This is a genomic window from Butyrivibrio sp. ob235 (genome assembly GCF_900109475.1).
Lineage (GTDB): Bacteria > Bacillota > Clostridia > Lachnospirales > Lachnospiraceae > Butyrivibrio.
On the sequence record NZ_FOBE01000011.1, the window covers coordinates 57,672 to 114,062 of the forward strand.

The following is a 56,391-nucleotide window of genomic DNA, read 5'->3' on the forward strand; positions in this document are numbered from 1 at the left end:
GCGGATTTTACCGATATTCTTTACACTTTTTTTATATTTAAAATTATTGGCGTTTACTTTCTTACTTTAACGTGTTATAGTGGAACACGTTAGAGAATTTTATCGGAGGTATTTTCAAATGTCATTTCAATATATACAGCAGCTTCCGTCTCCTGAGGAAATCAGGGATGAGTTCCCGCTTTCAAAGGACTTAATTGAATTAAAAAAGAAAAGAGATAAGGAAATTGCTGATGTTCTCACAGGAAACAGTGATAAATTTCTTGTCATCGTAGGCCCCTGCTCTGCAGATAATGAGGATGCGGTTTGCGATTACGTATCAAGACTTGCAAAAGTAAATGATAAGGTTAAGGATAAGCTGATAATCGTTCCCAGAGTATATACAAATAAACCTCGTACAACAGGTGAAGGATATAAGGGAATTACTTCTCAGCCGGATCCCGAAGGTAAGACAGATTTCAGAGCCGGTCTTGTAGCAATGCGTCACATGCAGATTCGTGCCATAGAGGAGTCAGGACTCACCGCTGCCGATGAGATGCTTTATCCCGAGAACTGGGGATATGTTGAGGATATTCTTTCATATGTTGCCATCGGAGCACGCTCTGTAGAGGATCAGGAGCACAGAATGGTTGCCAGCGGCTTTGGAGTTCCTGCAGGAATGAAGAATCCTACCAGCGGTACCTTAAGCGTAATGCTCAATTCAGTTTACGCCGCTCAGCTTCCCCATTCCTTTGTATACAGAGGCTATGAGGTAAAAACCAGCGGAAATCCGCTCTCCCACTGCGTTCTTCGCGGTTCTCAGAATAAGCACGGACAGTCCCAGCCCAACTACCACTATGAGGACCTCAGTCTTCTTGCTTATCTATATTCCGAGAGAGACATAAAAAATCCTGCTGCCATCATCGATGCCAACCATAACAATTCAGGCAAGAAATATCAGGAACAGGTACGTATTGTAAAAGAAGTTTTACATTCCAGAAATCAGAACAAAAACATCAGTGAGCTTGTAAAGGGCGTAATGATTGAAAGTTATATTGAGGAAGGCTGCCAGAAGATAGGTGAAGGTATCTACGGAAAATCCATTACGGATCCCTGTCTTGGATGGGATGATACAGAAAGACTTCTTCTTGATATTGCGGAGCTTGCATAAAGCGTGTAACACATAATGAGCATATAAAAACGGATCGTCAATTAGTCATTGGCGATCCGCTTTTTTATCAGAAATTATAAATCAGATGTACAGCAAGGGCACTTTGTAGCCTCGATATTGATCTCGCTCTTGCAGTGAGGACAAATCTTTGTTGTAGGAGCTTCCTCCTCTTGTTCCTTCTTCACTTTTTCACTGACCTTGTTAAGAGATTTTACTATGCAGAAAATAACAAGTGCCATAAGCAGGAAGTTGATAACCGCTGTAATGAATACACCATAGTTAAGTGTAGCTGCTCCTGCTTCCTGTGCTGCAGCAAGATTGCTGTACTTGGAGCCATCAAGTGAAACGAACCAGTTTGAAAAATCGATACCACCTGTGAGAACACTGATAACAGGCATTATGATGTCATTTACAAGTGAATTGATAATGCTCTGGAAAGCTCCACCGATGATAACACCGACAGCCAGATCCATGACATTGCCGCGCATGATGAACTCACGAAACTCGTTAGCAAACCCCTTGCTCTTCTCGAGAGCCTTACTCTTATCTACTACCATATTCTCCTCCAATCTGAAACGAAACTATTTTCAACCACTTGAAATTATAGCACAAATTGTTTATTATTAAATAGTTGTTTGCAGGACTAGTACATCGGTAGTATGTCAGCTTCCCAAGCTGAAGAGGCGGGTTCGACTCCCGTGTTCTGCTTTTCAGTATGCCATCACCTCGCTTACGCAGGTATCATCATATTTTGCTCCGGAAGTTGCCCCGGTTATCGTAATAACGATTGTATCCGTCATCACGGGCTCTTCCAATTCAAGCTTTGTCCGGTTTAAATCTACCAGATTTTCCGCTGTGTATCCCTCATAATTACAGCTTATAACTTCGCCTTTTACGGTATTTCCCTCTCCAAAATCAGCACTTGCCTCTGATAGCACTCCATTATTTTCAAACTGTTCATAGCTTGCAGTATAGCCGTTACAGATCACTACTCCATATACAAGCTGTTTTTTGTCCAAATGAAGTGTGATAGTCTCGCCTACACCTGTTCCCGAAACACCTTCAGCCCATACAGTGGTATAATCCCCATCAATCAAATTATCTCCTGAATAAGTCTTCCCACCGGACGCAGAAAGCTCAGACGAAGTTTCTACGGAAGATATGTTTATTTTCTCATCACGGTATCTTCCATAAAGAAGCGTTGCTCCATATTTGCTGTCAGGATTCTTAGAAAAGAGAATATCTGCGTATCCCAAGAACTCCTCATCTCCGCCGTTACTTTCATAGAATCCCGGCCCCGTAAAGAGAATGTAGTCATCATCCTCAAAAAATTGCATATGCTCAACCCGTTGCCAGGCTTCACCGTCAGCCATCAAAGGATAAACATATCCGTCTTCTACCCTTTCGTATTCGTACGGAGTAAAATTCTCTTCTCCGTAAAAGTCCTTGAAAATCCTCTCTGCATCCTCTAATGGAATCGCTGTCTCATCATTTACTGTAGTTGCTATATCCTCATGAACAGATTTCTGTAGCCAAAGAATGCTATCTAGAATCTGGAATCGAAGTGATGCCTTATTCCTGTTATCCATCTCTGAAAAGATAACTCCATCATCATCAATAACTCGGCCAAAGGTCACGCATTCTGCCATTTCTTTAAGTACACCTATGTTGTCAGGAGTCACAGGATTAGTTGCCAGAAGCTGATCAATTTTCTCTGAGCATTCACTTTCTGATAAATGGTTCACTTGTCCCGATTCTGTTTCCTTATCCTCTTCTGATGCTTCTTTTGAGGCATCTTCCACCGCGGTAATTACTTCCTCTGCATTTTCCTCAGAATTTGAGTCAACCTGATCATCTACTTGTGAATCGTCCAGATCAGTTTTTTGATCAGTTGCCGTATTATCTATAGCAGCAGTCTCTTCAGCTGCTGTGCTTTCTGCTTCAACATTCACCTCAGCAGCCGCACTTTCCGATGTAGCTGTCTCTTCACTACTTCCGTTTTCATTACTTTCTCCGCAGGCTGCAATGTTCAGCGCCATAACAGTCATTATAGATACCGATAAAAGTGTTCTTAAAGTGTTCTTTTTCATAATTATCTCCCTGTAATAAAGCTGCAATGCTGGTAGGTTTCACCACTGAATTCCGTTACCGGCCACTCTGTAGTGGTCTCTTTTCCATCTTCGTCTGTTGTTACCTTAATGGTATATAAAGGCATAGTCTCAGAAACCGTCATCTTGTACATGCTGCTCTTTCCTTTATCAAGATACTCGGTAGCAGTACATGTTTCGCCGTCCTTATATACATCAACGACCGAGTTGTCGTGCAGAGAGACAACCATTACATAGTTTACAGCTGTCTCTTCAAGCATGTCTGATAGGAAAAAGAGGTCTCTTGCCCAAGCCTGCGGATCTGTAACAGCAAGGAATACGGCATCTTCAGGTGCATATTCCATAAACTTTCTGTAGTCACCTGCTCTTCCGGAATCCACATAATTACAATATGCATTCATTGCAGCGTCTCGGCGCTCGGGCATTTCAAATGTCTCTTCCTCGACATCGCTATAGCCATTTACATAGTAAGAGCATTTTACCCTCTTTCCGCCATCGGTAAATTCAAGATCTGAAATTTCTTCACCATCTACAGCAAACATAAAATCACCGCACAGGTCTCTCACTTCATTCTTCTGCGCATAAATTGCAGTTGTGAAGTCATCATCCAGCCAGATAAGATTCGTCCCGTCTATGGGTTCCTCGCAGAATTCTCCGCGGAACTTATCAAAAATGTAATATAAACTTGTATGTGGATTTACATGACACTCCACGATCTCTTTTCCATATGCATGATAAACATCAAGAATTGCATTTCCCGCGCCCTTTCCTTCCAAATCAAAGGTAGCGCCATTATAATTGAACTTCAGACCATCATAAGAAATCTCCGGATCCAAATCCCCAAGGTCATACATTCCGTAAAATGCACTGTCAACCTCTTCAATATCTTTTATGCTTCCATCCGATCCGATACTCAGTTTGCACATGTATCTTGGATATTCCATTTCCAGTCGCTGTCCGTTTAAGAGCAGCTTCTTATCTATTCCATCTGAATATTTATAGTATTCGGCGCTCATCTGTTTCGGTTCAAAAGCTGCTGCCGTAAAGCGATTTAATGTGTACTCATTCTCTCCGTCCCAGGTAAGGGGTTTCATTTCCTGTGCCCAGAGCCCTTTATCGTCAGCTTTCCATACCCATGCATAAAAGCTTCCTGTGTTTGCGGATGCCTCTATCGTTTCGCTGTTCTTTCTATGCATCAGATAAGAATTTGATGAAAGTGAAAATGACCCGTCCACACTACTTTGATCCTGGAAAAGAACGCTTCCCATGAAGGAATCGCCGTTACCTGTCTCCTCCATGTAAATGAAGTCTTCTTTGTCGCAGCTGCCATAATACAGTTTCACATTTGATGTATCCTTGCCGTCATCAGGCACATAATATCCATTGTCTGCAAAGGTCATCTTATCTATCCCTGACACATTTACAGAAAATGATAAGGGTACATTTTTCTCTCCGGGATACTGGTGATCTGGTGTAAACTCACCTGTACAGGTCTCGTCAGAGCCTGTATATCCATATGTAAAAGAGCCATCGTTTTTGATTTCCATATGACCATAATCTTTAAGTGTCACCGGATTTACAAGACTCCACTCCCCCTCCATGAAGGTGAAAAGGTCTTCTTCTGATTTGGGGCCATCAAACGCATTTTCATCACCTTTTTTATAAAGTTCTCCATCCATGGAGACGCTTATTGTATCAGCCTTTACATCATGCTCCTCACCGCCTTCATCAATAAGCACCCTGATATCTTCCGTTCCTACCGGCATATAAAAAGGAGCAGCGTCTTCATCTTCGTCTGCCTCATCCCAGGCATATTCGAGTCCAGCAAGCATTGTGTCGCCCTGTTTTATTTTGCCATTAACAAGCGGATAAGCACTGATAAGTGCATAATCATACTCATAGTGTGATTCAAGAATAAGATTTTTATGATCTTTATGCATAAGGAAAATGAAGTAGGAGCTAGCCTCTTCCCCCTTGTACTTTTTGTAGTCATTTTCATAGCTGATCATAAAACCTGAAACATAGTAGTCATCAAAATCCGGATCATACTCAGTTATTTCCGAAGAAAGTACAGTATTCTCTTCTCCGTCATCATCCTCATCAAAGTACGTATTGTCTCCTCCCGGCATCATCATTATCCATTCATCCGGGATATCTTTTGCAAACTCCTCCTTAAAAATCTTCCCATCTTTATCTTCTGAGAAGAATACAGTGTTTGACGTTGAAAATGGCGAAAATACATTTGAATCAAACCAAAAGGTTACCCCCTGAGGATCCAGAGTCCATGCGCACCCTGTGCCTTGCATACAGGTCTTTATACTTTTTTTAATGCCTTCCTTGTCAAGGTTCGACGGCTCTCCCATATAGTCCGTCAGTGTTTCGTCAACATTTTTCTTTACTTTCTCTGCCAGAAGGTCATAAAAAGCATCCTCATCAGCAACGATGTCTGTCAGCTTAATCTCTTTTCCGCTATCCACATAATATGAATGCGCTATATATGACAGGACATTAAAGTCGAAGGTTCCCGCATTTTCACATTCATTGACAAAGCTGATGTACTTGCTGTCAGCCCTCCTAAGATACGTATACCAGCTGCACTCGAAGGTAAGATCATCATATTCCTTCGCCTCTTCCATGGATAACGTATAATAGTCATACTCGTGTGCTTCAATATCATCTCTGGCATCATTTATATTCTTCGCAAGCTCGCTGTGTGAAGCAGCATATTCTTTGCCAAGAGAAAGATAACTGTAGTAATGTTTGAGATAAGGCTTATTATCCTCATTCCATTCATATTTACTTGTCTTGTGCAGAACAAGCGGTGGTACTCCATCATAAGGAGAAGCAGATTCAGAGTTTTCTGCTGCGTCTTCGGAAGCTTCTTCCTCACCAGTTTTATCTTCTGTCTCATCATCAGATTTGGTGTTTTCATCAGATTTTTCTGCAGATTTATCCCCGGCAGAATCGGACGTGCTGTTCTGGGCTGCTTCAGTCGTACCATTATTTTCAGGAGCTGTTGCAGCATCATTTCCCTTTTTGCCACATCCGGAAAATAGGCAGCATACTATCGTAGACATAAGTAATAGAGATAATGGTTTACTTCTCATTTGGTTTCCCCCTATTGACCTAAATGAATAAAATCATTATTTACTGAATTAGTTGAGTTTCCTCGTTTAAGTTTAAATCAAAGCTATATTATTTACAATAATTCAAAAGGCGGTATGCAATCGCACACCGCCTTTTAACATCATATTTACATTATCTCCATCAGACTTTTTCTAAGATCTATCTTATCCCAATAGGAAAGTGTATCCATACTCTTGAAGGTGTTTACCATTTCCTGAGTGTCTATCTGCGTAAAATTATCACTCTTAAGCTTCTCCAGTTTTTTATCTAGTTCTGAATAATAGAGGTCTGATGAGTCAGGGTCTATATTCCTTGGAACATTTTTGTCATCCTCAATATAAGCAAACAAGCCATAAAGTTCTGCTTGTCCGGCAGTTTCAGGATTTACCTTATTCACCTCAACTTTGTATAAGCCTTCCTGATCACCTTGTTTCACATAGACTTCAACCGACGGATTTGTTTTATCATAGTCGGCGGGATACTTAGCACTAAGTTCAAAGCTATTTCCTTCCGCATCATACGCTGCCGCCCTATGGAAGAAATAACCCTGGCCGTAATTATCCGGAAGTTCCAGTTTTTCTACTGCTTTTGATTCTTCTCCCGGATATACATCAATATTATTCTTATTCATTTTCTCAAAAGTACTGACATCTGACGGCGTATAGCTTCCATCCTTGAGGCCGTTCAGTTTCCCCAAGAGATTGTCGTAGAATTCCAGTTCCTTACTATTTCCGTTTGCACTGTTGTTTATGGTGTCATATCTGGCCGCTGACACAGCATCTATTGCTGAATCCACAGTCCCGCCAAAAAGATCCTGGACTCCTGCAATACTATTGTCTGTCATTCTTGCACTGGCCGATACTTCCGCAAAGAGCTTTGTTGCACCGCTTTCCCCGTATCCCATGCCATTAAAACCTGTCTCCCTGGAAGCATCAATCCACGCACTTTTGACTTCCTGCGGTGCATTAGGCGCAACTCTCTCAAGCGCAGCAACATCCGCATCCAGCTTTTGAAGTTTTCCTATTGCAGTATTCTTTGTTCTCTGCGCATCCCACTCTGCCTTTGAGTAATCTGACTTTGAGGTTTTCTGAATTGTATCGGCCGCATTGTTGTAGCAGTCTTCAAAGCTTTGGGTGTTGGCTGTATTTATCTGTGATGTTTGCTTTGATTGCTGTATTTTATTGGTTTCTATCTGTGCAGAATTAGCGTTTGATGATACTTTATCCGGTGTAACGTTATAACTATATGTATAGATACCGTTTTGCTCTTTAATTCCGGTGAGTTCCATCATAGACAATCCCTCCTTTTATTAATCGCAGTTGTACGATTACAGTTGTCCCAGATATCCCCCATTTTGCCTTGAATTTCTGTTTTTGAACTCATTCAAGATAAGCATTTTGCTCTTTTTCAAGGCAAACTATGTTCTTTTTAACTGACTATTTCCCGTTCTTGCTTCCTCTCTTACCCAGATAACGTTCTTTTCCTGAAAATCCGGGTAGGAAATTCGTTTCTCTTTACCAAGATTATTCTACTATTAGCAATTTCTTGGTAAATAGTCCTAGCTTTTTTACCAAGATATTTTTAATTTATCAAATATCTTGGCAAATAATTCCTTCCGCTATACCAATATTTTTCCTATATTGAAATAATCTTGGTAACCTCTCTAACCAGGCACACCCATAAATCCCCATTCTTCATCATTTATGGGTAAAGCATCACTCCTTGAACACAAAAACGGCCGAATACCAAAGATTATCAATCCTTTGATATTCGGCATATCCCTTGCTATCTTATATATCGGCTAAAAACATTATAACTTTAGAGGAAATTTAAAAATTTTAGACCAAAAATAAAAAGGCCCGAACAATATGTACGGACCTAAGCTTATCAACAATATGAGCATCATCATGCCTTAAGATGTTTCCCTGTAAGCAGTGCTGTCAGGAATACGGAAAAGCTGGCAAGCATTGCAATGAAGGTAATCATTATGCGGTTATCATCACCTGTTTTGGGAAGATCTGTTGTTGTGGTGGTTGCTGCTGTAGAAGCAGTGTTAGCAGCGACATCTGTTGCTGCCGGCGTAGTAGTTGTCGGCGTGGTTGCTGCCGGAGCAGTTGATGAAGCCGTATTACTTGCTGCTGAGGAAGCCTTGGATGCACTGTTTGTTGCAGTACTTGAGCTCGCGGTGCTTGCAGCATCCTCATCTTCATCTTTACCGTTACCATCCCTCTCTTCGCCTAAAAGTCCGGCATCGTAATTGTCCTTAATATCAACCGTTACAGCACCTGCGCGGATTCCAGATACAGGCGTAAGCATAAGCATAAGACAAATTGGAATTATTGTAAGTACTCGTATTTTTTTCATGTCAAATTCCCCTTCCGGTGTTTAGACTCAAAATTCATCTCTGTCATTTAGCAATTTATCATCCTACTCGTTTCGCAACAACAAGTAATCTTCCGTTCTTCATTGTATAGTCACAGGTTGAAAGTGTAAGCAGCTGGTCACCGTAGGAAGCTGTCGCTGCTATCTTGTGAAGTGACTTTGCTTTAAGATATGCAATGTAGGTATCAAAAGTCTGCTTATCATTTATATTGATATAATCTGCGTAGTTAAAGCCATCCTTCTCACCGTTTGCTGTGGTATCAACCACTGCTATTATCTCATAAAATCGCTGTTCTGTCGGTGTGTCAAGCTCAACTGCCTGGTGCTTTCTAAGATACTCATCTTCTTTATAATACTTCAGAGTTCCGAACAATGCTCCGGACTTCATGTTATGTCCGTGTATCAGAAGGTGATTATCAGACAAATCAAAACTGCATCTTTTATCTAAAACCAATAGGCCGTTTCTGTCATCATTTCCGAAAAAATCGTGCTGAAGATAATAGTCATTATCCCCTTCCCTGTACATTATCGGATAATCAATATCCGAATTGTTGATTCGAAGCCAGCCGGTCAGATCCTTGTTCTTCTTATACAGGTACTCTATTTTCAGAGCTGCGAGATTGTTCTTTGGATCATTAGGATCATCACTTATAGCCTTCTTTACGGTGCCGGATTCGCCAACCGTAACAGCTGCCATTGCCTGAACTTTTCTCATGTTGGCGCTGCTCTTTTGCTCCTGATAAATCTCTACAGCAAAAATACCTGTCACCACCAGAAAGGTGATGCAGGATAACGTAAGGATAGTATTTCTTATTGTTTTCCTGATTTTCCCCCTACGTTTTTGCATGCGCATAAATCCCCTGCTTTTTTTTTCATACTTTATTTCGGCATAAACATTGAAAAAATTTAGTATATTGTTTTCCCCTCATCCAGCACTTCGTGCCACCTTGTCTACGCTCCGCTCCGGTCAGCGCAAAGCCGACGTCCCCCGGACGTCGTGCGCCCCAAAGGGGGAAGGCTATATAGTTATGACATCATTTCAGTAGCTCCATCCCGACATCATAAACATTCCCGTTTACGGCATCGTGAAGCCATCGCGCCATTGTCACATCGTTTTGCGAAAAAAGGGTAAAATACGGTTCCCGCACTGCTGTATGAACAGTTCCGCCTTTTGTGACAATAGGCAACGTCCAGTCATTTATAAACATACCGAACTTCGGAGTAAGATCCTTTAACTCCTTTACCATTTCCTTAAGCTGATTATAGTACGCATCCTGAACATCCGCATCCGTCTTGTAGGTTTTGTTGGTAACATCATTATAGTAGGCACTAAGCACATAATCCCTGGTGGAACTGGAGTAAAGATATCTAAGTCTGTTACCATATTTTTTAAATAATCGTCTATACCAGCTAAGCGTGATGTTGTCTGACTTAATGGCATCACATATCGGCTCCGGAGCTTTCCAAACTTCCCGTGCGGTATACTCCCACTTATTGTAAAGAAGAAGCGCACTGTCCGATAAAAGCGTCACATCTTTCACCTCAGGATACCACACTCTGAGTATCTCATCAGTAAGTGCCGGAACCGCAAAAGCGCCTGCGCTGTTACCAGCTATCAGAAGTCTTTTCGGGTTTCCGAACAAATTTCTGGATACCCCCATCGCTTCAAGGAAATTGATATATCCGTGAAAATGCAGAACATGCTTCTCTCCATCCTCACCTTCATAGGGAAAATCGTTGTTTCCTACGTGAAAATCGCCGGTGGCATAAGGAATATCAATTATAGACCAGTCCTTGAAAGGGTTTGCCTTATCCTTGAGGTTCATGATCCCCATATCGATGTTCATTATCTGAGTAAAAGGGCGCAGATTATTCCAATAGTAATTGGGAAGATCCGCAGCAACCTTTCCACCGGTAATAGGCCTTGCAGCAGTGTACTCGTTGTACGCCACACCTCCGCCTGAAAAAAAGATGCAGAGCTTTTTGGGATCTGCAATCTTTACATAAACATGATATTCAGAGCCATCACCACTTAGCCCCATGGGAATTATAACGCGGTACCACTTCTTCTTTTCAGGCTTATCGGGGAGTTCAGGGGCAATAAGGTCTTTATCAACTATTCTTTTCCCGATGGAATTCTCCACGAAGTCGCCAAACTGCTGCTCTAGTTTTTGCTTTCTGATTTTGCGTTTTTCTTTGTAGTCCATGATCCATCATCTCTTGTAAGTAATTCTTCAGAGCCAGACTCGAAAACGTAAGCATTTTCTCGTTGTGGCTTCTCGCCACATAGAAGGTTTACACGTTAAACATCCTCTGCGTTGCACTGCTAAGCTCTCTAAAGCGGAACAGTAACAATGCGGCGACAGCAATCGCGAAAGCTGCCATGACAAACACCGCTGCGTAAGGATATGTGTTTTCACCGCTCCAGATGAAATAGGCCTGGGAAAAGGCGAGCACAGCATCAAATACAATATATATGATGTACTCCTCTATACGAAGCTTCATAAATTTAGCGATAATCCAGCTCGCGATCGAATGCCCCACCAGGCAAAAAGGAATCATCCAAATAACACTCCATCCGTGAAAGCCTGTAACCTTGTCAATGTAATAGTCGACAATTATCGCGACAAGTACCTCAACTGCAAGAACTTTTAATATGTTATAGCGATAGCGCATGATGGCCAGTATATCCAGCCATAACACAACACTTCCGAGAATAACCATTCCAACCCAGGTCACCATATCTCCGAAGAGATACTTAAGTGTAATTCCGAGCACTATAATGATTGCCAGTAAAAAGGTGCATATTTTCACAAAAGTCACGCCGTTGATTTTTCTCTCGGGAAGCGTCGGGTAGGGCTCATCCGGCTCCTCCGAAAAATCATCAATATCATACATCCTCTCATCTATACCGGTTCTAAGAACGTCGCTCCTGCCGAGAATTTTTCCTTCACACAAAGGACAGCAGGTCTTGTTCCCTCTTATTACAATTTTACATTTCGGGCAATAATGCATTTACTTACTCTCCCTTGTCTTCTTTTCCTTAATAATTGGAACATCATAATCATTGGTGCTTATCTCAACACCGATTCCCTCAGCAGTCAGCCTTCTGCAAAGGTTCAGCATCGTGGGATGATTGGTGAAGGCCGAACACTCTCCGAACACCATCTTATCCCTGAAGCTGCATATGGTTATCTGCTCCTTGGAAGCAGTCATAAACGCTGCAAATCTCTCTATGAAAGGAGTCACCTCAGCGGGCATTTTTATAACACCCATATTTGAAATCGAAGTCGTCACACCTTTCTTGGCAGCAGCATCAAACTGTCCTACGACATAATCCTTTATGAAAAGCGGCACAACCTTTATCGCTATATTATGCTCAAGCGCCGCATAAGAATTCATGGTCTCATTAATTCTTGAAGGCTCAAGCTGCTTCTTAAAAGCTGCATTCACCACATCTATAATGCTCTGCAGCGTATTGTCAAAATCCATGGGATCATATTTTATGCTTATTACCCCAAAGAAATTTCTCGCTGTGTAAGATTGAAAATACTGCCTCAGATTAACGGGCACACTTACAACAATCGGCTTTTTCTTCTGTGCAGTCGACATCGTATCTATTATGGCTGCGATATAAACCGCAGTCGAAAGAACTCCAACTGTTGAGCCATACTTCTCTGCAAGCTTTTTGAAAGCCTTAGCCGAAACACAGGCTTCAACAATATGTGACTCATTGTTACTGTCAACTTCTCCGTGAAGCTGATAAGCATTGTTTGAAGAAAGGCTCTTTAGTTGCTTTAAGCCTTTCTGGTTCTGATAAAAATGCCTGAAGGCATCGTTATTTTTCTCCTGAAGAGATGAAATTTCCGCTGCGAAGAAATCGTCATCCACATGAAAATCATGAGCAATCTCGAGATATCTCGTCACCATACGCCTAAAGAACATGAACGCACCCGTTCCGTCAGCCAGCACATGGAACATCTCTATGCTTATACGTCTTTTATAATAAAACACTCTGTATAAAAGACTCTTTTTACCGGGAAGATACAGCGCACTGCAGGGCGGCAGATGCTCTTCCTCCACCTCGCAGGAAAGGTTTGAATCCTCAAGATAATACCAGAAAAGGCCTCTCCTTAAAATGCAATTGAAAAAAGGGTATTCGACGATGGACTCATCAAGCGCCCTTTGTAATATGACCGGATCAATCTCCTCAAACAGTTCGCAGGAAATACGAAAAACTCTCGTATTTGCCCCGCTAACTGTTGAAGGAATGATCTTTGCAGCATTATCAAGTTTGTACCAATTTGTATGTCTTTCCATTGTTAATAGTTATCTGTATCACAGATTCTCAACAGTCTCTGTGACAGGCTCAATAGGTGATGTCTTTACTCTGTAAATAACATCCTCTAATGAGATAAATTTTTTCTCCTGTATAAATTTTAAATATTTAGGTGTGAGTCTCATAGTTATGCGTGGCTCGAGAGCCTTATTTACTCTCTCACTTATAGTCTTGCAGGCATCTGCGGGATCATGAGCCATACTCTTACTGAGTACGCACAAAAGTGTTCCCACTGTCTGAACAAGACCGCTCATATTGGCATCAGAACCGGCATCTACAGACTGCAATGAGCTGACACTCCATTTTTTCTTCTCCGAATAGATTCCGTATTCGCAGTCAACCTCAACAAGCCTCTGCGTTTTAAGATCGCGAAGCCACGCCGTGTTGCCTCTTACAAAAATATCCTGAACCTGGAACAACGTTCCATTGTAGGGGAAGGTAACATTTTCACAGCCGGTCATCGTAATATCAGCCTGAATTCTTGCCACTTCATCCTCTTTTTCCATGGCTTCCCAGCTTGCTTCACCCTCGGGGCCGTTCTCAAACTCCCCAAAAGGTCTCTGCTCCGGCTCCATATCCTCCAAGTCCTTCTGAGAAATACGCTTACGCGCTCTTCCTTCAAGGCGGTGTTTATCGTGATAATATATTGCACGTCCGCCCATGGTGGGATATGCAACGGTAAACCTGTCCGCAGCACCTTCTTCAAAAGGTCCGCAGAGCGGATGGATTGATCTTTTTCTTCCAAAATAGTCCGTATCAAAGATAATCTCTGTCCCGTCCGGATTTTCAAAAAACTGCTCCGGCTCAAAAGCCTGTCCCATAACCTTTGTTGAAACCATTCGAGTCATGCTCCTTGGCAGATACTCGTAGAGGTTCGTGTGAAGTCTGAAATGTCCGTCCTCTTCGGAGACAATTATCTTAACGGTATGATTTTTCTCAATATAGGGCGAATGCTCGCTGTCACAGGGCTGCGCTCCGTTAAAGAACGCATTTCCACCGGTGTAAACCGGAAGATGATCATAGTATTTATCATTGCTGCCGGGCTTAGCGAAGTCTCCGGACATCGGTTTTAACGAGGCAAAATACTGTTCCTTCGTGGGATAACCGTCATAGGGCTTGGTTCCGCAAATGAAATTGTATAGCGTCAGTGACTCAAAGCCTGCCTGATGCACATAATCTCTGAGGTCCTGCCTTATCTCCTTCTGAACGAAGATATTGTTATAGAATCTTGCATCGCCGTGCAGAATAGTCATAAAGCCCGCAATTTTCGTGGAGTGCGGAACATGGTATGGCGTGTATCTGCAGCTCTGGAACTTAAGTCCGCCGTTGTCACATCCCTCACCTACAAAGGTAAATGAACCATTTATAAGATTGTGCACCAGTGCGATACCCTGAGTGCTTAATCTGCAGGAAATATCCGACAGCATAAGATTGTGGTCAATAAGAGTCGGTCCGTGCGATACCTCGACAAACAAATCCTCTCCCAGAGACAATCCGCTCTTTATTTCGCACCCTTCGGGCGGAGTATTATCATGGAAAAAGTTCTGCGTAACCCTTGTTCCCTGTGCCTGCCAGTCAAGCCAGATTCCTCTGGTGCAGTGATGGATGTGATTTCTTCTGAAAATCGTATCGATCGCGGCGTGCATCTTGATGCCGCCAATCTCGGCACCTTCTATATTATGCTTGGTATTTATCCTGTAAATATGGTTATCTTCAATTGTGCTGAAGGCGCCTCCGAGATGTCCCACAATTCCGGTCTGCCCGCAATCATGGATTTCACACCTTCTTACTATGTGAGAGCCAATGTGCTCTTTGTCCCAGCCCTCATTTACTGCCTGACATACAGCATCGCGCTCTGTCTGAGTTCCATCCTTAATATAGGTCTTTGTCCACTTATTATCATTGCCGCTCTGAAGATATTTACCCAAAGAAATGCCCGAGCACTTGGATTCATAGATCTCACAGTCCTCAATGATCCAACCCTTAGCCCAGTGCGGTCCTATAAGTCCGTCCTGATAAGCTGTAGGCGGTGCCCACTGCGTTGCTGCCTGCCTCATCGCAAAGCCTGACACAGTGATGTAATTTATACCATCGGTAAGCGGCATGAAGCAGTTCCTTCTTACGCTTATCTCGACAGTTTCTTCGTTCGGATCTTTTCCATGAAAATTGGCAAAGATAACGGTGTCATTCATCTCCTGCGCTGAGAACCAGGTATAAACGCTAAATTCCGGATCCCAGGAGCTTCTTCTGACTTCGGGATTTTCAACCGCCTCAAGGGAATTCTCTTCATACATGGATTTGCCGTTTAAATAAACTTCTCCTGTGTGATTCTCCCTGTCGGCAAAGTACCAGTCACCCTCTATCTTCGTAGTGAATGGATTGTAATTTCCGAAAATATTATTGGGAACACTGACCTTCCAGACATCCCCCCTGAAGGGCTCCCATTCCTTTATCTCCTCGGCGCCTGTGATCACAGCCCCCTGAGGCTCGGTAGTACAATAAACTATAGGCTGATCCTTGGTTCCGCTGTTTTTCGGATGCACAAATTCTCTGTAAATACCCGGAGCAACAATTACTACGTCTCCGGGACGAGCTATGTCGGCAGCCTCCTGAATGAAACGGAATGGATGGTTTCTCGTTCCGTCGCCACTTCGAACTACGCTCTGTGAAACATAAATCTGCATGGCTTTACCCCCATAAAAAATATTTAATATAGCATCGGTATTAGTATAGCACAATTAGCTAAAGATTCCCTTAATTTAGCGTAATTTCACACGGTGTATAATTTATTAAAAAATTATAAAATTTATAAAATGCCGAAAAATAGAGGCTCTAAAAGTGATAAAATAGGTGGAAATATCGCAGATGCGAAATTCATTACAACTCAGGGGGACTCATCGTGTCTGAAGCTCTGTATTATACCGAAGCCAATATAGCATGCACTATCATTTTGGGGCTAATTCTTATAAAGATAAATCAAGGCATTGATCGCCAGACTTCAACAATTGTTCTGCGTCGTATGATTCTGGTATTGATGGGATATTTTCTCTCAGATGCTGTCTGGGCGCTTTTCTTTGAAGGAATCATTCCAAGTACTCAGAGCGCAATGTTTATCGTTTCCATTATTCCTTATGCATTTATTGTTGCCTGCAGCTACTGCTGGTTTATATTCTGCGAACTGAATCAGCAAAACAAGGACATCCTTTCAAGAAAAGGAGTCATAAAAAGTGCTGTTCCCATGATAGTGGCTATTCTCCTGATTCTCTTCGGAGCATTTGGCGGTATAGTCTTTTCCTTTGATGAGTCAGGTACACTTCTGTATGGTCCTCTTTATGCCGTACTTGTACTTGTCCCCATCGGATACATGGTTCATGCGTCTATCAAGGCTTTTATCAGAGTCTACACACAGGAGCGTTATATTGACCACGGACTTTATTTTGTAATCGGTATTTTCCCGCTCCTTCCCATAGTATGCGGGGTTCTTCAGTTGATATTCCTTGAGATTCCAATCATGTGTTTTGGTGCAACACTTTCCATCCTACAGGTTTATCTGACCTCGTTGGAGGATCTGATTTCCATGGATTCCCTTACTCAGGTCAACAACAGACACCAGATGCAGCGTTATCTTCTGAAAAAAATGAAGACGCCTACACCGGGACTTTCACTTTATCTTATGATAATTGACGTGGATCACTTCAGGGAAATAAATGATAACTACGGACATATAGAGGGCGATAAGGCTCTTGTCAGAGTCTCCACTGCAATGAAGGAAGCCTGCCAGGCTCACAGAAACAGATTCTTTGTTTCAAGATATGGCGGGGACGAATTTATAATCATTGCCGAAACCGAATACAAAGGTGAAGTAAACTGGCTCTCCGACAAGATCAGATCAAGCGTGAAGATTCTCAACGAAAAGGCCGCTGCTCCCTATGATTTATCAGTATGTGTAGGCATAGCGGAGTACGACTACTCCTCTCCCGTCCCGATTCCATCCTTGATTGCCCGCGCCGGCACCGACCTCTACCACATGAAACACGCCAAAGCATAAATTATACAAAGACATAACGCATGCAAAGACATGAAACACATAAAGGCATGAGCAGGCAAGAACATAATGAATACTAAAGCATAGAAAAGCCGCCGCATATATATGTTATACTTCAGACGATTATGCGTTTTTTGCAACGAGTCTGAAGTATAACATATATATGCGGCGGCTGTTTTAATGGTTTTGTTTTATGCTCCTCCGGCTACAGCCTTAAGAGCTTCAAATTCGGATTCGAATACTCCGCCCATCTTCTCTAGTTCATCCCAGTTGTACCAGGAGCCCGAAAGCTGGATTCCGTTTATCGATACATCTGTTACCACCACCATGAAGGGCTTGTGATTGATAACGATATAAGCGGTTCTGTTCATGCCAAGAGGCGCCACAAAAACATGACCTGTGTCTATCAGGTGATTTATCTGATCCAGTGTGAGGTTTTTGGTTAAAGGCATTGTTCTTAACATCAGACCACTCCGGGAATAGAATTGAGCAATTTTTCACGCCCTATTATTATTCTAAAGTTCCGTAGGCAGATTATCAATAAAATGATTATGAAAAATTGGTAAACTGTGATGGTTACACCTTACCGTAGTCGCGCTCGCCAAATATTCCGGTGCCGACTCTTACGAAAGTTGCTCCCTCTTCTATAGCGATCTCATAATCTCCGGTCATCCCCATAGAAAGCGTATCAAGCTGTGTCCCTTCGATATTTTCAGCCTTGAGCTTTTCCAGCATCTCCCTGAGTGCCCTGAAATATTGTCTGTTAGACTCCGGATCATCTGTGTAAGGCGCTATAGTCATGAGTCCGCGAACTCTGACATGAGGAAGCTTTGCTATAGTTCTTACAAACTCCGGTGCCTCCTCCGGTGTAAGGCCGAACTTTGTATCTTCTCCTGCCATATTTACTTCGCAGAGAACATCCATGACAAGGTCGTGTTTTGCAGCCTGCTTCTCAATTTCTTCAGCAAGCGAGAGCTTATCAACAGAGTGGATCATATCCACTTTTCCCGGAAGATACTTCACCTTGTTGGTCTGAAGATGACCGATCATATGCCAGTGAAGAGGCTCTTTGATCTCCTCCGTCTTATCTCTGATCTCCTGAACCTTATTCTCACCAAATACGGTAATGCCGCAGTCCATCGCCTGTCTGATATCAGATACGGGCTTGGTCTTACTTACCGCAATAAGGGTAACTTCGCTTCTATCGCGTCCCGCTCTGTCGCAGGCTGCCTGAATTTTCTTCTCTACTTCTTCTAAATTGTCTTTAATCATTGTCTTAACCTTTCCCTCATCCGTCAGCTTCGCTGACACCTTCTCCCAGGGGGGGAGAAGGCTAATATATTACTGTTTTTCTTCCAAAAAAGCGAATGGTTCCTCATCATGTAAAAAGTGCTGGAGCTGGTAGGCTGCAAGAATTGCAACATGCTCCTCCTTAAGGATGCGTCTGACTTCATCCCTGTCAGCAATTACAACCTGAATCTCCTCGCTCAGTTCCTGATATTTATCGGTTATCTTACCATCTGCATATCCAAATACCATAGCCACTGATTCGTCTGTCATTCCAACTGATGAGAATCTCGGAAGCTCATACATCGGATCCACCTCAATCGGATGAAATGTAAGTCCCGTCTCCTCGCGAAGCTCGCGAACCGCAGCTTCGTGATAATCCTCTCCTGGCTCACAGAGTCCTGCGGGGAACTCATAGATATAGGTATTTATCGGATAGCGGTATTGTTTTACCATAACCACCTTGTCATGCTTCTCTCCGCAAAGCGCATAGATAGAAACACCATCCGCCACATTTTTCCCTGTGTTTATCATAAGTTCGTCTTTTGTCTTACATCTGGATGCCACAAAATAATTGGACTTATGCCCCTTATCATTCTCACCCTTTACATGGAACAGATTAACGAATCTGTTCTCGGTGAGCTGTTCAACTGAATTGATTGTTGCCATAGTTGTTCCTTTCTAAATGTATTTACTCAGATTCCGAAAAATCCTCTTACAAAAATCTCTATTCCTATTCCGATAAGAATTATACCGCCTACAATTGTGGCTCTTCCTGCAAGTTTAAGTCCGACTTTTCTTCCAAGGTGAAGACCAATCCTGCATATCACAAAAGTAACCGCGCCGATAATGAGTGCAGACACAAGCGCTTCCGGTGCGTTGTAATCAGAAATTGTAAAGCCTACGGAAAGTGCATCTATTGCCGTTGCAATTCCCTGAACCATCAAAAGCTTTACAGTAAGCGGTTCCTTTTCAATAGGCTCATCACTCTTTTGTTCCTTGATTCCCTCAATCAGCATCTTACCGCCAATATATGAAAGAAGAATCAGCGCAATCCAGGGAATCAGTACCTGAAACTGTGTAAATATAGTAGCTATTGTATGTACACAGATCCATCCGATCATCGGCATCAAAAACTGAAAACCGGCAAAGGTACCTGCTATTACATTTTTTCTCTTAGGGTTCATCTCAGGATCTGCTATGGCATTTGCAATCGACACGGAAAAAGCATCCATCGCAAGACCAATGCCAAGCAGTATGGAATTACTGATAAGTAAAATTATATTTGACATGACTTCTCCTAACCAAAACTAATACAGCACCGGATGATAATCCATCCATACAAAACTTTATTATACACACAATGCCTTCCATAGAAAAGGGATGCCGCTCATATTGCAGCATCCCAGTCAAAATACACAGCACTGTCAATGGCTTAAGATTTTATTTTTTTCATATACCGTAACACGGTTCTTTCCGTTTTCCTTTGAAAAATACAGGCTATCGTCCGCATTTTTTAGGACATCATCCTTACCGCTTCCGGTGGCAACCCCAATACTTAAGGTTATCTTCTGATCCTCCGTGAACATCCAGGTCTGCTGTTCCATATAAAGCCTGAGTCTGTTCGCAACTGCCTCAGCATAAGGCACAGCCTTTTTATCAAGAAGCAGGACAAATTCCTCACCGCCGTACCGATAGCAGTGAACATCTGCGGTGATTTCCCTTTGCATAAGCTGTCCCATTCTTCCCAGCACTATATCGCCATTGATATGACCATAGCTATCGTTGATCTGCTTAAAGTCATCTATATCAATCATTATTATGCTGAATATCTGGTTTCTTCGTTTTGCCCTGTTGTAGTCGTGATTAAAGGTCTTTCTGTTAAAGAGCCTGGTAAGAGCATCTATCCTGCTGTTTAGAAGCAGTATTATAAATATCAGTATTATAATGCCAACAACAATCATTGATCCAATGATTATCTGCAATCTCTTGACATACTGTCTCCTGTACTGCTCATCTCTGGTCATCTCAGCCTTTGAATCAGAGACCATGTTATCAATGACATTTGAATATGAGATATTCTGATTATCAAACAAATCCGTATACAATCTGTTCAAAATTCCATACAGCCTGAACCGAACCTCGTCACTGGTCGGCGGATAATCGGTCTGAAGCCTTAAAATAGTGCTAAGTTCTGCCTTCTGATAGCCGTTTTCCTCGCAAAGTTCTATAAATTGATCAAGGTGCTCCCCAACCTCAACTTCCCTTTGTTCAAGCTCTTCCTTGCTGAGTTTATCAGAGTCCTTTAATGTCTCGGCGGCAGACAGATAACACTCAATCTGGTAATAGGGAACTATCAGGTCTCGGAGCATTATCTGACGATAAACATCCGTCGTAAACATGTCGTGTCCGTCCCATTTATCCAGTTTTTCCTGACACTCTTCATATCTGCCTGTATCCACATAGACTCTGGCCAGCCAGGTATCGTTTATCGCACTATAGGTTTCTTCATAAATATTCGTGTGTGACGTATCAACAATTTTCTGAGACTCCTTCAGATAATTCTCCGCAGCCTCATAGTCCTCATCAAGAATGGCCATGATTCCAAGCATGCGGTAGGCATAGCTTTTGATCTGAATATCTTCGATATTCTCAAACGCTTCAACCTTTTTCGCCTCGGCTATCATTTTTCTCGCCGAATCCTCTGTATAATTGTTCAGGAAAAAGTTGGCAAGATCGAGGTAAATATTGACCGTATAGTCTTTATCCTCACTCTGCTCAAGATAATACAGAGCATAACCAAGATACCTGTAATAACTCATGGTCTCACCCTTTTGCATATAAATAAGGCTGGCCTTCTCATAGAGTCTTCCGAGATCCTCGTTTGAAAAATGCCTGTTATTTATCATCTCATTTATCTTAGCCAGCTCATCATCCATGGTCTCCCAGCTGAAAACGAGGTCCTGGTCGATATATTCTCTGAGTTTTTCATGATTATTCTTTTTTTCAAGTCTTACCTGGGCATAATAAAGAAACTGCATCACAAAGAGAGCAGCAATAAAAAGAAATGCCGATATAATCAATTTTCTGGCAAGCATTTTATCCATAGTTTTCCTGTTATTCCGATATCATACGGTACCTGGCAAACAGTCAAAAAACACAATTCCATCATTAATTATAATCGGCATTTATAAAATTTTCGTTTCTTAAGTATAGTATTTTTAGAAATTAACTACGGCGGTAACTAATCAAGGTAAGAGGCCTTGGATAAGGATTATGGCTATGAGGATAGGGAGGATGAATTTAAAATAATACTTGAGGATGTGAGGCATTTTCATGCCGACACCGGTGTTTGTTTCCTCAATATATTTGTCAAAGCCCCATCCGAACTTTGTTGTACAGAACAAGAGGAATATAAGTGATCCCAGAGGAAGCAGGATGTTACTTACAATAAAGTCCTCGGAATCAAGGACATCCCTTGCTCCTATGATGTGAAGATCACTCCAGACATTATAGCCAAGTACGCAGGGAATGCTTGCTACAAGGATAAATATGCAGTTTACAAAAATTGATTTTCCTCTGCTCCATCCAAGGTTATCAGTAAGGAATGCCACGAGATTTTCAAATACAGCAGTAACTGTCGAGAAGCTTGCAAAGGTCATAAATATAAAGAACAATGTTCCCCATAATCTTCCAAGATTCATGTTTAAGAATACTTTGGGAAGAGTTATGAAAATAAGAGCAGGGCCCTGACCGGGTTCAACGTTATAACTAAAGCATGCAGGGAAAATGATAAGGCCCGAGATGATTGCAACAAAGGTATCAAGAGCACATATTCTCACTGCTTCTCCTGTAAGAGAATGCTCTTTTGACATATAACTTCCAAAGATTTCAAGAGCGCCTATACCCAGGCTCAGGGTAAAGAAGGCCTGGTTCATCGCTGCACTTATAACCTTGCCGATTCCAACCTCCGTGGCTCTCTTCCAGCTGGGAAGAAGATAAAAGCTAACGCCCTTTGCCGCACCCTCCAGTGTCAACGAATGAAGTGCCAGAACTATAATCAGAGCAAGCAAACCAATCATCATGACCTTGTTGACGCGTTCAAGTCCATTTTCAACGCCGAGGCTTAAAACCAGGAATCCAAACACAACGGTTATCACCATAAAGATTCCCATCTCCTTTGGATTAGCCAGCATATTTCCAAAGACCTCTTCTACTCCTTCGGTAGCTACATTCGCAAATTGTCCCGACGCAAACTTGTAGAAGTAGTCAACCATCCAGCCCGAAACCGTGGTGTAGTACATCATGAGAAGATAACATCCGATAATACACATCCATCCGTGTATATGCCACTTCTGTCCCGGCTTCTCCAGCTTCTGATAGCCGCGCACCACAGTCTGCCCACTGGCACGACCGATGGCAAACTCCATTGTCATTACAGGAATTCCCATGAGAATAAGAAAGAGCAAATAAAAAAGCACAAATACCGCGCCGCCGTTAGCTCCCGTCACATACGGAAACTTCCATACATTACCGATACCGATTGCGCAGCCTGCACTTACCAGAATAAAACCAAGTCTTGAGCCGAAGCTTCCCCTCTGTTCTTCGTACATTTTTAACTCCCTTCAAACTTTCATACACAAAATCCAAATATAATTTTATCACATTTACACTTAGGATTAATAAAAAGATTATTGGAAACATCAGCAATTTTGTTCTATTATAGTTGCATAAACAACTTAATTTTTAAGTAACTACGGAGTTATTACTATGTTATTATCCAAGGATTGGGAAGAGAATGAACTGAATCTGTCAGAGAGCGAGATGATACACCGCCAGCAGAATGATGAGTACATGTTCTATCAGAGTGTAGCCAGTGGGGATGTGGATGCCATTCAGGAAAACATCGACAACCACAGATTCCTGGATGCCAACGGAACCGGTACCCTCTCAAGGGATCCTCTCCAGAATCTCAAATATCATTTTGTTGTGACGGTAGCACTCATCACCAGAATATGCACCGAAAAGGGCATGGAGATGGAGCGCGCCTTCAGACTCAGCGATTTTTATATACAAAAGCTCGATGACATAAAGACTATCAATGAAATATCGGATCTTCATTCCAAGATGGTAATGGACTACACCGTCAGGATGAAGGATTTAAAGCACAACGCAAATCTTTCTAAGACAACAAACGAATGCCTGAATTACATCTATACAAATGTAAACGACCGCATCACTATTGATGATCTTGCTGAACATATGAAGACTTCAACAAGTCATATCTCAAGATTATTCAAGGAAGAACTGGGGATATCCCCAAGTGATTATATAAGGAATGTCAAATTGGACAAAGCAAAGAACCTGCTCAGATTCAGCGATTATTCAATAATTGATATTTCCAATTATCTCTCCTTCTCTTCACAGAGTCATTTCAGTAAGCTCTTTTTCGAAGAGACCGGAATGACACCTAAGAAGTATAGAGAGACATATTATGGAACCACCTGGAAATAAGATGAAGTTCTGCTCTCGCTTTGCTCGCCAGAACTAAGTAGTACACTAAGCTCGGAAAGACCTCGCTAAGTGATTACTTAAAAGGGATCCCGCACAATCACTTGAATTGTGCGGGATTTTGGTATGATAAAAAAATATAGGGAGAACTATCAAACCGGGCGGCATGCCGCCCGGAACGACAAGCATAAATTATTTGCGGACGAAGGTTACACCTGTAAGTCCGGCTTCCTCGAAGAGCTTAGCTATTCTAACAAAGTTCTCATCATTAGACGCATAGATTACAACTATGAAGTCCTTATCATGTTTGCAATTTTTGAAGGCTGATTTGTCAATCTTAGTAAGATTATCACCCTTTACAGTGATCTTCTTAAGGTTTTCGCAGCCGTTAAACGCATTCTTACCGATTGTGGTAACGTTCTTTCCAATAGTTACATTCTTAACTTTTTTGTTACCTTTGAATGCGTTCTTTGCTATCTTTGTTACCTTAACCTTGGCTCCATCAATTACAACGGTTGAAGGGACTGTAAAAATCTTCTTCTTTGAACCGGTGTTAGGCTTGAAGCTTGCTTCGCCCTTACCTGTTACCTTGTAAACCTTGTTCTTTGAAGCCTTTACTTCGCCCTTCTCAGCCTTACCATTATTGTTGGATTTAGACTGAACCTTTGCAGGCTCATTTTTCTTGGTTTCAACTGTAGGTGCAGGCTGCTGTGCTGCTTCCTCGCTCTTGTTTTCGGAAGGTGCAACTTCTGAAGCTTTCTCCTGTGCAGGTGCTGCCTCTGAAGTCTTCTCCTCTGTAGGAGCCACTTCTGAAGTTTTCTCCTCTGAAGGAGTTTCTGCAGGCTCTTCTGCAGGTGTCTCTGAAGGTGCCGGAGCAGGTGCCACAGCGCCATTTAACTTATCAAACTCTTCCTTAGTGATCTCTACAAGTGAGATATCATCGATGTAAACATCGTGCTGATCTGTTATCTGTACTCCGTCAACAGATCCCATTGTGATGTTAAATCTTGCAGCATCATCCTTAGGCATCTGGAATGCGCTTGTAAATTCTTTCCAATCACCGTTAACTGTCTCTACAAAAGCTCCGTCATAGGTTGACCAGTCATTATCGGTCTCTCCGTTATGACCTACGGAATACTTAATCTTACGCTCTATGCTTGACTTTGCTCTGAAAGCAACCTTATAGTACTTATCCTTCTGAAGCTTGATATCATCCTGGTTGAGCTGGATGTACCAGTCATTTCCGGCATCTCCTGTATTATCAATCTTCATCGCGAAGGTATTGGAGTTGCCATTCATGCTGTCAATTACGCTGCTTGCTTTTGCTGCTTCATTGACATAAACCTTAAAGGCTGTCATTCCTGCATTGAATGAACCATTCTTAAGAAGAGACTTTTCAGCTAAAAATACATCGTCAAGGAAGTATGTTCCGGGCTTTGTAAATGTGAACTCTACTCCGGTTTCTTCTCTTGTAAGATCGTTGTCAACAACGAGTACATTACTGAAATTCTTCTTCTCATTTGTAAGCTCAGGTGTAAAGGTCTTGCCTGCGACTGTAGCTGTAAGACCGTCCTTTTCACCATCAGTTGTGTATGCGCTGAAGCTGAAATCGTACTCGCCTGATACCAAAGGAGCAAGATCAGACTGTGCGATTGTCACAGGGTTAGTCTCTGAAGTTCCTTCGGGGACCTCAACCTTAACCATAAGCTCTCTCTTGTTCTTTGTATTTGTTACGGATACGTTATCCTTATCCTCTTCCTCAACTTCCCAGTAACCTAGCCTCTTATCACCCTGGTCAAAGGATCCGTTGTATACATAGTTTCCGTCGGGACGGATTGTCTTTTCATTAGTCTCCTGAATCTCTTCTCCGGACTTATGAACAAGTTTAACATTTGAAATTGTCACAGGTGCTGTTGAACCAAGCGCTCCAAGGTTGAACTCAAGTGAACCGTTGGGATCAGTTTTATCATTGATAGTGAAATCAAGAGTATAATTCTTGTTCTCCGGAGTAATATCAACTGTTGTATCAGCAAGATATCTGCTCCAGTTGCGATCGGGCGCGGAAACATCTACTACTATGCTTCTGTTCTCTGTAGAGTATGCATCAAATGAAAGCTCATACTCCCAGCCCTTGTACATAGGAATACCTGCCTGCTTAAGCTGTACGCTGTAGCTCAGTCCGCCTTCTGCAGAAGGAGTAATTGTAACTGCACCATCAGCTGTTTCTGCTGTTGATCCCTCTGCATCATCCTGCAGGTGAAGCACCCAGTTCTTGCTTGAATTATTATCCTTATCTTCGTCTACCGGAGCTGAAAAATCTGCGTTTAATAAATAGTTGCCATCTACGGGCTCTCTGTACTGTACAGGCTCTTTCTCAGGACGTGTTGCAACTTCTTCACCCTGAGAGTAAGAAGCCTCATCCTTCTGATATACTCTCACATAATCAACAACGAACTCTTCTCCGTCAATGTCGTGATAGTCATCGGGATAACCAACCCAGCTTCCGCCTACTGCAAGATTCAGAATGATGTAGAAGTCCTGATCAAAAGGAGCGGGATATGTAACCTGGTTATCATCATCGGTACCTGTGTGCCAGTCATTTGTCTGGTAAACCTGCTCGCCATCAACATACCAGGTGATTAGGCCGGGTTCCCAGTCAACTCTGAAATCATGGAACTCATCGGAGAATCCGTTTTCACCGATAACCTTTGTTCCCTGGTTCTCTTTATGTGTATCCTGGCTGTATCCATAATGGATGGTATGGTAGGACTTGCTTGTATTCTGTCCCATAACCTCCATGATGTCGATCTCACCACACTTAGGCCACTGTCCGTAAAGACCTTCGTCTGTAGCCATAAGCCAGAATGCAGGAAGAAGTCCTTTTGATGCAGGAACCTTAGCTCTTGCTTCGAAACGTCCATAGGTAAAATCGTGAAGGTTCTGTGTTGTGATTCTTCCTGAAGTGATCTCACCCTTTACAGTCTTAGCAGATCCGCCAGCCTCGGGAAGCTCTCCGATTCCGCCAACTGTCATCGCAGAACCGCCAAACCAACCCCAGTTTGAATAGTCCATAGCATTAACCTGAACAGTTCTGTTATTGTCTGCTACGGCGCTCATCTCGAAATGATACTTGTGACCGGGGATAAGTTCAAAATCCTTCTGCTGGAACTGAACGTGATAGTTTTCAGTTCCGCACTCATCTATTTTAATCTTAAGTACACCGTCTGTTACGCTGTACTCACCCTTAGCAGGATCTGTAATTCCAAGTTCCCAACCGTCAGGTCTTTCCCCGTCTGATGAGTCGAGGTCTGAATTGTTCAAAACCTCAATGCCCTCTCCGCCATCAGTAATATCCTTAAGTGAAACACTGTCAATCAAAACCGTTGCAGCTGCTTCACCGAATTCGCCATCTACTTTTCCGAAATTAAGCTGGAGAGTTGTTGTAGATGATTCCCCGCCCATATCGAAATCAAAACCATATGTGCCAAATTCAACTGAGTCGTAGTTAGCGTCGCCCTGGTCCTCGCTCTCACCTTCGGCATCCTCGACCTCAGTCTCCTCATATTTGGAAATAATATGAAGCATGCCATCATGCACTTCGATATTGCCCTCATCAATTGCGGTATATCTCTGCTTCTCTTTATTAACCCAGCCGGGTTCATGCTGCTCAACATTCCAGTCGTTGGTGTTCAAGGTTTCACCGTCGAATTCATCCTCCCATACAAGAGAATACTCACCATCGTTGCTTTTATCCACGCCTTCTCCTTCTGCGGAATCAACAGCAGCTTCTGCCACGCTTTCCTCCGGAGCCTCTTCCTCAGCTCTTACTGAAAGCGGAGCACTTGTAACCGTTAAGGCCATTGCCATTGTCATCGCAAACAACCTTCCCAATTGCTTGTTTTTCATGTCCTTTTTCCTCCCAAAAATCTAATCGGTAAAGCTATATTAGATAATTTTAGAAAAAGGTTATATCAAATTTATGCTTTTTTTATAATTTTCATTACGGAACCAAGCAGAAATAAAAAAATACACAGTTATTGAGCTTGCTCAAAATAACTGTGTGTTTTTTATTTCTATTTGGCGACAAGCCAAAACGAGAAAATGCGCAGCATTTTCGAGTCTTGGTTCTGTAATGAAAATTTTCCTATATCATCCCGCGTACTGCAATCCCTCAAACAGTTCGTCCACTTCACCTTCTTTTAATGAAGCCGGATACTCAAAGGAAGTATATGTAAATCTTACAATCCGGTCATCATCAAGCTTGCAGTCAATGTAGGTCTCTCCATCGGTTTTATAGGGGATAACATGTGTCCCTACCGGCAGAGTAACACCGCTTTGAAGAACAGTTCCGTCTTCTCCGACGATATCAGCGCTTAGCTTAGTCTTGCTGTAAGCCTCTTCCGACTTCCAGGCAATGTGAAATTCCTTTGATACAAGCTCAGGCATTCCGTTTTTCCCTACTTTGTAAGAACCATAGCAGGTATAAGTACCGAGGCTGTTAAGCACCTGACCGAAATGCATATTATCAGGATTCGAATATAACGTATCTATGTCAAAACCACCGTAGATAGACTCCTCCAGGTAATGGAATCCCTGGTCTCCGACATAAGTCACACTTCCGTCTGTTATATCAAATACGTTAAGATAGTAGTAGTCATTTTCAATCGGAATTATGACATAAATATACTCTCTGCCCTCCGGTGTGCCGACTCTGTAGGATTTCAGACCTCTATCACGTCTTATGCTAAAGCCGCCTCCGATTTTTGCACTGCTGCCGTTTTCCATAACAAGCTCAAGATCCTCCGCGGAGATCATTTCGTCATCCATATCATCGTAATCTGTAGGATAGTAGTTGTAGTGGATGTAATGAATATCTGAGTCATAGCCTTTTTTCCAAACCGGGATATCTTCTCTTCTGCAATAGCTGGTGTTCTCCTCGGGAATGAATCTGCTTTCAACAAGTCCGGGATATTCTTCATATCCGATCACGATATCCTGCATACCGTCGGCGTAGGACGCTATTTCATAGACATTAAATATTATATGAATGCCATCACCAGCCATATACCATATATATTTGTATTCATGGGTATCCGAATTCACGTCAAATTCCGCATTATACCGATAGTTTTTAAGGCTATCCTCTGCCATTGAAAACTGTCCCTCGTACTCCTCGATTTCGTGAAGCTTTGAAAGAATTATCTCATTAAGCTGCTCTTCCGAAAAGGTCACAACATCCCCGAGATCAAGCTCTTTTCCTGATTCCACATCAAAGGTCTGGCCTGAAGCACCATAAATCCCATGAGCTCCGCCGGTAAACTCATAGTTAAAGCAATATATGCTAAGCACAGTATTATCGGAACGCTTTATACTGTAATCATCCGTATTTTCAAATGGGCCAAAAAATGAGTATCCGTTTTGTGCACTGTCTTCGTACTGGGCCTTTGCTTCCTCCGCTGTACTGTTTGCCCATCCATCAGCCTTATCGATTACATTCTGAGTCTGGTCATACAGAGTTTTATAGAGTTCCGGATATATATCCTTCCACTCCTCATCCATCAGTACCGACTGCGTTACTCCCTCGAACAATATTCCATTGGAATAATCCTTGCTGTTTTCATTATTTTCAGGGAAGGTTACATCACCATCATATTTTATACTGTATTCTTTGGTTACAAGCTTGTAGGTAGGTCCGCCGACAGTATATGCGGTGTTTACGCTCTGATCGGATGACAATTTTTCATCTGTATTGTCTTCTTTCTCACTACCTGTTTCATCTGAGAAAAATCCCGGAGCATCCTGACTACCATCATCTCCGCTTAATATATTTGTATGCTCACTGCTGCCAATACCGTCTTTAGTATCAACCTTTACCTGTTCTTCAGTCTGTGTATCTGAGTTTTCCGACTCACCACTATCCACTACTGCGTCAATCTGTTCCTGCGGATTAGCTATGCTGCAACCGCTAATCATTGATGCCGTAAGCACCAGGCTCATCATTGTTCCAAATGATCTCATTTTCTTATACATCATACTTCCTTAAAACCTCCCCGATATGCAGTAATTGCCCTCGATCTCTCCTTTTTTCGTAGTATACCGTTTATTGTTACCCTAAAACGGCTTCACTTATAATACAAATATCCCCTCTATAATGTTGCAAAAAGCACAAGAAAATTTTTAGTTTTCTTCATATTACATCTTAATCACTAAAATCCCTGTCAAGATTTATCTGGAACGAATACTCCGGATATACGCTCTTTAATTCAGTGATGACATCATCATGAAGTTTTTCTCTATTGCTCTCCTTGAAAGAAACAACCATGTCAAAAGCTACGATGTTCTTGGTTTCATCAAGATAAAAACCGTGGATCTGTTTTACTGTATCGTGCTTGGAGAGTATATTCTTAGCAATATTATTTCTGAGCTTACCTGCTGCCGAAGAATCCGAATTCTGAGAATATATACTGATACCCTCAATCGCAACGCCGTGCTCCTCATAGACCTTGGCTGCTATTTCTCTCTGAAGCTGATCGAGTCTGTAAATTGTGATATCCTCCGGAACTTCGATGTGCACCGAACCAATGTACCTGTCCGGACCGTAATTATGAAGGAGTAGGTCATAAGCTCCCTGCACCTCAGGAAACGATGCTATCGTCTTCTTGATTTCACTTGAAAGTTCAAAGTCAACTCTCTCCCCGAGAATCAGCGACAGATTATCGCGAAGCATCTCAAGGCCCGCCTTAATGATAACTATAGAAATCACTGCAGCGAGATACGCTTCAAGACTGACTCCGCTTGCAAGAAAAATTATGGCTGCCAGCAAAGTAGCTGCCGAGATAACCGAATCAAGCTTCGCATCCTGTCCCGATGCAACAAGGGATTCAGAATTAACCTTTTCCCCCACCTTTTTCACATAGGTTCCGAGAACGATTTTCACTACCACCGCAACAGCTATTATTACAAGAGATGCTGTCTGATAGGATGGCTTTTCAGGGGCAATGATCTTCTTTATGGATTCCACAAAGGAAGTGATGCCGGCATAGAGGACAATCACCGAAATCATAGCCGCGCTAAGGTACTCGATTCTTCCGTATCCAAGGGGATGCTTTTTATCTGGCTCTTTTCCCGCAAGCTTCGTTCCAATAATTGTGATAACTGATGAAAGCGCATCGCTCAAGTTGTTCACCGCATCAAGAACGATCGCGATAGAGCCGGAAATTATACCAACTGCTGCCTTAAAGCTTGCTAGAAGAATATTGGTAACTATTCCTATTATACTTGTTTTGATGATTGTCTTATTTCTGTCCATACGTATATCTCCTCATGCTGTTTTCTTCTGTAAATCCATAATGCTTTTCCCATTATAGCAATAAAAACGTCTTAAGTACTATAATAGAGCTATGAATAAAAAAGAAATCCTTGAAAAAATAGATAAACTTAATAACACGCCTGCCATCCCTAAGGGAAGTTCTGCCGTTATAATCCCTCTCATTGAAAAGGATGGTGAGATACACATCCTCTTTGAGGAGCGCTCTCATAAGCTTGAATTTCAACCGGGAGAAGTATGCTTTCCGGGAGGTCGGATTGAAGAAGGGGAGACACCAAAAGAGGCTACCATAAGAGAATTCTTTGAAGAATTGTTTTCAAAGCTCGATCATGATAGCTCTGAAGAATACATCGAAATCCTTTCAGAGCTTCCTCCCATAATGGGCCCCACAGGTGCAATAATCTATCCGTTTGTTGGACTTGTAAAAAAAGACGACTTCACCTATTCAAAAGATGAAGTCGAGAAACTCTTTACCTATCCGGTGACCTATCTTCAGGAGCACCCTCCTATATGTTATAAGATGCAGAAGAAAACATTTGCGCCGGATAATTTCCCTTTTGAAAAAGTTACCGGCGGAAAAAGCACCTATGGTTTCCATGTTCAAAAGTATGACATGTGGATCTATGAGGATACCGATCCGATAGTCTGGGGCTTTACGGGAAGGCTCCTTCACAGCTTCCTGGAACAGATTAACAGCAAAAAACCGGCTGAATAAGCCGGTTTCCTTATTTGCACGCTTCTACTGTTTGCAGATTATCCCGCCGCCAAGCACGATATCTCCATCATACAAGACCGCTGACTGGCCTGCGGTTATCGCACGCTGAGGTTCATCAAAAAGAATCTTGCAGATTCCGCCCTCTTTTTCGGGAAGGGTTACGGTTGCAGGCTGTTCCTTATGCTTATATCTTATCTTAGCGCAGCATCTGATATCGCCCTTTGGCATTTCTCCTGTTATCCAGTGGAAATCCCTGACTGTCACCTCACGCTTAAAAAGATCCTCGTTGTCAGACAGAACCACTCTGTTTTTCTCGGTATCAATCTCCGTGACATAAAGCCTTCTGTCTGCAGGAACCCCGAGACCTCTTCTCTGTCCGATGGTATAATTGATAAGCCCATAGTGGTGTCCTATTACATTTCCTTTCTTATCAACTATATCTCCGTCCGGATAATCCTTACCTCTGTACCTTTTTATCATGGATGCGTAGTCTCCATCAGGTACAAAGCATATATCCTGGGAGTCGCTCTTGTGAGAGGTCACAAATTCATTTTTTTCCGCAATCTCTCGAGCCTGCGTCTTTTTAAATTCTCCAAGCGGGAACATCGTGTGTGACAGCTGTTCCTCTGTGAGATCATATAGGACATAGCTCTGATCCTTGGTATCATCCACTGCTTTTTTCAGATAAAAATGGCCGTCCTTTTCCTCTATCCTTGCATAATGTCCTGTGACGATGTATTCACAGTCAAGCTCCTTCGCCTTTTTATAAAGAATATCGAACTTCAGATACTTGTTGCATCTTATGCAGGGATTAGGTGTCTCTCCGCGCTCATAGCTGCATACAAAGGGCTCTATTACGTTATCTATAAACTCTTTTTCATAGTGAAAAATGTGATAGGGAATTCCAATCTTCTCCGTCACGGCTCTGGCATCATCGGTGTCCTTTTTGCTGCAGCAAGTGCCGAAAAGATCCTCGCCTATCATGTCATTTTCATATAATCTCATTGTACAGCCTATGCATGAAAAGCCCTTTTCGCTCATAAGCTCAGCTGCAACGCTGCTGTCCACTCCGCCGCTCATGGCAATGAGTGCTGTCTTTTTCTTGTCCATCTTTTTTCCTTATACTGATGATTAAGGCATCGACGGCTCACAGTGATCTGAACTGTTTACCTCGATGCCCTTTTTCTTAACTCCAGATAATTGTCATATCCACGCTGTCTTTTTTAACTCCGACGATAACATCCTTGGCAAGACTTGCAACTATTGATTTCTCAAGCTCGTCATTTGCCTCCTTAACATCATCCTCTTCATCATCGGCTTCATCCAATGCATCTTTATAGTTGCTAAGCGACCAGATAAGCGGATCTCCCATAGGAGGAAGCTCGCCCGGAGCACCCATTCCGCACATCGTAAAATCGGCTGCTCCTCCGCCATATTCCTGCTGAAGGGACATTACTTCATCAAAATTGAGAAGTCCGTTCTCTATGATATCCCCGATTTTTCCCATGAAGCCTTTAGCGGCTGCATTTTTCTTGGAGGTTGCTACAGAGAGAAGCTCTTCCTTTTTCTCAAGATTCATCTTCGTCTTGGCAAGCAGTTTAACTCTGTACTCGCCGTCTTCATGCTCCATCCAGAAAAGTGCCTGATAATCGCCGGTCATGGCCTTAACCATTCCGATTGTCTCTTCGGCAAGAAGTCTTAAATGAATAGCCCTTTTGCCTGAAAGCCCCTGATGATTAATAAAAGCATCCACTGTATCAAGTGCCTTTTGTGCCTTCTCTTCTGTGTCACTGATGTACAGTTCCTTAGTTTTATCCAACTTTTTAAACCCTCCTCATAAAGAAAATTTAAGAAAATAATCTATATAGTTTATCCTACCATTTTTCGATGTATTCCACAAAACAATTCTATTAAATAAACTTCTGAACAGCCTTCTGAAATTCTTCCACCGCACTGGTGTCGCCATCCTCTATGGCATGAATTATGCAATGAGTCATATGCTCGTTGATTATTTCCTTACCAAGGCTTTTAAGCGCTGAATTAACTGCTGATAGCTGCATCAATACATCTGCGCAATCCTCATCTTCTTCAATCATGGCTTTTACATGATTCAGATGTCCGATAGCTTTGCTAAGCCTGTTTATCTGCTTCTTTTTTATCTCCGGAGAATGATAGTGCGCATGACTATGAATATGTTCGGAATCGTGTTCGTGTTTATGTTCACCTTTTTTACTGCTCATTATTAGACCTCATACTACATGTTACTTTTTAAACCATTTTATACCTGCTGAAACCTCAGCGGCAATTCCAATCCGTGGTCTTCCAAAAGCTTCTTATCTCTTAGTATATCATCTGTTTTTCCGTCTGCCTCTATCCTGCCATCATATAGCAAAACCACTCGCTCGCAGGTATCCATTATGAAATCAAGATCGTGGGATGCAATTATTTTAAGGCATGAAAGCTCGTTCAAAACACCTATGAGATTGCGTCTGTTCCTTGGATCAAGAGCGATTGAAGGCTCATCCATAAGTATTATATCAGGTTCCATGGAAAGAATCGTCGCTATAGCGGAGAGTTTTTTCTCACCTCCGGAGAGCTTGAAGTTCTGCTTTTTTCTAAGCTCCTCGATATGCACCTTTTGAAGTGCCTCGGTCACTCTCTTTTTAACCTCATCCTTGGATAGTCCATAGTTTCTTGGTCCGAAGGCCACATCATCTTCTACTGTCGATAAAAAGAGCTGGCTGTCGGAATCCTGAAAAACGTAGCCTATGTGCTCCCTTATATGGTTTAAGTTCTTGCTGTTTACAGGATGACCTGCCACCTCAAGTTTCCCGTCATAATCAAGGTACAATCCCACAAGAAGCTTTAATAATGTGGACTTTCCGATTCCGTTCGCGCCGATAAGTCCGATACTCTCTCCTTCGGATGCATGAAAATTGATATCAAACAATACCTGGGCATTCTTTTCATAGGAAAAGTTCAGGTTTTCAATTGTAAGTAGTTCGCCGTGTACTCCGGTTTGCATATAGGTCCCCTCATCCGCCCTTCGGGCACCTTCCCCCCTGTGGGGGAAGGTTTTATTATTCATCATATTTTAATTATATTTCTTATAAATACAAAAATCGCGATCCAGGCGATTGTGTATATTATATCAAAAGGCCTAGCCTTAATTTCTTCCATGTCAAAATCTCCTTTAAAGCCTCTAAGGAGCATACTCTCATAAACAACACCCGCTCTGTCCATACTTCTTATCAGCCACATTCCAACGAGGGTTCCCCAGGCCGAGTAGTGGATTCCCTTCTGGCGCGGTGCTCTGAGCTTATAGGCGGTGGCAATTCTGTCTGCCTCTTCGCCCATTATGAAAAAATATCTCTCAATCAGAAGAATTACAATGACTATAATCTTTGGAACATGTATCAGTCTAAGTGCATGACACAGTTTTTCAATGGATGTCGTAGCAATCAGTATATATGCGGCAAGCACTGCATAAAAACCCTTCAGCATAAGCGTGATCATTGAGATAACTCCGCCGCTTATACCAATCTCACCCACATAAAACAATATATCTCTGTCAAAAAACGGATTGAGAATTCCAACGAAAAGTACAAGCGGCAAAATAAGTCTCATGCGATAAATTCCCATTCTAAGGGACAACTCACCGACTATAAATCCGAAAGCAGGATATACAGCCATCAAAATAAGTGGTGCCAGGGCATATTTATCAAAGGATACCACAGTAAAAATGTACATAACGGAAATAAGCAGCTTCCCCAGAGGATGAAGGTCATTCATCCAGTGGGAACGCTGCCATAACTCCTGTATCTTTTGAAATTCACGTAATCTTTTTTCTATTGAATCCATTAAATATTTCCGACAGGTTTATCCTTCTTAAAGAACTTAAATGCATAGCATGCACCGATCAGGATAGCAACAACTACCAAAGCACCTACTATTCCTGAAAAGCTCGTGCCGACAGCTGCTTCGCTGTTCTTAAACGCATAATCGGGAAGCAGTGATGTTGCTGTCTGAATGCTGTCTGCAACCTCATAAGCGCCGCCTGCTGCTTCAAGTTCTGCTGTTCCCGCAACCTTCTCCATAGACCACTCAAGTCCGTCCGGAAAAGCTGAAGCGAAAAGTGAAACAATACCGCCGCAGATAGCTGCAATAACGCCAAGAACCACAATAGTATTCTTAAGTGAAAGTTTTCCTTCCTTTGCCTTGCTCTCATCTCCAACTCCCCAGAGAAGCTCAGGTCTTGCCTCATTAACAAAAATAAGTACCGCTGCTGTAATAAGTCCCTCAACCGCTCCGATCGCAAGGTGAATCGGCTGCATGGTAGCAACAAATACCGAGAAAGGAAGCTCTGTGATTCCTGAAGCCAGGGTTTCAAGTGTAACTGAAAAAGCTCCCATCTGAAGTGTCAAAACGCAGCCAAGTATTGAAGCTAAAAGTATTTTTCCTCTGGTTGCTCCTTTTTTCATAATGGTCTTCCATATCAAAAGGGCACCTACAAAACACCCATAAAAGGCCATATTCCATACATTACACCCCAAGGCTAGCAGACCTCCGTCCGCAAACAGCAGACATTGTACCAAAAGAACTCCAATCATAGTAAGGAATCCTGCGTAAGGACCAAGTAGAGCCGAAAGCATCATGCCTCCGCAAAGATGTCCCGATGAACCTGTGCCCGGAATGGTAAAGTTGAGCATCTGTGTTGCGAAAACAAATGCACCCATAACACCCATCACAGGGATTTTCTTTGGATCATTCTCCTCTTTAACCTGCTTGATTGAGTAAGCTGCCGCTCCTGTTGATAGTACATACATAGTGCCTGCTACTGCAGGTGAAACCAAAGCATCCGCCATGTGCATAGTAAAAAATCCTCCTGATTTGTTGAAAATACGTGGCAAAAAGCTCTTCAAAACTTTGAATTTTCTTTTTGCTCAAGAAGAATTATAGCTTTACAGGCAGAAGTCGCAAGCCCCCCAGGGGGTTATTTTTCGCCAAAAATCCGTATTTTTTATGTATCGTTATATTTTATGGGATATATTATGGAAAACGATAAACAGAATAGTTGCAATCATATTTAAGAGCATATATTACATTATTAGTTTAGTTTATGATTTTATTATAATTAGTTCAGACTTTGGTTATAAATCTTATGCTTCTTTTAGGCTATGTACATACTTTAGACAAACATTAAAGGTATTATACAAGTATCAGAAGTGAGAACTTCTGACTCCCCCAACAAAACTTTTTTCATACCAGAGCTGTCAGATTCCCCATCTGACAGCTCCTCCTCCATTAATGGGGGATTTTTTTATTTTCGCCTTTTGTTCTTAGGGTTAGATTCCCTCATCCGGCGCTTCGCGCCACCTGTTTTATTAGAAGTTCTTTTTGAAGCATTTCCTTTTTCTTCATGCTTTATGTTTTGAGAAGGCTTGCGGGGCGGAATGAGGAACTGCGGTCCGAAGCCGATAAGGTCCTCTCTGTGCTCGCGAAGAAGCGCTTCCTTAACAAGATCGTAATTCTCAGGTCTTCTAAACTGAATGAGTGCTCTCTGCATCGCTTTTTCATGCGGATCTCTTGCCACATACACGCTCTCCATAGTAAGCGGATCAAGACCTGTGTAGTACATGCAGGTAGAAACCGTGCCGGGCGTGGGATAAAAATCCTGAACCTGTTCGGGACTGAGCTTATGCTTGCAAAGATACTCAGCAAGAGCTATGGCATCCTTCAAGGTGCTGCCCGGATGCGATGACATCAGGTAAGGCACTGCATACTGCTGCATTCCAAGCTGCTTGTTTACTCTATCGAATTTTTCAATAAAACGATCATAGACCTTAACGCCGGGTTTACCCATCTTATTTAAAACATTATCGGAGATGTGCTCAGGAGCCACTCTCAGCTGCCCACTGATGTGGTGCTTACACAGCTCCCGTAAAAATGTATCATCCTTATCCGCAAGCAGATAATCGAATCTGATTCCCGACCTTACAAAGACCTTTTTAACCCCGGGCAGTGCGCGGAGCTTCTTTAAAATGCTGAGGTAGTCCTTGTGGTCCACGTCCATGTTTTTGCATACCTCCGGATGAAGGCATTTCTTATTCGGGCATGCTCCGAGCTTCATCTGCTTTTTGCAGGCAGGTTTTCTGAACTGAGCCGTGGGGCCTCCGACGTCATGGATATAACCCTTGAAGTCCTTTTCTTCAAGAAAAAGCTTAGCCTCTTTAATGATGGACTCATGACTTCTAGCCTGAACTATTCTCCCCTGATGGAAAGTAAGGGCGCAGAAATTGCACTCCCCAAAACATCCTCTGTTGGAGGTAATGGAATATTTTATCTCATCAAAGGCAGGCACACCTCCCGCAGCATCGTATACGGGGTGCCAGGCCCTCATATAATCTCTCTCATAGACATCGTCAAACTCCTGCTGTGTAAGCGGTCTTGCAGGGGGATTTTGCACCACAAAAAGGCTACCGTCATAGGTTTCATACAACCGTTTACCGTTAAAGGGATCCGTATTTTTATACTGTATGCTAAAGCTTTCGGCATATTTTCTTTTATCTGACTTAATCTCTTCAAACGACGGAAGCTTAATCGCATCATAGATATCTTCCTCGTTTCTGGTCTTATAAACCGTGCCGTTTATAAAGGAAACATCAGCAATATTCATACCGGAAGCCAGGGCATCCGCTATCTCAACTATGCTTACTTCGCCCATTCCATAGGATATAATATCAGCCCCGGAATCAAGCAAAATAGAGCGCCTTACCTTATTCGACCAGTAATCGTAGTGTCCTAGTCTTCTAAGGCTTCCCTCAATACCGCCCACGATTATGGGCTCATGCTTATAAACTTTTCTAATGAGATTACAGTATACGATAGTCGCATAATCAGGGCGAAGTCCCATCTTGCCGCCCGGACTGTAGGCATCAGTCTTTCTGCGCTTTCCTGCAACTGTGTAATGGTTCACCATGGAATCCATATTACCGGCAGAGACCAGAAATCCGAGTCTGGGCGTTCCGAGAACCGTTATGCTGTTTTCATCCCTGAAATCGGGCTGACAAATAAGGCCCACGCTGTATCCGTGAGCCTCTAATGTTCTTGTTATGATGGCGGCACCAAAACTTGAATGGTCTACGTAGGCATCGCCGCATACATAGACGAAGTCAAGCTGATCTATACCGCGCTCTTTCATGTCTTCTTTGCTGATTGGAGGAAATTGATTCATTCTTACCTCTTTTATGCGTTCGCTTCGTTCATCTCTTTTAAGAGTTTGTCTGCATATACAAGCTTAACACATACTGTGAAGATCTCCATTGCTGTGCGAAGATCCGCAAGTGAAGGATATGTAGGAGCAATACGAATGTTGCTGTCCTTGGGATCCTTCTTATAAGGGAAGGTTGCTCCGGCGCCTGTCATGGTAACTCCGGCCTTCTTAGCTCTGTCTACAATAGCCTTGGCACAGCCCTCAGGTGCATCAAAGCTGATAAAATATCCTCCCTTGGGTCTTGTCCAATCACCGATCTTATAGGGAGCCAGATCCCTGTCGAGAATCTCAAGAACTGCTTCGAACTTAGGTCTTATGATCTCGGCATGTTTTTTCATATGTTCCTTCATGCCCTCGATGTCGCCGAAGAATCTCACATGACGGAGCTGGTTAACCTTATCGTGTCCGATGGTCTGGTTTGAAAGCTGAGCCTTGATCTCCTCAAGGTTATTGAGAGAGGTTGCAAGGGCAGCGATTCCGCTTCCGGGGAATGTGATCTTGGAAGTCGATGAAAACTTGTAAACCATATCGGGACTTCCGGCCTTCTTACACTCTTCAAGAATCTCAATCAGATAGTCCTGATCATCATCATAGAGATGATGAATTCCGTATGCGTTATCCCAGAAAATTCTGAAATCTCTTGCAGCGGGACGAAGTCTTGCAAATCTTCTTACTGTCTCATCTGAATATGAATAGCCCTGAGGATTGGAATACTTTGGAACACACCAGATTCCCTTTATTGATTCATCCTCGGAGACGAGCTTCTCTACCATGTCCATATCCGGTCCTTCGGGTGTCATGGGAACCGGAACATTCTCTATTCCGAAATACTCTGTAATCGCGAAATGTCTGTCATATCCGGGTACAGGGCAAAGGAACTTAACCTTATCAAGCTTACACCAGGGAGTATTACCCATTATTCCGTGGGTGTAAGCTCTTGAAACTGTATCATACATTACATTAAGTGATGAATTGCCGTAGATAATGATATTTTCAGGCCTATTCTCCATCATAGCTCCGATGAGGACCTTAGCCTCATGTATGCCGTCAAGCACTCCGTAATTGCGGCAGTCTGTTCCGTCTTCACAGGAAAGATCAGCGCCGGAATTAAGCGCGTCCATCATTCCCATGGAAATATCAAGCTGCTCGTGGCACGGCTTACCTCTCGCCATGTTGAGGGTCAGATCCATGGCCTGGTATCTCTTGTACTCTGCTCGCATGTTGGCAAGCTCGCGCTCAAGCTCTTCTTTATTCATCTCCTTGTAATCTTTAATCATAACTGTAGGCTCCTTACTTCGATTTAAACTCTAAAGATTATACAACAAATATAAATAAATAGGAAGAAAATAAAAAAGCTGCTGCATTTTTATGCAACAGTTAGAGTCCCTCATCCGGCGCTGCGCGCCACCTTCCCCCAAAAGGGGGGGGGAGGCACTATAGACTATTAACACTAAAAATATAATCAAATTGGATCAATCAAATCTCTGTACCACTTGAGTGCATCCGTGTAAGCTTTGTAGGTCGCATCCATGTCGATTTCTTCGGTAATCATGAGACGTGAAACCTCCTGCCAGGAAGCATTCTCATATTCGAACATGAACTGTAATACAGGCCACAGATCACCTGTATGTCTAAGGAGAGCATCCTCAATCTTCTTGGATACATGCACCAGCTTAAGTGACTGTTCCATAGTCTGGTCGAGCATAACATCAAGAAGTGAAAACAGTCCGGCTAGGAAGAGCTCCGGTGCAAGGCCTTTTTGCTTAAAGCACTCAGCAAGATTTTCGGCAAATTTTGCTCTCACCATGGAAATACGTGTAATCTCACTTGGCTTATCGGAGCAAAGTTCCTTCGTTACCGCTGTATTTATCCATCTCTTAAGCTCTTTTTGTCCAAGCATTGCAGCCGCATGTCTTACGGAAGTAATCTCAGAATTGAAGCTCATGTGGTTAACCATTTCCAGCATAGAAATGACAAGAGCGGCATCCTTTCCGATTACATCAGCAGCAGCCTGGAGATCAAAATCAGGATTGTTGACAACATTCAAAAGCTCAATATATGTAACCTTCAAAGGAGCTACGGTCTTCTCGGATTCTTCTACCGGAAGTCTGAAGAAAATGCCTTCATACAAATCATAGGCCCCGTCTGAAGTAAGTCTGTCGTAGTCCTCCTTGGTGTCCACGCCAACAGCGCATAGCTTGATATCAGGATAAGCTCTGGTAAAATATATCTTTGCACTTCTGATATTCACCTTGCGGTGGTCAAGAAGAATATAATCGCACATCTCCAGAATAGGCTTATAGGTCTCAAACTGATTACCTGCAAGCTTTCTTATCGCAATTTTGTAACCCTGTCCTCGAAGATCCCACAGCCTTGACAGATAAGGCTCCTCAGGAATCACCGAAGTATCCAGAAGAAGAACTATTATGTTCTTAGGTGCTCTGCACTGTTCCTCTATATTGGCAAATAGTGAAATATTGTTGATCTCAACGAAGACTTCCTTACCTCCGGAAAGGACATTTGTTCCAACGCTGTCCACAATGTCAAGACCTACAATGTTGACAACATTATCCAAGAACCCGGTCCCCATCAGATAAGGATTCATCAGATGATTATCTCTCTGTGCAAATACAGAATAGGCACAGACTTTCATTTCATCATCAAACAAAGGAATCAATGAAGCAAGCATTTCAATACTCCTTTCAAAGTTCGCGTACATTTGTCTGTCAATTTATTATATCATTACGAAAAAACATACACAATTGTTTCGTTTATTAAATATGTATGAAAAAAAAACAGCCCATAAGGCTGTTTTGAAATAATCCCGAGAATGCCGGTTCCGGTTATTTGACTCCTAGCTAACGCCAGGTGGGTTACCGCAGCCCTTTTCGCTGTCTTCCTCTCCCATAGCTTGTCTGCACATGTGCAGGGCCGGAGGCGTGACATTGGAAAATGCAATCTAGGTGTCCCGTTTAAAGTAAATGTAGGTTCAAATTACACCGGAGTTGTCGAGCATCCCAGGCGAGCACTTGGCTCGAAATGCTGATCTACGTCAGCTTCTAATTACATTATAAACCTCCCCCCCGCTAAATCAATAGATTTTACCTAAAAAATTATTAATTTAATATGAAGAAAAGCGCATGAAATCTACACTTCACGCGCTTTTTATGAAATAATTATTTAATCGGTCTGGTCTGTTTTTTAAGCCATTCTTTTATCTCATTCTCTTCGATAAGAGGTGAGATTGTATCATAAACCAGTTTCTGATATTCATTGATTGCATCAATCTCGCGAGGCTGCAGATACTTTTTATCAATGGCATCAGGGTCGAGAGGTACATAGGTAAGATGACGGAATTCAAGGAACTGTCCGTCACTATTCTTCTCACCGTATACAACCTCAAGGATATTCTCGATGCGGATTCCGTGCTTACCCTCGATATATACGCCGGGCTCATCCGACATGATCATACCTACCTTAAGCGGTGCTTCATCCTCAGAAGATCTGGACTTCCATCTTATGCTGTGAGGTCCCTCGTGAACATTAAGCATATATCCGATTCCGTGACCTGTCCCGCACTTGTAATCGATTCCGATATTCCAAAGGGGCTGTCTTGCAAGAATATCAAGGTTTCTACCGTTGCAGCCTTCAAGGAAATGTGCATTGGCGAGCTGAAGCATTCCCACTGCGGTAAGTGTATAGTGCTTTTTCTCCTCATCGGACACGGGACCGAGAACTATGGTTCTTGTTACATCAGTTGTTCCGCCCATGTAGGTCGCTCCTGAATCAACAAGCAGGAAATCCTCAGGCTTAAGCTCTGCATTGGACTGCGCTGTTGCTTCATAGTGCATCATAGCAGCATTATCCTTATAGGCACTGATTGTCGGGAATGAAAGCTCAATGAATCCGGGAATCTGAGATCTCATCTCATCCAGATGCATTGCTGCAGTATATTCGTTTAATGTGCCGTTTTTAACTTCATTTTTAACCCAGTAGATGAACTTCGTAAGAACAGCGGAATCCTTTATGTAAACTTCCCTGATGTTCTTTATCTCAGTCTCATTTTTGCATGCCTTCATCATCTCTGTCGGATCGTAGATGTTCTTGATATTGGCACCGCTGCTTTCTGAATTATCCTTTATTGTTCTGTAAACCGAATAGCTTACATTTCTCTCATCATAGAGTGTTAAGCCTTCATACTCATATTCATCGAGCCAGTTTATTATCCTGTCATAGGAGATAATCTCGATTCCGTTATTGGCACAGTAAGCGCGGACCTCATCATTTAGCTCTTCAATCTGTACAAACATGCTTACAGACTTTTTAGTTATGAACAGGTAACTGAGTATAACGGGATTGCATTCCACATCATTTCCGCGAAGATTCGTAAGCCAGCAAATATCGTCAAGTTTGCAGAGAAGATATGCGTTTGCTTTCTCCTCTTCCATAACTTTTCTGATATCGGCAAGCTTGTCCGCAAAGGACTTGCCACAGAGTTCATCCGATAAAACATATATAGGATTGCAGGGAAGAGCAGGTCTTTCACTCCAGACTTCTCCGGCAAGATCCTTGTCGAACTTTATCTTTACCTGATTCTTTTTCAGCTTCTTTTCATAAGCAAGTCCCTCTCTTGCAGGAACCACTTTTCCGTCAAAACCGAGAACCTGTCCGTTCTTCATATTCTCAGAGAGGTATTCTGAAATTGTGGGAACGCCTTCCTCTCCCATCTTATAAAGAGTAACTCCTGTACCCTCCATCTCTCTCTCGGCCTGAATAAAATATCTTCCGTCAGTCCACATTCCGGCCCAGTCGGCGGATACCACGAGAGTTCCGTTTGAGCCTGTAAAGCCACAGAAATACTCACGTGCTTTGAAAAAATCGGCTGAGTATTCCGAGTTATGGTAGTCGGAAGTCGGCATCAGATAATAGTCAATGCCGTTTGCTGCCATTTTTTCTCTAAGGGCGGATAATCTGCCCATTATTAAATCATTCATCTTATTTTTTGCCTCCAAAAATCCCCTCATCCGGCGCTTCGCGCCACCTTCCCCCTAGGGGGAAGGCATTTTACCTGTCTTCCATAGGGATATAGTCTTTATAGTCGCTTACTGCCATATAAGCAGGGCGAATAATCTTGCTGTTGTTAGCAAGCTCTTCCATTCTGTGAGCACTCCAGCCGACGATACGCGCAATTGCAAACATCGGAGTAAAGAGCTCCTCGGGAAGCTCGAGCATCTTGTAAACAAAACCCGAGTAGAAGTCGACATTTATACTTACGCCCTTGTACATCTTGCGCTCTGCGCTGATAACCTCGGGTGCAAGTCTCTCAACAGCTTCATAGAGGGCAAGCTCTTTTTCCATGCCCTTCTCCTCAGCAAGCTGTACAGTGTACTCCTTAAGGAGCACTGCTCTTGGATCGGACTTTGAGTAGATAGCATGTCCTACACCGTAGATAAGTCCTGCTTTATCAAAGGCCTCCTTGTGAAGAAGTTTCTTCAAATACTCCTTGACCTCTTCCTCATCGGACCAGTCCTTAAGCTCTTTTTCCATCTGCTCAAACATGTGAATAACCTTGATGTTCGCGCCGCCGTGACGGGGTCCCTTAAGTGAACCGATAGCCGCAGCAATAACGGAATAAGTATCTGTCATGGATGAGCTCACAACGTGAGTCGTAAAGGACGAGTTGTTACCACCACCGTGCTCCATATGAAGAATCAGGCAAATATCTAATAGTCTAGCCTCCAGCTCAGTATACTTACTGTCCGGACGAAGCAGATACAAAATATGCTCAGCCGTAGACAGTTCTGCCTTCGGCGGATGTATAAAAAGGCTCTTCCCTTCATGATAATGGTTATAAGCCTGGTATCCGTAAATAGCAAGGAGCGGGAACAGACTTATCATCTGAAGACTCTGCCTGAGTACATTGGGCATAGAAACATCGTCAGCATGATCGTCATAGGAATAAAGCGTAAGTACACTCCTTGAAAGGGTATTCATCATATCACGGCTGGGTGCCTTCATGATGATGTCTCTTACAAAGCCTGTGGGCAGAGATCTGTAAAAGCCCAGAAGCTCAGTAAAGCCCTGGAGTTCATCCTTATTGGGAAGTTTTCCGAATAAAAGAAGATACGCTGCTTCCTCAAATCCGTACTTTGTCTTGCTTGCTGTTCCGTGAACAATCTCTTTAACATTTATTCCGCGGTAGTACAGTTCACCGTCTGCCGGTACTCTCTCTCCGTTTACCTCTTTTGTGGCATTGATGGTGGATATATTTGTAAGACCTGTCAGTACGCCCTTACCGTTTAAGTCACGCAGTCCCCTTTTTACATCAAATTTTGTGAAAAGTTCAGGATCTATCTGATCGGCGGTCTCAACAATCTGCGCGAGACCGGATAACTGTGGTGTGTTATCTGTGTAAATGTTTGTCTCGTTATGACTCATTCCCATACAACCTCCTGTTTCATCCCCTCATCCGGCAGCAAAGCTGCCGGATGAGGGGTTACATTCAACGCAAGAACGCTCTCACTGCATCAGCCAATGCATCCTTCGCCACAACCTTATCGTGTCTAACCTTAGCGTCGCGAATGCTGGTAACTGCTTCAGGAATCTCTACCCCTGAAACCTCTGAGAGCTTGTCTGCAAGCTGGAAATCGTCAAGACTTGCATCGTCTTTTCCGAGAGCCTGCATAACGCTTCTGGTGAACTTGTAAGGACTTGCGGTAGATGCGATAACCGTAACAGTCTTATCGCCCGTATCCTTTACATATCTGTCGTAGACGCTTGAAGCAACTGCTGTATGTGTATCGATAAGATATCCTGTGTTGTCAAAAAGATTCTTTATTGCGGAAGCTGTCTCCTCCTCTGTGGCAAATCCGCCGTAGAAGCAGTCAAGCTCCTTTCTCATAGAATCTGTAATCTCATATTTTCCGTTCTCAGAGAGCTCCTTCATATAGGAAGCATCTGCATTTGCATCATCACCTGCGATGTGATAAATAAGTCTCTCAAGGTTAGATGAGATGAGAATATCCATTGAAGGTGAGCTTGTGAGCACGAACTCACGGTTTCTGTCATACTCTCCGGTCTTAAAGAAATCATATAAAACCTTGTTGGAGTTTGATGCGCAGATAAAGGTCTTGATCGGAAGTCCCATCTTACTTGCATAATATGCAGCGAGGATGTTACCGAAGTTACCTGTGGGAACCACAACATTTATCGGGTCTCCCTCTGCAATTCTGCCCTCCTTAAGGAGTCTTGTGTATGCATAAACATAATATACAATCTGAGGAACAAGTCGTCCTATATTAATGGAGTTAGCTGATGAAAACTGGAAGCCCTTCTCATCAAGTTCCTTTGCAAAATCAGGATCTGTGAATATCTTCTTAACTCCGGTCTGAGCATCGTCAAAGTTACCCTCAATTCCGATAACGCAGGTGTTGTCTCCCTCCTGAGTTACCATCTGCTTTTCCTGGATAGGTGATACTCCATTCTTGGGATAGAATACGCAGATTCTTGTTCCGGGCACATTAGCAAAGCCTGCAAGTGCAGCCTTACCTGTATCTCCGCTGGTAGCGGTAAGAATAACGATCTCATTCTTGATCTGATTCTTCTTGGCAGCTGTGGTCATAAGATAAGGCAGAATTGAAAGTGCCATATCCTTAAATGCGATGGTTTTTCCATGATAGAGCTCCAGATAAAATGCTCCGTCAGCCTCGGTCATGGGTGCCATCTCAGGTGTATCGAATTTGGAGTCATAGGCATGTTCAATACAGTAGCGAAGCTCTTCCTCAGTAAAATCGGACAGTAAAAGCTTCATAACCTGATAAGCTATCTCGCGGTAATCCATCTCCTTAAGCTCTGAGAGACTCTTATCAAGCTTCGGAATGCTGTCGGGAACAAAAAGTCCTCCATCCGAAGCAAGCCCCTGCAGAATAGCCTGTGAAGCTGTTACCTTCTTCTTATCACCTCTGGTACTTGAATACATAACGTTCATGTTGCCACGCTCCTTTGTTTTTCTTATTTTCTAAGTGCTGTCTAATATGATAGAATAATGAAAAGACGACTCTACACTGATGAGTGTTTGAACGATTTTCTTATGACATTACTTTGAGTACAAAGTATACCACAAAACTGCATATAAATACACAACTGAATTTAAGCTTATGGGGGTAAACTTAAATGACTGGTAAGGTTACGGGGGTGTATGAAACAAGTTTGAAGGACGGGACAAAATCCTACAGAGCGTCCATCACCTTCAGGGGGAAGCACATAGCATTGGGGTCCTTTGCCGATAAGAAGACCGCGGGGAAGGTCTACGATCAGGCTGCAGCCGTACTTTCTGACAGCAGCTGCACAATCGACTCCTATAAAAAGGGGCAGCCTCTGCCCTTTGAAAAGTTTGTGGTTCTTATCAACTTCAGAGACAAAGGGCTTTATATTCCTACGCCCATCTATCTTGAGAAAAAGTACTTTTTCTACTATCTCTCACCGAGCCACACACTTATTTTTGATATTGACGATCTCTTCTATTATTCATCGCATAAGATAATGAAGAGAGGTTCACATCTTTTCGTGGCTGACTATGGCTCCCAGATCAGCATCCTAAGCCGCTACGGAATCAGAAGTTATGCGGTTGAGGGGCGTGACTACCGCTTTGCCAACGGCAACTCCAATGACCTTCGATATGAAAATATCCAGATCCTTAATCGCTACCACGGCGTAAGACAGTACGCTGAGCGCGGATTTCTGAAGTATAAGGTTGTGATTCATGTAAACGGGAATTTTGTGGTAGGAAAATACAATACTGAAAATGAAGCTGCCATCGCCTATAATAAGGCAGCCGATATTTTGAAGAAAAACGGTTACGATAAAAATTATATGCTTAATTATATAGAGGATCTGTCTGCTTCCGAATATGCGACCCTCTATACCAGCATCCGCATTTCACCCAAGATCATGAAGCTCTCCTCTCCTTCCGGTAAATCAGAGCGCATGGCCATGGATGCATAAATAATCTTCGAAGGATCATATATTTTATGCAATCACATACATTAAAAATACAAAACAAAATGTCAGTAAATGCCCGCAATTACCTGCGGGTATTGTTTATGTTCATATGCTTTTTTACCGGCTCTATGCTCTCAGGCTGCAACAAGGTCCCGAATGATGAGGCAAGTCAGAAAGTCGGTTTCTTCTTTGATACCGTGATAACTCTTACCGCCTACAACAAGGACTTTGTATCAGAGGATTCCTCGTTTTTCACAAGAAACTCTGATGCCGAAAAAAGCTGCGACGAATTTCTATCTGAATGTCTTACCGAGTGCTCCAGATATGAGAATCTGTTTTCGAACAAAAAGGAAGGAAGCGATGTCTGGAATATCAATCATGCCGGCGGCAGCGCCGTAGTTGTTGGCAAAGATACCTATGAGCTCATAGAAAAAGCGCTTGAATATGCCGAGCTCTCCGAGGGAGCTTTTGATCCTACGATCGGAACCGTTACTGATCTTTGGAATTTTCATGCAGATTCCGACAAGGCAGTTCCGGAATCTTCTATCATGTCGGATGCTCTTTTACATGTAGATTATAAAAATGTCGAATTAAATGAAGACGATGGGGAGTATACTGTCCGCCTCCTTGATAAAGGAGCCGAGCTTGATCTTGGCGGAATAGCCAAGGGCTATATCGCTGATAAATTAAAGCAGTTTTATTTGAAAAGAGGTATAAACAGCGGAATCATAAATCTTGGCGGAAATGTGCTTCTAATAGGAGAAAAGCCGACTAAATCAGGTGGTTTTACAGACTTTACCACAGGTGTTCAGAGGCCCTTTGGCGATGAAAATGATCCCATAACAACTCTTTCTCTTTCAGACAAATCCGTTGTAACCTCCGGAATTTACGACCGCTATTTTGAAAAAGACGGCGAACTCTATCATCATATTCTGGATTCCAAAACCGGTTTTCCGATAAAAAATAATCTGTACAGTGTTACTATAATATCTGACTCTTCAGCTGACGGTGATGCTCTCTCAACTATTTGCTATATTTACGGCATAGAAAAGGGGATGAAGCTCATTGAGTCCATCCCCGATACCTACGTAATGTTTATTACGGATAATTATGAAGTTGTAACCTCAGAAGGTTTTCCCACTGATTAAAGCATAAGATTCATCATGTTGCTCTTTTGCTGCTCATCATCCTGCTGCTTCTTCTGCATCTGCAGACGATATGCATCCAGTGTCTGGTTCTTCTTAAGCTCTGTAACCTCCTGGGCAATGTCGGTATCAGCTATTGAGCTCTGAGCACTTAAGAGGTTCTCTCTTGCAATGTTGCTGTAGCTTACATTGTGCTCAAATCCGTTTGTTACTGCACCAACCTCGCCTCTTGCATTGCTTACATTCGCAATTGCTGCATCAATGGAATCGAGATTGTTAACATCAAGCTTATCAAGTCCCAGTGATTTCATCTGGGATGAGTCAAGCTGCTGGCCGATTCCCTGCATCAGCTGTGAATTTGCATTTGCAATATCGCTCCTGTCGCTTGCTGAAAGTGTTCCGTTCTGAGCATAAACTGCGTTCTCACGAATGCTCTGAAGATAATCGGTAACACCATCAAGTACGCCGTCCTTAATGTTCAGCTGGCCAATGTTCTCCAATCCGTTCCTGGCCTGAACCTTCATGGTTCTCTGCTCTTTTTCCATCTTCTCATTGATAGCGAGTCCGGCAGCATCGTCAGCAGCACTCTGTAACTTCTTACCGCTAGCTATCTTGCCGTATTGAGAGTAGTTGGAATAACTATTATTGCTTATGCCTCCTATCATATGTGCGCTCCTTTCTTTCCTCCGTGAAAAAGGATAAATCCATTTTTGCGCCGCAGCCTCATCTCCGGTCCCCACCATTAACTGACTGCTCGTCACACCATCTGCAGAGTGATAATGTGATTAGGATCCTTCCCAATACTCCGCCACTCAGGGTAGAGTAACCTATAGTTATATAATAGAATAACATTTTGCTGTGAATTTGTAAATAGCATTTATTATGTGATTATTTATAAAAATATATAGCCATTTTAGGTGATATTCCCCTCATCCGTCTGCGAAGCAATACATTTACCTTAATGATACGCAGTCTGTCCAGCCCACGTTTCCGTTATCAGCCTGTCCTACTTCATCCTCAGCCGCATCCGGGAAGCAGAGATCTACCACAGCCTGGGGAAGTCCCTTTTCATTGAAGAGGAGTGTAGATAATGACCTTGTTTCATTGCTGCCCTCAATATCTGTGCTGAAGCTAATATTCGCAAACTTCTCACGGTCATAGGTGAAGCCTCTCCACTTTTCATTTACATCGCCTGTAGCTCCATAAAGTGATTCCGGTACGGTGTATTTGAGAACATCATTTATCTCATTTGTATTCTCACTGGTCCAATACTCATCATGACCGTATTCACCGTCTTCTGTATAAGTTGTCACACCCACTGTGGCCTTAACAATCTTATCCTGTCCATCCTTCCAATCGGTGGGAATTCCGTTCTTTTTGAGGAACTCTCCTGTCTTTGTAAAGGACGGGAATATGAAGAAATTATATAAATAATTACTGTCATACGGATTATCGGTATTCTTTAAACCTGAAATTTCTATGCTTGCAAGCTCCTTTGTCAAATCGTCAAAGGTCTGATTCATCACATCTTCTCTGTAAGCCTCAAGGAATTCTTTCATTTTTGCAGAGCCTATATTCTCTTCAAAATAACCTGAAAGTGTTTCATAGCCAATCTTATCGATCTCGTTTGGCTCCATAGTCAAAGCAGGGAATTTCCCGTATTTATACTCATCACTATTGTAGATAGCTTTGTAAGCATTCACCAGTTCATCGGTATCAAGATCAACATAGTATGTTCTTCTGATCTTTTTACCGTTTTTCATGTTCCACTGAACATTTATTATTGTGTTATAGGCTATTTTCCCGTCCTCTCGAATCACAGCAAGTTCACTCTGGCCATACCGGTCACCACGATAAGCTACTCTGTGGTTATTCTTGGCATTTATGGCTCCCTGTTTTGTCAGCTTTTCAACATTTTCCATGTCCTTAAGCTTCATGTTTCGGAAAATGAACTCGGAATCACTTGTCCCCCAGTCGTAATATAAATTATCTTCGGGATTATCCATTGTTCTGTACAGAGGACAGTGAAGATTTGCAAATACCAGGTAATCATCGATTGCAACACTCTCAACTTTGTCAGGCATAGGCTGCCAGCTCTCATAGCCAAAGATATCAAACACAAGCGCAAGCAGTAAAACCGCAGCAATTCCCGTGCCAACAAAGAATGAACCAAAGTGCTTAAAGCTTGCCTTAAAATCAAATTCATATATTGTCTCAATTACAAAGTGCACCACAATAAGGCCACATACCATTCCGAAGATAAAGCTTCCGAGACTTCTGGTATCACCGATGTAAAACATTGTTATTCCGCCGCCAAGAGAAGCTATCACAAGCATAGCAACCTTAATAACAGGCTTTGTAATATCAAAGGCCATCGCTTTTCCTGCAGCCTCAGCATGTCTCTTTGTGATCAGAAACCTAGAAAGGCCGTACCCTGCCACTGCAATAAGAATTGTTAATATAAATGGTACTATTGCACGGCCAAAGCGGAATGCTATCTCATACTGTCCGTCCCCGCGAAGTGCATTCACAAGATCAGTCGACAGTGTTATGGGTGAGCCCTTAAATAAGCCTGATCTGGGTACGTCAGATGCATAACTTCCGAAAAATGTTCCCATCAGTACTTCTTTCAAAGTGGCCACAACAGGACCAAGGAAGAAGAATACTCCGCAGCCAAGAGCCGCAATCACAACATGTCCTGTAAGAACTGCGGCGAGCACGCAAACCTCGTAAAACATAATATAAACAAGTATTACTATCAGAGCAGATGCTGCATAAAGGGGAAGCGTTTTTGCCTCAACATAGCCTCTTGAAAGCCCCATAAATACTGTTATTATGTGGCAGATAATATAAGGCACCGCAAACACTATAATTCCCATGAGATTGGCAACATCAAAGAGCTTAGTCCTTTTGACCGGAAGCGAATAATAAAGATCCGTCTGCCTGGAGTCAAAGAGGTAACTGTAGCCCTGGAGCGCAATTAGCAGAGAAAGCCCAAGAAGAATTAAGAAAATCGCAACATTCTGCATTCCACCGACTTCGTAATAGAATGCTCCTCTCACATCATAAATTGTTGTTCGCCCATCGATAATTCTTTCTTTGTAGCGTCCTATCATCAGAACCGCCAGAACTATCTGTGCAAAAAAGTTTGCGGAAATTGAAAGTGCGATGGGCCAGAGCCTCCTTTTGGAATTTTCCTTAAGCAGATCAGCAAATAATCTTTTTGATGTCATATCCCTCTACCCCCGTTTCGCTTATAAATATCTCCTCAAGAGACAGCGGAAGAATTTCCATGAAAACAGGACTCTCCGCTCTTAAAGCGTCGTTTATTTCATCCTCCTGACCTCTGATGGTCATTGTAACGAGTTTTCCCCGTTCCTCTGTGGTGAGAATACACAACCTCTCTTCTATCCTCTTTCTGCTGACATCATCCCTGAATACGCACTGCAGCTTATGTACATCCGCCTTAGCATCATCAAGGTTTTTGGATAAAAGTATTCCTCCCTTGTGAAGAAGTCCTACTGTATCGCAGATATCCTCCAATTCTCTGAGGTTGTGGGATGCGATAATAGGTGTGAATTTTCTCGAAGCCATGTCTCCCATGAAAAGACTCTTAACCGCCTGTCTCATCACAGGGTCAAGACCATCGAAGGTCTCATCGCAGTACAAATATCTGGTATTTGCTGCGATACCAAGTATAATTGAAAGCTGCTTTTTCATTCCCTTTGAAAAAGTCTTTATTTTTCTGTTTTTATCAAGTCCAAAGTTTCCCATGAGAGTATCAAATCTCTTCATATCATATTCGGGATAGATGCAACCGTAGAAAAAGGCCATCTCCTTCGGTGTTGTATTCGGAAAGAAAGCGGTGTCATCCGAAATATAGAAAAGATCCTTTTTTACCTCCGGATTCTCATAAACAGGTCTTCCGTCAATTATTACGGAACCTGTATCCGGCCTGAGAATCCCTGCCGCCAATCTTAAAAATGTACTCTTACCTGCGCCGTTTGTCCCCACAAGTCCGAAGACCTGACCGTCGTCTATGGTAAGGTCAATACCGGCAATCGCCTGTATATCATCAAAGCTTTTGGATAAATTACTTACCTGAATCATACATTTCCTCCTGTTTTTTTCATTTCTTTGTCCTCACATTCCTGTGAGGTTCCCCTCCGAAAAAAGTGGTGCTAAGTGGTCATTTTCTTACTGACTCTGTCGATTAGTTCTGCAGAAGTCATACCGATCTTTGCGGCCTTATCAACAACTGCGTCAAGCTCATCCAGTATCTCCCGCTTCTTCGCAGGAAGTACTTCGTCTGCCGATGCTGCGAATCTCCCCCTTCCCGTGACAGAGTAGCATAGCCCTCTCTGTTCAAGAGCATCGTATGCCTTCTGAATCGTGTTGGGATTGATGGAAAGATCCATGGCTAGCGACCGAACAGACGGAAGCGCTTCATCAGCACTTATCACGCCGCAAAGGATCAGCTCTTCAATTTTCCCTGAAATCTGCTCGTACAGAGGTCTTTTGTCTCTGTAATCAATCTCTATTAGCATGTCATCCTCCTGTTTGGTGCGTACTATTGTAACTAGTACACTTAGGATAATAGTTTATTTAGTAGAGTTTGTCAAGCGCTCCCCTCATCCGGCGCTGCGCGCCACCTTCCCCCTGGGGGGAAGGCGATGTTCAACGCAATAAAAAAGCCTTCCCCCTTTGGGGGAAGGTGGTGCGCAGCGCAATAAAAAAGCCTTCCCCCTTTGGGGGAAGGTGGTGCGCAGCGCAATAAAAAAACCTTCCCCCTTTGGGGGAAGGTGGTGCGCAGCGCCGGATGAGGGGCTACCTGTCCTTAAACCAATCTCTCACAGCCATGAGCACGAAGCCCAATTCATTCTTGGCCTGAAAATCGGATTCTTCTTTATGCCAGTTCTGCGGCGGGATAAGAAGTTCTCCGTTTTCGGATAACAGCTCTTCTTTAGATAAACCCGCTCCGTAAATATCATCCGTGGGACTTGCCTCTATAAGCACAGCATCATCTGTAGCCAGCAGTGCATCGGCAAAGTCCTTATCGGAAAGGAACTTCCCGATATTACCGTTAAAGATAATTTCGCGGTTGCAGCTTCTCCATACAGCTTCATCAAAATTCGAGATTTCTCTGCCAAGCTTTTTACAGATAGCAGGATCCTCTTCATTCATAATCTTACTGTAGGTATCGAAATCATTAAAAAGCAGGGCCTTTTCGGACATCATATACTGCTCCGCAGTGTTGTATTTTCTTCCATTTATGAAAATCGGTTTTCCCTTGTACCACTGAGAAAGCTGGCAGTATTCACTGGTTTTTTCAGCAAGAAAGAAGCATACATAAGTATGTTCATTGCCGTTTGCAACCTCATCAATCAGCCAGTCGATATGATATTTATTGTAAGGAGCACCGGGCAAAGAAGGAGAAACCGTTGGGACGGGCAATTCTATACCCGGCACTTCGCTCATCGAAGTAGTTTCTACAGCTTCATTTTCTGCAGCTTCATCTGTATTCCCCGTTTCATTAGCGCCATCTTCACTCCCGGGCTCGATGTCTGCGACTTTTTCTTTAGCCTTTTTTGCGCTCTTTTTCTTTGGCTCCGCCTTTTTCTTAGGCTCTGTTTTCTTCGGTGCAGCTTCCTTTGCAGCCTCAGAATATGTATTAAAGCTCAGATCATCCGGAACAACAAAGCTGATATCATCAAAGGCGTCCGGATTTTCGGCAACAAAATCAGAGACTGTAGCTATAGCAAGCTTTGCAGCCTTATCAACGGGATAGCCATATTCACCTGTAGAAATGGAAGGAAATGCGATTTTGCGAATGCCATTTTCGAGGGCGATTTTCAAAGCGCTGACATAGCAGGAGGAAAGAAGCTCCTCCTCGCCTGCCGTACCGCCCATCCATACAGGACCTACGGAGTGAATTATGAAATCACATGGAAGGTTATAACCAAGCGTAAGTTTGGAATCACCGGTTTCACAGCCGTTTAACCTGCGGCATTCCGTTTTCAGCTGAGGTCCGGCAGCTCTGTGAATAATTCCGTCGAGACCGCCTCCACCCAGAAGAGAGTTATTAGCCGGATTAACGATTGCTCCAAAACCTGTAACTTTTGTGATATCACCTTGCAAAACGTGAATCATGATGTCCCCCTTTAGGTCTTGTATGTATAGAATTAGGGATTAACCCTGGAATCCAACTGCTTTGTTGATTGCATCCTGTGCAAGTGCATAGTTTACGATGCCGAGACCAACAATCTGAAGAATGATAAACAGAACAGCAGAGCTTCCGTTCGGAGTATTCTTGATCTGATCAGTCTTCTCACCCATCTTGTAAGCCCAGTACCATCCGTAAATACCACAGGTAACAAAAGTAAGCAGGAATGCAATTACACCTGATGTCTCATGGCTGCGTCCGCTGAGCTGATTGGACTCATCTGTAAGAACAATAAACCAGTAAATACTGTAAATACCACAGGTTACGATTGAAAGAACGATTGCAAGCGCAATGCTTCTTCCGCTAATTCCGCCTCCGTAGTAGGGCGCGGGCTGATTAGGCTGAAAGCTGTTGTAACCGCCTGAATTCTGGGGATCAAAGCCAACAGGCTGATCATTCTGAGGTATAAAACCGCTATTCTGATCATTCATTGAACCCATGCCCGCATTCTGATTAACCTCGGGGCCTGCACCCTGACCCGGATTCGGAACTCCGAGAGGCGCGCCGCAATTAGTACAGAATTTGGAGCTATCGGGATTTTCTGCTCCACAATTAGTACAAAACATATCTGACTCCTCCTAAATATAGTTGTTTGAATTACCTGCTTATTATATCACAATATAGTGTATAATTATGCTAAAAGGGGGAAAAAATTATGCCGATTTTAGGAGCTTTCATGGTACCTCATCCGCCTATTATCCTACCCGAAGTAGGTGACGGCGAAGAGAAAAAGATTTCCGAAGTAACAGCAGCTTATGAGAAG

General features: G+C 42.8%; 43 protein-coding genes, 1 tRNA gene, 1 other RNA gene and 1 pseudogene. 7 read left to right on the forward strand and 39 right to left on the reverse strand.

The genetic code is table 11. The annotated features are described in order from the left end of the window. Positions 1-118: 118 nt before the first annotated feature. Positions 119-1,147: a 3-deoxy-7-phosphoheptulonate synthase gene (locus BMW61_RS09905; protein ID WP_091821446.1), complete on the forward strand. Its 1,029-nt coding sequence runs from the start codon at positions 119-121 to the stop codon at positions 1,145-1,147. Positions 1,148-1,221: 74 nt separating this feature from the next. Here the strand turns inward: BMW61_RS09905 and mscL are convergent, their stop codons facing one another. Then, on the reverse strand, positions 1,222-1,704 hold the full coding sequence (gene mscL, locus BMW61_RS09910) for a large conductance mechanosensitive channel protein MscL (protein WP_022760572.1): 483 nt from the start codon (positions 1,702-1,704) through the stop codon (positions 1,222-1,224). 80 nt (positions 1,705-1,784) lie between these two features. On the opposite strand from mscL, the gene BMW61_RS09915 reads away from it, so the two are divergent. Beyond that, positions 1,785-1,855: transfer RNA gene (locus tag BMW61_RS09915), tRNA-Gly, on the forward strand. Positions 1,856-1,857: 2 nt separating this feature from the next. On the opposite strand, the gene BMW61_RS09920 is transcribed toward BMW61_RS09915, so the two are convergent. From BMW61_RS09920 to BMW61_RS09960, 9 genes are all read right to left on the reverse strand, one after another. Then, positions 1,858-3,237, reverse strand: coding sequence for an NADase-type glycan-binding domain-containing protein (locus tag BMW61_RS09920; RefSeq protein ID WP_091821449.1), 1,380 nt, complete (start codon positions 3,235-3,237; stop codon positions 1,858-1,860). A gap of 2 nt (positions 3,238-3,239) precedes the next feature. Then, a complete protein-coding gene (locus BMW61_RS09925) occupies positions 3,240-6,362 on the reverse strand; it encodes a hypothetical protein (protein WP_091821451.1) in 3,123 nt (1,040 codons plus the stop codon). Between the two features lie 146 nt (positions 6,363-6,508). Further along, positions 6,509-7,672, reverse strand: coding sequence for a hypothetical protein (locus BMW61_RS09930; RefSeq protein WP_091821454.1), 1,164 nt, complete (start codon positions 7,670-7,672; stop codon positions 6,509-6,511). A gap of 614 nt (positions 7,673-8,286) precedes the next feature. Continuing rightward, positions 8,287-8,745 (reverse strand): hypothetical protein, encoded by a 459-nt coding sequence (locus tag BMW61_RS09935; protein WP_091821457.1) that lies wholly within the window; start codon positions 8,743-8,745, stop codon positions 8,287-8,289. 58 nt (positions 8,746-8,803) lie between these two features. After that, positions 8,804-9,610: a class B sortase gene (locus BMW61_RS09940; RefSeq protein ID WP_175475158.1), complete on the reverse strand. Its 807-nt coding sequence runs from the start codon at positions 9,608-9,610 to the stop codon at positions 8,804-8,806. Positions 9,611-9,797: 187 nt separating this feature from the next. Beyond that, complete coding sequence (locus BMW61_RS09945) at positions 9,798-10,970, reverse strand: pectin acetylesterase-family hydrolase (RefSeq protein WP_091821463.1); 1,173 nt, start codon at positions 10,968-10,970, stop codon at positions 9,798-9,800. Between the two features lie 88 nt (positions 10,971-11,058). Then, the gene (locus tag BMW61_RS09950; RefSeq protein WP_022760565.1) at positions 11,059-11,778 is read right to left on the reverse strand and encodes a DUF6320 domain-containing protein; all 720 of its coding nucleotides are present in this window, start codon (positions 11,776-11,778) and stop codon (positions 11,059-11,061) included. Further along, a complete protein-coding gene (locus BMW61_RS09955; RefSeq protein ID WP_091821466.1) occupies positions 11,779-13,083 on the reverse strand; it encodes a hypothetical protein in 1,305 nt (434 codons plus the stop codon). An 18-nt stretch (positions 13,084-13,101) separates the two neighbouring features. Further along, positions 13,102-15,786 (reverse strand): right-handed parallel beta-helix repeat-containing protein, encoded by a 2,685-nt coding sequence (locus tag BMW61_RS09960; protein ID WP_091821468.1) that lies wholly within the window; start codon positions 15,784-15,786, stop codon positions 13,102-13,104. Positions 15,787-16,001: 215 nt separating this feature from the next. On the opposite strand from BMW61_RS09960, the gene BMW61_RS09965 reads away from it, so the two are divergent. Further along, positions 16,002-17,150, forward strand: a complete 1,149-nt coding sequence (locus tag BMW61_RS09965) for a GGDEF domain-containing protein (protein WP_091821470.1) — start codon at positions 16,002-16,004, stop codon at positions 17,148-17,150. Between the two features lie 188 nt (positions 17,151-17,338). On the opposite strand, the gene BMW61_RS09970 is transcribed toward BMW61_RS09965, so the two are convergent. From BMW61_RS09970 to BMW61_RS09995, 6 genes are all read right to left on the reverse strand, one after another. Next, complete coding sequence (locus BMW61_RS09970) at positions 17,339-17,611, reverse strand: hypothetical protein (protein ID WP_022760561.1); 273 nt, start codon at positions 17,609-17,611, stop codon at positions 17,339-17,341. A 112-nt stretch (positions 17,612-17,723) separates the two neighbouring features. Further along, positions 17,724-18,419 carry a YggS family pyridoxal phosphate-dependent enzyme gene (locus BMW61_RS09975; protein WP_091821520.1) on the reverse strand — a complete coding sequence of 232 codons (696 nt, stop codon included), beginning with the start codon at positions 18,417-18,419 and terminating at the stop codon, positions 17,724-17,726. A gap of 69 nt (positions 18,420-18,488) precedes the next feature. Continuing rightward, entirely contained in the window at positions 18,489-19,103 is a 615-nt protein-coding gene (locus tag BMW61_RS09980) for an NUDIX hydrolase (RefSeq protein ID WP_091821472.1), read from the reverse strand. Between the two features lie 26 nt (positions 19,104-19,129). Continuing rightward, complete coding sequence (locus BMW61_RS09985; RefSeq protein ID WP_091821474.1) at positions 19,130-19,726, reverse strand: manganese efflux pump MntP; 597 nt, start codon at positions 19,724-19,726, stop codon at positions 19,130-19,132. A gap of 135 nt (positions 19,727-19,861) precedes the next feature. After that, a complete protein-coding gene (locus BMW61_RS09990; RefSeq protein ID WP_091821476.1) occupies positions 19,862-21,541 on the reverse strand; it encodes a GGDEF domain-containing protein in 1,680 nt (559 codons plus the stop codon). 141 nt (positions 21,542-21,682) lie between these two features. Next, a complete protein-coding gene (locus BMW61_RS09995; RefSeq protein ID WP_091821478.1) occupies positions 21,683-23,047 on the reverse strand; it encodes a sodium-dependent transporter in 1,365 nt (454 codons plus the stop codon). Positions 23,048-23,204: 157 nt separating this feature from the next. Here BMW61_RS09995 and BMW61_RS10000 point away from each other — a divergent pair, with 157 nt between their 5' ends. Beyond that, entirely contained in the window at positions 23,205-23,948 is a 744-nt protein-coding gene (locus tag BMW61_RS10000; RefSeq protein WP_022760555.1) for a helix-turn-helix domain-containing protein, read from the forward strand. A gap of 189 nt (positions 23,949-24,137) precedes the next feature. On the opposite strand, the gene BMW61_RS10005 is transcribed toward BMW61_RS10000, so the two are convergent. The 3 genes from BMW61_RS10005 to BMW61_RS10015 form a co-directional block, all read right to left on the reverse strand. Beyond that, positions 24,138-27,851 (reverse strand): carbohydrate binding domain-containing protein, encoded by a 3,714-nt coding sequence (locus tag BMW61_RS10005; protein WP_091821480.1) that lies wholly within the window; start codon positions 27,849-27,851, stop codon positions 24,138-24,140. A gap of 243 nt (positions 27,852-28,094) precedes the next feature. Beyond that, on the reverse strand, positions 28,095-29,978 hold the full coding sequence (locus BMW61_RS10010; protein ID WP_091821483.1) for a DUF3298 and DUF4163 domain-containing protein: 1,884 nt from the start codon (positions 29,976-29,978) through the stop codon (positions 28,095-28,097). Between the two features lie 166 nt (positions 29,979-30,144). Then, positions 30,145-31,254 carry a cation diffusion facilitator family transporter gene (locus BMW61_RS10015; protein WP_091821484.1) on the reverse strand — a complete coding sequence of 370 codons (1,110 nt, stop codon included), beginning with the start codon at positions 31,252-31,254 and terminating at the stop codon, positions 30,145-30,147. Between the two features lie 91 nt (positions 31,255-31,345). On the opposite strand from BMW61_RS10015, the gene BMW61_RS10020 reads away from it, so the two are divergent. Beyond that, positions 31,346-31,987, forward strand: coding sequence for an NUDIX hydrolase (locus tag BMW61_RS10020; RefSeq protein ID WP_091821487.1), 642 nt, complete (start codon positions 31,346-31,348; stop codon positions 31,985-31,987). Between the two features lie 24 nt (positions 31,988-32,011). On the opposite strand, the gene mnmA is transcribed toward BMW61_RS10020, so the two are convergent. The 13 genes from mnmA to thrC form a co-directional block, all read right to left on the reverse strand. Beyond that, positions 32,012-33,097 (reverse strand): tRNA 2-thiouridine(34) synthase MnmA, encoded by a 1,086-nt coding sequence (gene mnmA, locus BMW61_RS10025; RefSeq protein WP_091821488.1) that lies wholly within the window; start codon positions 33,095-33,097, stop codon positions 32,012-32,014. Positions 33,098-33,173: 76 nt separating this feature from the next. Further along, positions 33,174-33,806: a hypothetical protein gene (locus BMW61_RS10030; RefSeq protein ID WP_022760549.1), complete on the reverse strand. Its 633-nt coding sequence runs from the start codon at positions 33,804-33,806 to the stop codon at positions 33,174-33,176. A gap of 91 nt (positions 33,807-33,897) precedes the next feature. After that, entirely contained in the window at positions 33,898-34,227 is a 330-nt protein-coding gene (locus BMW61_RS10035) for a metal-sensing transcriptional repressor (RefSeq protein ID WP_022760548.1), read from the reverse strand. Positions 34,228-34,265: 38 nt separating this feature from the next. Then, on the reverse strand, positions 34,266-35,012 hold the full coding sequence (locus BMW61_RS10040) for an energy-coupling factor ABC transporter ATP-binding protein (protein WP_091821491.1): 747 nt from the start codon (positions 35,010-35,012) through the stop codon (positions 34,266-34,268). Between the two features lie 62 nt (positions 35,013-35,074). After that, positions 35,075-35,848, reverse strand: coding sequence for a cobalt ECF transporter T component CbiQ (cbiQ, locus tag BMW61_RS10045; RefSeq protein ID WP_026498513.1), 774 nt, complete (start codon positions 35,846-35,848; stop codon positions 35,075-35,077). Further along, positions 35,848-36,858, reverse strand: coding sequence for an energy-coupling factor ABC transporter permease (locus BMW61_RS10050; protein WP_022760545.1), 1,011 nt, complete (start codon positions 36,856-36,858; stop codon positions 35,848-35,850). The genes cbiQ and BMW61_RS10050 overlap by 1 nt, the downstream gene beginning before the upstream one ends. 449 nt (positions 36,859-37,307) lie before the next feature. After that, on the reverse strand, positions 37,308-39,221 hold the full coding sequence (locus BMW61_RS10055; protein WP_091821493.1) for a YgiQ family radical SAM protein: 1,914 nt from the start codon (positions 39,219-39,221) through the stop codon (positions 37,308-37,310). 11 nt (positions 39,222-39,232) lie between these two features. After that, positions 39,233-40,534 carry an aspartate aminotransferase type Ic gene (locus tag BMW61_RS10060; RefSeq protein ID WP_091821522.1) on the reverse strand — a complete coding sequence of 434 codons (1,302 nt, stop codon included), beginning with the start codon at positions 40,532-40,534 and terminating at the stop codon, positions 39,233-39,235. Positions 40,535-40,722: 188 nt separating this feature from the next. Continuing rightward, the gene (locus BMW61_RS10065; protein ID WP_091821496.1) at positions 40,723-41,949 is read right to left on the reverse strand and encodes an EAL and HDOD domain-containing protein; all 1,227 of its coding nucleotides are present in this window, start codon (positions 41,947-41,949) and stop codon (positions 40,723-40,725) included. 128 nt (positions 41,950-42,077) lie between these two features. Then, positions 42,078-42,287: non-coding RNA, 6S RNA (gene ssrS, locus BMW61_RS10070), on the reverse strand. Between the two features lie 149 nt (positions 42,288-42,436). Next, positions 42,437-44,254: an aminopeptidase P family protein gene (locus tag BMW61_RS10075; RefSeq protein WP_026498510.1), complete on the reverse strand. Its 1,818-nt coding sequence runs from the start codon at positions 44,252-44,254 to the stop codon at positions 42,437-42,439. A gap of 70 nt (positions 44,255-44,324) precedes the next feature. Beyond that, positions 44,325-45,698 (reverse strand): citrate/2-methylcitrate synthase, encoded by a 1,374-nt coding sequence (locus tag BMW61_RS10080; protein WP_026498509.1) that lies wholly within the window; start codon positions 45,696-45,698, stop codon positions 44,325-44,327. Between the two features lie 64 nt (positions 45,699-45,762). Beyond that, positions 45,763-47,247, reverse strand: a complete 1,485-nt coding sequence (thrC, locus tag BMW61_RS10085; RefSeq protein ID WP_091821499.1) for a threonine synthase — start codon at positions 47,245-47,247, stop codon at positions 45,763-45,765. A gap of 185 nt (positions 47,248-47,432) precedes the next feature. Here thrC and BMW61_RS10090 point away from each other — a divergent pair, with 185 nt between their 5' ends. Together BMW61_RS10090 and BMW61_RS10095 are read left to right on the forward strand one after the other, a co-directional pair. Further along, positions 47,433-48,263 (forward strand): hypothetical protein, encoded by an 831-nt coding sequence (locus BMW61_RS10090; RefSeq protein WP_091821502.1) that lies wholly within the window; start codon positions 47,433-47,435, stop codon positions 48,261-48,263. Positions 48,264-48,361: 98 nt separating this feature from the next. Beyond that, the gene (locus BMW61_RS10095) at positions 48,362-49,408 is read left to right on the forward strand and encodes an FAD:protein FMN transferase (RefSeq protein WP_242876690.1); all 1,047 of its coding nucleotides are present in this window, start codon (positions 48,362-48,364) and stop codon (positions 49,406-49,408) included. On the opposite strand, the gene BMW61_RS10100 is transcribed toward BMW61_RS10095, so the two are convergent. The 7 genes and pseudogenes from BMW61_RS10100 to BMW61_RS10125 all read right to left on the reverse strand — a co-directional run bounded on the left by BMW61_RS10100 (position 49,405) and on the right by BMW61_RS10125 (position 56,194). Continuing rightward, positions 49,405-50,070 carry a flagellin gene (locus tag BMW61_RS10100; RefSeq protein WP_022760535.1) on the reverse strand — a complete coding sequence of 222 codons (666 nt, stop codon included), beginning with the start codon at positions 50,068-50,070 and terminating at the stop codon, positions 49,405-49,407. The genes BMW61_RS10095 and BMW61_RS10100 overlap by 4 nt on opposite strands. 288 nt (positions 50,071-50,358) lie before the next feature. After that, complete coding sequence (locus BMW61_RS10105; protein WP_091821508.1) at positions 50,359-52,638, reverse strand: DUF6449 domain-containing protein; 2,280 nt, start codon at positions 52,636-52,638, stop codon at positions 50,359-50,361. Then, positions 52,613-53,515 carry an ABC transporter ATP-binding protein gene (locus BMW61_RS10110; RefSeq protein WP_022760533.1) on the reverse strand — a complete coding sequence of 301 codons (903 nt, stop codon included), beginning with the start codon at positions 53,513-53,515 and terminating at the stop codon, positions 52,613-52,615. The genes BMW61_RS10105 and BMW61_RS10110 overlap by 26 nt, the downstream gene beginning before the upstream one ends. 71 nt (positions 53,516-53,586) lie before the next feature. Then, positions 53,587-53,952: a GntR family transcriptional regulator gene (locus BMW61_RS10115; protein ID WP_022760532.1), complete on the reverse strand. Its 366-nt coding sequence runs from the start codon at positions 53,950-53,952 to the stop codon at positions 53,587-53,589. Positions 53,953-54,232: 280 nt separating this feature from the next. Then, on the reverse strand, positions 54,233-54,883 hold the full coding sequence (locus BMW61_RS22920; protein WP_242876696.1) for an NADAR family protein: 651 nt from the start codon (positions 54,881-54,883) through the stop codon (positions 54,233-54,235). A 186-nt stretch (positions 54,884-55,069) separates the two neighbouring features. Beyond that, positions 55,070-55,555, reverse strand: a pseudogene (locus tag BMW61_RS22925) (macro domain-containing protein); the annotation flags it as partial. Positions 55,556-55,594: 39 nt separating this feature from the next. Next, positions 55,595-56,194, reverse strand: coding sequence for a DUF4234 domain-containing protein (locus tag BMW61_RS10125; RefSeq protein ID WP_022760530.1), 600 nt, complete (start codon positions 56,192-56,194; stop codon positions 55,595-55,597). Positions 56,195-56,391: the final 197 nt, after the last annotated feature.

Bases quoted from the DNA above. Each gene is read 5' to 3' on its own strand.
- BMW61_RS09905 (WP_091821446.1), top strand. From the start codon at position 119: ATGTCATTTCAATATATACAGCAGCTTCCGTCTCCTGAGGAAATCAGG.
- mscL (WP_022760572.1), bottom strand. From the start codon at position 1,704: ATGGTAGTAGATAAGAGTAAGGCTCTCGAGAAGAGCAAGGGGTTTGCT.
- BMW61_RS09920 (WP_091821449.1), bottom strand. From the start codon at position 3,237: ATGAAAAAGAACACTTTAAGAACACTTTTATCGGTATCTATAATGACT.
- BMW61_RS09925 (WP_091821451.1), bottom strand. From the start codon at position 6,362: ATGAGAAGTAAACCATTATCTCTATTACTTATGTCTACGATAGTATGC.
- BMW61_RS09930 (WP_091821454.1), bottom strand. From the start codon at position 7,672: ATGATGGAACTCACCGGAATTAAAGAGCAAAACGGTATCTATACATAT.
- BMW61_RS09935 (WP_091821457.1), bottom strand. From the start codon at position 8,745: ATGAAAAAAATACGAGTACTTACAATAATTCCAATTTGTCTTATGCTT.
- BMW61_RS09940 (WP_175475158.1), bottom strand. From the start codon at position 9,610: ATGCAAAAACGTAGGGGGAAAATCAGGAAAACAATAAGAAATACTATC.
- BMW61_RS09945 (WP_091821463.1), bottom strand. From the start codon at position 10,970: ATGGACTACAAAGAAAAACGCAAAATCAGAAAGCAAAAACTAGAGCAG.
- BMW61_RS09950 (WP_022760565.1), bottom strand. From the start codon at position 11,778: ATGCATTATTGCCCGAAATGTAAAATTGTAATAAGAGGGAACAAGACC.
- BMW61_RS09955 (WP_091821466.1), bottom strand. From the start codon at position 13,083: ATGGAAAGACATACAAATTGGTACAAACTTGATAATGCTGCAAAGATC.
- BMW61_RS09960 (WP_091821468.1), bottom strand. From the start codon at position 15,786: ATGCAGATTTATGTTTCACAGAGCGTAGTTCGAAGTGGCGACGGAACG.
- BMW61_RS09970 (WP_022760561.1), bottom strand. From the start codon at position 17,611: ATGTTAAGAACAATGCCTTTAACCAAAAACCTCACACTGGATCAGATA.
- BMW61_RS09975 (WP_091821520.1), bottom strand. From the start codon at position 18,419: ATGATTAAAGACAATTTAGAAGAAGTAGAGAAGAAAATTCAGGCAGCC.
- BMW61_RS09980 (WP_091821472.1), bottom strand. From the start codon at position 19,103: ATGGCAACAATCAATTCAGTTGAACAGCTCACCGAGAACAGATTCGTT.
- BMW61_RS09985 (WP_091821474.1), bottom strand. From the start codon at position 19,726: ATGTCAAATATAATTTTACTTATCAGTAATTCCATACTGCTTGGCATT.
- BMW61_RS09990 (WP_091821476.1), bottom strand. From the start codon at position 21,541: ATGGATAAAATGCTTGCCAGAAAATTGATTATATCGGCATTTCTTTTT.
- BMW61_RS09995 (WP_091821478.1), bottom strand. From the start codon at position 23,047: ATGTACGAAGAACAGAGGGGAAGCTTCGGCTCAAGACTTGGTTTTATT.
- BMW61_RS10000 (WP_022760555.1), top strand. From the start codon at position 23,205: ATGTTATTATCCAAGGATTGGGAAGAGAATGAACTGAATCTGTCAGAG.
- BMW61_RS10005 (WP_091821480.1), bottom strand. From the start codon at position 27,851: ATGAAAAACAAGCAATTGGGAAGGTTGTTTGCGATGACAATGGCAATG.
- BMW61_RS10010 (WP_091821483.1), bottom strand. From the start codon at position 29,978: ATGATGTATAAGAAAATGAGATCATTTGGAACAATGATGAGCCTGGTG.
- BMW61_RS10015 (WP_091821484.1), bottom strand. From the start codon at position 31,254: ATGGACAGAAATAAGACAATCATCAAAACAAGTATAATAGGAATAGTT.
- BMW61_RS10020 (WP_091821487.1), top strand. From the start codon at position 31,346: ATGAATAAAAAAGAAATCCTTGAAAAAATAGATAAACTTAATAACACG.
- mnmA (WP_091821488.1), bottom strand. From the start codon at position 33,097: ATGGACAAGAAAAAGACAGCACTCATTGCCATGAGCGGCGGAGTGGAC.
- BMW61_RS10035 (WP_022760548.1), bottom strand. From the start codon at position 34,227: ATGAGCAGTAAAAAAGGTGAACATAAACACGAACACGATTCCGAACAT.
- BMW61_RS10040 (WP_091821491.1), bottom strand. From the start codon at position 35,012: ATGCAAACCGGAGTACACGGCGAACTACTTACAATTGAAAACCTGAAC.
- cbiQ (WP_026498513.1), bottom strand. From the start codon at position 35,848: ATGGATTCAATAGAAAAAAGATTACGTGAATTTCAAAAGATACAGGAG.
- BMW61_RS10050 (WP_022760545.1), bottom strand. From the start codon at position 36,858: ATGCACATGGCGGATGCTTTGGTTTCACCTGCAGTAGCAGGCACTATG.
- BMW61_RS10055 (WP_091821493.1), bottom strand. From the start codon at position 39,221: ATGAATCAATTTCCTCCAATCAGCAAAGAAGACATGAAAGAGCGCGGT.
- BMW61_RS10065 (WP_091821496.1), bottom strand. From the start codon at position 41,949: ATGCTTGCTTCATTGATTCCTTTGTTTGATGATGAAATGAAAGTCTGT.
- BMW61_RS10075 (WP_026498510.1), bottom strand. From the start codon at position 44,254: ATGAATGATTTAATAATGGGCAGATTATCCGCCCTTAGAGAAAAAATG.
- BMW61_RS10080 (WP_026498509.1), bottom strand. From the start codon at position 45,698: ATGAGTCATAACGAGACAAACATTTACACAGATAACACACCACAGTTA.
- thrC (WP_091821499.1), bottom strand. From the start codon at position 47,247: ATGAACGTTATGTATTCAAGTACCAGAGGTGATAAGAAGAAGGTAACA.
- BMW61_RS10090 (WP_091821502.1), top strand. From the start codon at position 47,433: ATGACTGGTAAGGTTACGGGGGTGTATGAAACAAGTTTGAAGGACGGG.
- BMW61_RS10095 (WP_242876690.1), top strand. From the start codon at position 48,362: ATGTTCATATGCTTTTTTACCGGCTCTATGCTCTCAGGCTGCAACAAG.
- BMW61_RS10100 (WP_022760535.1), bottom strand. From the start codon at position 50,070: ATGATAGGAGGCATAAGCAATAATAGTTATTCCAACTACTCTCAATAC.
- BMW61_RS10105 (WP_091821508.1), bottom strand. From the start codon at position 52,638: ATGACATCAAAAAGATTATTTGCTGATCTGCTTAAGGAAAATTCCAAA.
- BMW61_RS10110 (WP_022760533.1), bottom strand. From the start codon at position 53,515: ATGATTCAGGTAAGTAATTTATCCAAAAGCTTTGATGATATACAGGCG.
- BMW61_RS10115 (WP_022760532.1), bottom strand. From the start codon at position 53,952: ATGCTAATAGAGATTGATTACAGAGACAAAAGACCTCTGTACGAGCAG.
- BMW61_RS22920 (WP_242876696.1), bottom strand. From the start codon at position 54,883: ATGAGCGAAGTGCCGGGTATAGAATTGCCCGTCCCAACGGTTTCTCCT.
- BMW61_RS10125 (WP_022760530.1), bottom strand. From the start codon at position 56,194: ATGTTTTGTACTAATTGTGGAGCAGAAAATCCCGATAGCTCCAAATTC.